Origin of the sequence: Bacillus sp. V3-13, assembly GCF_002860165.1 — a bacterium.
Lineage (GTDB): Bacteria > Bacillota > Bacilli > Bacillales > Cytobacillaceae > Bacillus_BJ.
The window spans coordinates 1-57,671 of the sequence record NZ_PGUZ01000038.1; the positions used below are offsets into that span (position 1 = coordinate 1).

Consider the following 57,671-nt stretch of genomic DNA (forward strand, 5'->3'; position numbering starts at 1 on the left):
GACCCGTGGCTTTGCGTCTCCAACTTTCGTCGGATTTGCCTTTATCATTGGTTAATATTGTTGGATTATGTAACTTTTTACCTGGTCATAATCTTACAACATTCGACCTACACTTTCAATATATTCCATGTAATTTTTTGAAAGAAGTAGTCTTTCAGTACCAGAAACATAACCATTAAATATAGTAACAACCGCATTTTTAGTGCGAGTTATTTCAAATTGCCATGAACAAGTCCTCCATGATAACAAAAGACCGAGTCATATCATAGTTCAAGAACTTCCCGACAGATTTCAGGGCTAAGTCCCTCTTAAGAGTAGTTTGCTGCACCAGGCCCTCTGAATTTACCGTCCATTGATATATCATTTCAATATAAATATATTTTTATATGTTTTTACAGACGGTAAAAACCCCTTTCACGATGAAAGGGGTCCTGTCTTTTGCATATTTTGATGATAGACTGATGAATAAACTTCTAAGCTCGTTTCGATCATCAGAAAGCTAGCTTCGTATGCTAAAACCTGTTAAACAATAACCGAAGCAAATAGCGCACGAGTTCCCTTGGATTCGTAATCGCGGATCCATCGGCTTTGAAGAAGTACCATTTGCCGTTAATTTTTATCAGGCCTGTCTGCATAACGCCTTCAGCATTAAAGTAATATTGTTTGCCGGAAATTTTTTGCAAACCGGTTTGCATGTGCCCTTCAGCATTAAAGTAATACCTTTTTCCTTCGATGTCTGCCCAGCCGGTTTTCATTTCACCGGTTGCCGGGTCAAGATAATAGCGTTTGCCGTCACTGTCGAGCCAGCCGGTCCACATCGCACCACGTGCGTTTGGATCGAGGAAGAACCGTTTTCCATCGAGCTCAAGCCAGCCTGTTTTTAAAGCACCGTCCACATTCGGATCAAGATAATACTTTTTGCCTTCAATCTCAACCCAGCCGGTCTGCTTCACGCCATTTTGATCATAGTAATACCAATTTGCACCTGCTTGAACCCAGCCAGTTTGCAGCTGCGGTTCTTCACCGGCAATGATGCGGCCTTCCACCGCCGGAGAAACAGGGCTGTTCTTTTCAAAATAAGTGGATAACACTTCATGATCCACTACGAAAAGCTCCTTAATGCGGCCTTCGTCTTTTGCTTTCTTGAAGACTGTGTAGCCGTCACCGCCATCGGCAACAAATGCGTTGGTTGCAACTGTGTAAGTCTTCGCCAAGTCAATTTTCTCAAAACCTTTATCAGTTTTGACTTCAATCGACCAGACCCGGTCGCCGGCTGGTTTGGCAGGATCGTATTTAAATTTCAGGCCGGAAACCTGCATAAATTTGCCCTGCGCCGTTTCAACCTGGCTTACACTGATCTCCAGAGCCTGCCTGATTTCGTCACCAGTCAAATCAAGTGTTACAAGCTGGTTTTCAAACGGCATGACTGTCAGGATTTCGCCCAATGTGACTTCTCCTGCGTCAATTGAGGCACGAATTCCCCCGCCATTTTGAAAACCAATTTGGGTTGGAACTGATTCATTAGCTTTTTGTACCATCGCATCAGCAATCAGATTCCCAAGATTCGTTTCTTTTGTACGGACATCAGCGCGTTCGCCATTAAGTACCACATTGGAAGAACCAACGACGGTATTCTTAAGCTCATCAAGCGGAGCTCTTAATTCAGCAACACGGGCTGCCGCCTCTGCATCTGCAGCATAGTTTTTCAGATCAAGAAGCTGACCGTTGTGAGATTTAATTACCCCTGCCTCATCGAATGAGACATCAAGCAAGCCCAGATAATATAAATATTCGTTAGCCTGCACGATCAGGGTTGGTTCTGCTTTTTGAACAACTTCAGGTGTTGTCAGTTTTGTATGGGAATGTCCGCCGACAATGACGTCAATTCCATCAACCGTTTCAGCAAGATCCTGGTCAACATTGTAGCCGAGGTGTGAAAGGGCAATGATTTTATTTACTCCTTCCCCTTCAAGCGCTGTAACGGTTTCTTCAGCTTTTTCCATTGCATTTTCAAAAACTACGTCATCAGATGGATTCGCAAGGAAAGATGTTTCCTCTGTTGTTAGTCCAAAGATACCAACTTTTTCGCCTTCAATTTCTTTGACAATGGCCGAATATATGTTTCCGCCTTCTCCAGGACTGCCGATTTGATCTTTAAACAACGGCCCTAATTCAGGATCGGCTGTTACATTTACGTTGGCACTGACCATTGGGAACGTCGCTTCCTTGATAAAATTCGCAAGCGTTGCGGAATCCTTGTCAAATTCATGGTTTCCGAATGTCATAGCATCATAGCGGAGCTTATTCATAAATTCAAGGTCAGCCAGACCTTTATATTGTCTGAAATATAACGTCCCTGACATGACATCCCCGGCGTCAAGAAGCAGTGAATTCTCCTTTTGGCCACGCACTTCGTTTACAGCGGTAATAAGCTTGGGATACTGCTCAACATGTGCATGGCTGTCGTTTGTGTGCATAATCGACAGATCCAGCGGTTTTGGCCCGGCAGGAGCTTTTGAAAGATCAAGCTGCGCCAGCACAGGATCATGGTCGCTGACCCGGCCATGGGCTTCTGTAAACGGCGAGTTGATATGGACAATATCCACTTCCGCCCGTTCAGCAAGATTGTTGGAGACAAGCAGGTGGTCAAGCACCTGGGAATTGCCTTGATAGTTGTACGTAAATCGTTCCGGAGCAGGAACCTTCTCAATCAGATTAGTTAACTCGTTTCCTTTTAATGCCGCCAACGGATTTGAGAATTCAAAATCGTTTAAGTCTCCAAGCACGACCACGTTGGCGTCTGCATTTTTACTTTTTACATCTGCCACAAAGCTGTTGACGGCTTTGGCAATGTCCATCCGTTGTGCTTCACTGCCAAGCACAGGCGGTTGATTTTTCCCAAAAATCGGCTCGTCTCCGCCCTTGGAGTTAAAATGGTTTGCAATAACGATGACTTCTTCACCTTTAAAAATGAATTCAGCTGCTAAAGGTTTGCGGCTTGAAGCAAATGCCGGGTTAGCTGGATCAATTCTCCCGGGATTCAATGTTAGTGAACCATTTTCATAGCCGACAGCCTGTGTTGCAGAACCTTTCGTTCCCTCTGCCAATGAAACACGGGCAGGATTATAAATGTAACCAACGCGGATGTTTCCGCCAGGCGCGCCACCATCTTGATTGTTTTCCGGGGCAATATCAGTCCACTGGTATGCAGGCCCGCCGTTCGCCACGATGGCATCGATAAGAGCCTGGTAGTTTTGTGATGCGTCCGTTGTGCCGTCATTTGTTTCACCGTTATTATCCTGAACCTCGACCAGTCCGATAATGTCAGGAGTGCCCAGATTTTGAACAATCGATTTAGCGATCTTATCTGTTTTAACCGCATTTGCAGCCGTGTAGTTCTCCATGTTGTAGGTGGCGACCGTCAGCTTATCTTCATCTTTTGCAATTTGCGATACTTCACGCTCATATTCACTTTCGACAAGCGGCGGAAGAGCTGCTTTATCGGTCAGGATTTTATAATTCTGGAATGAGTAGCTTACTACCCCGGTGACTGTACCATTGAATTTGTCACCTGTTTTGGAAACAAAATTTCTGTCCCCGAATAACAGGTGAAGTCTTTCCGGATTTGCATTATCCTTTGCAAGCGGAATTCCGCCAGGGGTCGTATATACTTTGCCTTCGACTTTTTCTGTGATGACAGGAACTTCCCCATATTTTTGCGGTGCGACAGCCGTTGGACTTTCCAACGCTACACGCATACCTTCCAGGCTTTCGTAAAAATCAATTCCATCCTGTTCTGGATCAAAAGTGCCGAATTGATCATTATCCACGACCTGTGTTGGAGGCTTGACATCTTTGCCAATCACAAGCGGTGCCGGAAGCTCTTGTCCCGATGCTATTTTTGTAACAGAACCATCCTGCGCATTGATTTCTGTCATTGCAAGGTCTGTTTGCAGCTTGTCACTGTAACCGTCCAGAACCCACTCTTTAACAAGTCCATTGACAGCTACAGAATCTCCTGCCTGTGCATTATGGCTCGGTTTATAAACAAGAATTCCCTCCGATGTTTTCGAGTTTTCATCTGGAGTTGGGTCCTGCATATAGAAATTACTTGCATTCACGACATGGGTGACGATGCCTTCTACACCTTTTACATTCTGGTCCTTGTAAGGAGAATTGTGGCCCGCGCCCTGGATGTCATTGATTTCGAGGCCTTCAACACCGGAAAAAGGAGGTGGATCTGCCGGGTCCGATGGAGGCGCTTCAAAGGATATAGCTGACGGACTTTGCAATCCTGGAACTCCAAAATAATTCATTAACTTTCCGGTAACAAATACTTGTTTGCCAAGGTTCTCAGGTTTTGAAGCCAATCCAAATTCGCTTCTGTACGCTGAAGTCAGCTGAACTGGAAGAATTTTTTTAACATCCCGCTCATTTGGACTGTCTGCGATTGCAAAATTTGTATCACTGGTGAAAGGGCCTTCAAATTGATATGACGGAGCATTGCTTTTTGTATACCCAACGATATACCCCTTCACTGTCGCGGTTCCAGAATTGTTGGCAATCGCCTGTTTAACCGTGATCGGCTCAGCCGCACTGGCATTCGGTGCGAAAGGGAGGATATAACTTGCTAACAACATCATAATGGCAGTTAATATAAACCATTGTTTCTTGATTATTTTCAAGGCCAATTCCTCCATATATAGTAGATTGTTTACTTGTAAATCGATTATTACACCAAGGTTCTAGAGATCATGGCAGAACGAAATCATGAAAATTGACACTAGTCCATTTTGTCGGAATCATTGCCGGGCACAACTTAGCCTCTGTCTCTTCAAAAAACGACATATTTTAAAACTACAATTTTGTGATTAGTGAACCACCTCTTTATTTGAAAGAGTGAAATCTTTCATAAGTAATTTTTTCCGTAATCATTTTAAGATAAAAAAAGGCCGGAATCTACAGCTTTTCGTCCATTTACGAATTTTTCATAATATTTTTACAATATTTAAGAAAAAAGTCCCAAATCCTTATTGTATAAGAAAGTATCCATTTTCCTACTGAAACAAATTAATAGTATCTTTTATCACATCCAAGAAAAAATTCCTTAAATGTATGGTTGACGATTCATTTGATTGGAACGAAAGAAGCCTCAACTCTTTTTTGTTGAAAGGAATCGAGGCTTTGCATTATGATTAAAGATTTTTTTCGTTAAAGCGTGTTAGAGAAATGAGGTCTTCCCAGGTTTGGCTCATATTTAAATCAGTTTCTGCTTCCTGTGTTCCATTATATGAGTTAAAATGCCTCGTGTTTGTATGAACCTTCCTTTAAATTGTGAGTACTTTTCTCAGGAGGTAACCTTAACCTCGGACTCATAAAAAACAAGCTCAATACCGTTCTCTTTCGCATATTCCTGGTAATTTTCAGCCGGTATCCTATCGGTTATGAGATAATCAATTTCATCCAAACCGCAATAAGTCATCAAAGCATATTTATCAAATTTCTGATGATCGACCAGTAAATAAACCTCTGAGCTTCTTTCCACCACTGTTTTCTTCAATTCGCTTTCAAGCGGTGATGAATTCGTCACTCCATTGGATATTGAAATGCCGGTTGAAGCCATGAACGCTTTGTTGATATTATAGTTCTTGATTAAATCCATATTTTTAAAGCTGGCGAACGACTTTGTTTTGCGCTCAAGCACGCCGCCCGTGGATATCACATTTAAATTCTCATAGGGGAGAGCATTAATCACCACATCGAGATTATTCGTAATAATCGTCACATCTTTTGTTTTCAAAAACTCGACCATTTCCAATGTTGTCGTCCCTGAATCTATATAAATAATGTCTCCATCTTCAACATAGCCGGCGGCTAATTTACCGATCAATTCCTTTTCGTGTTGATTGCGTGTTTTTCTTTCGTGAAATGATTCCAGTGTTGTATGGTTCACCGCTACTCCGCCATAAACCTTTTTAATTTCTCCGAGATCAACGAGCTCCTGAATATCGCGCCTGATCGTGTTTTTCGATACATCAAATACTTCAACCAGTTCATCCAGAGAGACTGTCTGATGCTCAAACACATATTCTTTAATCTGTCTAATACGTTTTGTTTTTAACATTACCATCCACCCTTGTATACTCTTATGTCCATTCTTGACTTGGTGACTTTTCATTATTTTTCACAAAATATCAGTGTTGTATAGCCAATATATGATCCTTATGACAATTATCCCACTCCCGGCAGGATATTGCCATAGACCATACCACATTGAAATGTCTTATTTTGTAATTCACTGCCCAACTAACAATCTTTGATATCCAGCCTTGTTAAGAAGCAATAGGGATGTCTTACTTCATTTTTAAGACATCCCCCATTTCCTATGCTTTAAAACTCGTTTTAAATTCTTTCATTTTCTCTTTAACGGTTGCCGTGATTGCGTGCCTGCCTGGAGCGATGATTGTTTGCGGATCGTAAACCTGGCTGTCGCTACTCAGCAATTGGCGGACAGCCTGCGCCCATGCCTGGATGCATTCAGTATTTACATTGATTTTCGCGTGGCCAAGTTCAATCGCCTTCTGGATTTGATAGCCGGGAATTCCGGAACCTCCATGCAGGACAAGCGGGATATTCGTCATCTCCGCTATTTGCTTCATCTCGGCAAAACCCAATTTTGGTTCACCCTGATATGGTCCATGAACGGAACCAAGCGCGGCTGCCAAAGCATCTATCCCCGTTTCCTGTACAATGCGCAGGCATTCGTCGGGGTCTGCGTATTTGATGCCGCCAGTAATTCCATCTTCCGTGCCGCCAACTGATCCAACTTCTGCTTCCACTGACACTTGCTTTGGGCTTGCATAGTCAACAACCTGTTTGGTCATGGCGATATTTTCATCAATCGGGTAATGGGAGCCGTCAAACATCACAGAGCTAAACCCTGCATCAATCGCTTGCTTGCATCTTTCCACAGTCCTGCCGTGATCCAGATGCAGCGCCACCGGAACGGTTATCGACATTTCTTCTACAAGTCCTTTAATCATGGCCACAATCGTTTTAAAGCCGCCTAAATAATCGACTAGTCTGTCGGAAGCCGCCACAATGACAGGAGCGCGTTCTTCTTCAGCAGCCTGCAAAAAAGCTTGTGCCGACTCGAGGTTGTTAATATTATATTGCCCGACTGCGTAGCTGCCTTCTTTCGCTTTTAAAAGCATTTCTTTCATGGATACCAATGTCACTTCATAGCACCTCCCATCAACAAAATAGCCAATCATTTATGCAAAATCATAATACTTGGTGACAACACTAATCGTGGTTTCTTTCGCTGTCTTAATTGCTTCTTCCGCATCCAATTGATAATATTCGGGCCGGAATAATTCAACAGACACCACTTCCGAGAAACCAATCTCCTTCAGCGCCGATAAAATGCCGTGCAAGTCAACCGCACCCAAGCCAGGCCAGACCCGGTCTTCATCCGTCAGGAAACCGATTGGAAAATCTTCCGTATCATCGATATGTAAAATAAAGATTTTCGATCCGTCTGCTTTTTTCAAATCTTCCAGATTCGATCCCATCGCGTGAAAGTGAAAACAATCGAGTACCAATCCGACATTTTCACGATTAATGGTTTCGACAATATCGTAAGCCTGGCCGAATGTATTGACTGTACACTGGGGATGGCCGACAAATTCAACTGCTATTTTTATCCCGTAAGGCTTTGCAATATCCGACAGCTCTTTCAGCACTTCTACACAGCTGTTTTTAATGTCTTTTTTTAATATTTTTTCTTCCGTTACGAGCGGAACAGCCACCACATATTTAGCGCCCAGCTTTTGAGCCGTTTCCACCATCTGCTTAAATTCATCGATAATTTCCTTGTAGCCGGCTTCATCGCGGTTATTAAAGAAAACTAAAGCATTAAACGCCAACGGCTTTATATGATGCGTATCAAAGAAGCGCGCCAAATCATCAATTGAGTTCTCTTTTAAATATTCGGGCAATTTATCCATCGTGCGAATTTCGATATAATCGTAGCCATGTTTGTTGCAATACTCCAAGTCTTTGGCGAGGTTGGAGTTTTCCAATGTCGTAGCTTGGTTAAAACAAAGTTTCACCAAAACCCTCTCCTTTTATTGATAGGATGCCATCCCCATGCCTTCTTTGATTTTTTGCAGCATAAATCTGCTTGATTCATCGGCTTTATCGATCCAGGCAAATACGGAGCTTGTGCAAATGCCGTCAAATTCCATTTCCCTCAGTTTTCTAAAGATCGTGTCGAAATCAACTTCCCCTTCACCGATATTCAAATGCTGGTGAATCGTTGCTTCAGCACCCGGCGGATTGACGATATAACGCAATCCTTGCGCTGCCTTATGGTTGAATGTATCCGCAAATAATACATGGGTTAACCGGTTACCGGCATAGTCAAACATTGGCGCAATATCGCCGACGCCGTCATCATAAAAGAATGTATGGGCTGTTGAATAAACAAGGTTGATCCACGGCCGGTCAAGGGCACGGATCATATCAACTGCACCTTGGTTGGTTTCAATAAAATCATACGGATGCGCTTGAAGATTTAATTTGACCCCTTCTCGTTCAAACACCGGGATTAGCTCATCCATCGATTTAATAAATTTTTCTTCACAAATGACGGCTTCATATTTCGAACCGTTAAACTCACTGTTCATCAGATCGACTTCGAGCTCAACAGCTACTTCAATCGCGCGCTTCCAATTGCGGACGGCCGCCTGGCGCCGTTCTTCATCCGGGCCGGCCCAATAGTATAACGGCAGCAAAGATGAAATTTGGACACCGGCGTCTTTCAACCATCTCTTCAGGTTTTTAATTTGTTCTCTATCAACTTTCGGATATTTGTAGAAAGGGCAAAAATCTTCACGGGGTGACAATTCGATATACTCATAGCCCAATTCCGCTACCTTATCAACCATTTCTTTTAAAGATAATTTCATATACATAGTTGGATCCAAAGCAATTTTCACTGTTCATTCCTCCGCTTTCTCATTTTTATAAAAATACTAGACTTTGCTCGTTACATTGTTTTGATAAAAATCAGGTTTTTCCCCGAGCGTGATTGTTTCCCTTTGTCCTGATTGCTGCGCTTTCACACACGCATCTGCCGTTACAGCTGCAATATAACCATCCCATGCGGTTGGCCCGGCAGGCTCACCTGTATGCTTGATAGAATCCATGAACGCTTGCAGCTCTTTGTCATAAGCGTCGATAAACCGCTGCTTCCAATCCATTAAGATATTAGTGCCAAGTTTGGCTTCTTTTCGCATAATGATGCTTGAGACTTCCGGCAATCTGACAATCCCTTCTTCCCCGATCACTTCGCACTGAATGTCATAGCCGTATTTGCAATTGACAAACACTTCGGCATTGATCGTAATCCCGCTGTTTGTTTCGAGCATGATGATTTGCGGATCCTGCAAATGTTCGGATGCATGCTTTGTTTTCTTCGGAAACATCACTTGAACTGATTTATAATCATCATTGACCAGCCAGTGCAGGGCATCAATTTCGTGAATCAATGTATCTGTAATCGCCATATCTGTTGTATAGCTGTCGGGAACTTCCGGGTTGCGGTGGGCACACTGGATCATCAGCGGTTCGCCAATAAAATTGTTGTCGATCGCTTCTTTTAATTGCACGTAACCGCTGTCATAGCGGCGCATAAATCCTACTTGCACGAGGCGCTTCCCATGCCTCATTTCTGCCTTGACAATTCTCTTGCAGCCTTCCGCTGTCGTGGCGAGCGGTTTTTCACAGAAAACATATTTGCCGGCTTCAATCGCTGCCAGTACACTTTGTTCATGTGCCGGACCCCAGCTTGCGACGAGTACTGCATCAACGTTTTCCGCGGCAATAAGTTCTTTATCATCCGGGTATACGACTGCATCGGGTACCAGCTCTTCGACCACTTCATTTGCGGCAGCTTGATTCACATCAGTGACTGCGACAATTTTTCCTCCCGATAACGTGTTGGTGATTCTCTTAATATGCTCCCTGCCAATCGCCCCGGTTCCGATCACACCAATTTTTAAAGTCATAATCGTCCTCCTGATTTGATTATTAGTTGCTAATTTATTTTAGTTGCACGTCTACCTGTGGAATATCTGCGTGTTGAACGTCTGCTTCATTTGCACTGTCCTGTGCAGCCCGGTCATGATAGGTGCGGAAGTTATGCTCCAGCTGCTCGAGTGTAAGTCCCCTTGTTTCCGGCAAGTATTTTTTCACAAATGCGATTGCCGCGAGACCGAGAACTACGAAGACGAAGAATGTTGTCGACAAACCGACCTTGTCTAATAATACCGGGAACGTCAAGCCAATCAGGAAATTTACGATCCAGAGGCAAAATACGGTAACGCCCATCCCGAGACCCCGCAGTCGCAGCGGAAAAATTTCCGACAGCATCAGCCATGTTACCGGTGAAATCGCTCCCTGCTGGAAAGCCAGAAATGTAACTGTCAGGGTGAGCACAATATATGGAAGCGCGGCAGACCCTTCAAGCATGAGTGAAAATACCCCGATCAGCAAAAGTGCCGACGTCGTTCCGATCAGGCCGGTTATCAGCATTGGCCGACGTCCGACCTTGCCGAGGAGCCAGATCCCGACGAAGGTGGCTAAAACCGAGATCACACCGTTGGCAATGTTGCCGATAAGTGCGGCCTCCGTCTGGAAGCCGGCATCTTTGAGGATTTCAGTGCCATAGTACATAATCGAGTTGACACCGGTAATTTGCTGGACGATGGCAATTCCAATCCCAAGAAAGACGATACGGCGCACCCACGGCACAGCCAGATCCTTAAAGGTTGCTTTAGCAATCCCCGACTCTTCGGCGATCGCTGCCTCAATTTCGCCGAGCTCCGATTTTGCCCGTTTCTCCTCACGTATTTTCCGGAGGACACTCAGTGCATCCCGATTGTTCCCTTTGGACACAAGCCAACGCGGGCTCTCCGGTACTTTCATCATGCCAAAGAACAGGAAAACCGCCGGCAGTGCCGCAATCGCCAGCATGTACCGCCAAACATGCGAGCTGTCACTCATTGTGTTGCCAATAATAGCGTTGAAGGTAAAGGCCAATAATTGTCCGGAAACGATCATCAACTCGTTCTGGGTCACCATCCGGCCACGGCTCTCAGCGGGAGACATTTCCGCCAAAAAGGCCGGAACAGTTACTGACGCGCCTCCTACAGCAAGCCCGAGCAAAAACCGAAAGATCACCATCACAGTGACGTTCGGCGCAAGGGTACATCCAAGCGTGGCAACAAAGAACAATACGGCAAGATAAAGGATGCTTTTGCGGCGGCCGTTATAATCTGCGAGCCGGCCGCCGAACACGGCACCAAGTGCGGCTCCAAACAGAAGTGAACTCGTAACAAGACCTGATGTGAATGAGTTGAGAGCAAGCTGATCCGCTTCAGACATATAAGGCAGAGCACCGTTAATGACACCGGTGTCGTATCCGAAAAGAAGCCCGCCAAATGTCGAAACGAGGATAATGATACGCAAGAACGACTTTTGGCTTACCTGTTGATTCATGTCAATTTCTCCTCCCCTTTCTTTTCTCAATGGACAAGCAATTTTTCGTCTATATATTTCCGGGTCAATAACGCATATTCCAATGGATTGGCTACAGATGGATCCTGCTCGGCTTCAATCACAATCCACCCCTTGTAATTGTGATCGAGCAGCTTCTGATACGGTTTTGTAAAATCAATGCAGCCATCTCCAGGCACCGTAAACATCCCGCATAAGAATGACTCACGGAATGACCTGCCCTCTTTCTTGCATTCATCGAGCACTTTTCTTCTCGCATCTTTAAAATGAACATGTTTAATCCGGTCAATGTGCTTGTTTAATAGAGTCATATAATCACCGTCGGAAACGTAGATATGCCCTGTGTCATAAAGTAAATGCACATAGTTTTCATCCGTGTTTTCCATGAGCCGGTCGATTTCGGCCAATGTTTGGATACCGGTCCCCATATGATGGTGATAGACTAATTTCAAGCCATATTGCCCGGCGATTTTTCCTAATTCGTTTAATCCCGAACATAACTGCTCCCATTCGGCATCGGTGAAGTATGGCTTTTCGGAAAAGACGTTCTTATCGGTACTCTGCACGCTGTAGGTCTGCTCCGAAACCACCGCTACATTCGCATTCACTTCATGCAAGTATTGGCAATGCTGATGGAAGGCTTTCGTTGCCTCTTCGATGCCGTCACGAATGATAAAACTGCTGAACCACTGGCCTGCGACTTTCAGGTTTCGAAGTTTGAGTTCTTTGTTTAAGACTTTTGGTTCAGGAAAAAAACCGCCAACTTCGGTCCCTTGAAAACCTGCCACGACAATATCGCTTAATAGTTGCTGCAATGTATTCTCTGCACCAATTTCCGGCATATCATCATTGCGCCAGCCGATCGGGGCAATGCCCCATAAGATACCTTGATCTTTCATCATTTGTCCCCTTCTCTCAATATTGTTTCGCAGTCTGCAGTTTCTGCTGTTTCGCCTCAAATGCTTTTTGGACATTTTCTTGTTCAGATACTTCAGCAACACCGACATGCCACCAGGCATCATAGCCATTTGTCATCGTCTTTGGAAGCACTTTCATTTCTATCAGCGTGGATACACTCTGGTTCTTCGCATCTTCGAGGGCTGCTTTCAATTCTTCTGCCGTATTGGCACGATATGCTTTAGCACCGTATCCTTCAGCGACTTTCGCGTAATCAATGTTCATGATTCGGTTGTCATGCGTCCTGAATTCACAAAAATAGCTGCCGCTGCCGTGTTCCATTTGCAAATTGCTGATACAACCAAAACCCGAATTGTCAAATAGAAGGATATTAATCTTTTGATTATATTGAATCGCGGTGATCAATTCCGAGTGCAGCATGAGAAAACTGCCGTCGCCGACCATCGAGTACACTTCTTTATCCGGGTGGGCCAATTTTAACCCCAATGTTCCGGATATTTCATAACCCATGCACGAATAGCCGTATTCAAGATGGTATGTGTTAGGGACAGTCGAATGCCATAGACGCTGAAGGTCTCCGGGCAGTGATCCTGCCGAACCGATGATGATGCTGTCGGGATCAATCGTGTCGTTGATCGTAATTAATGCTGTCGTTTGTGCAAATTCGGTGTTTAAAGCATCTGCATATTCATTGAGCACTTCTTGCGGGAACTGGCCTTTTATTTCCGGGTTAAAGCTCTCGCGGCTAAATGTCACTTTGCCCAGCCGGTCGCGTTCTGCCAGCCATTCTCCTTTCAATTCGGTGATCGTATCGCCAAATTCACTTTTGTATTCCTCCAGCATCGGGGACAATTGCTCCAAAGTGGTCCTTGCATCGGCGACAACCTGGAAAGCATCCAATTTATATGCCTGCAAGCGGCTGACATTGATGTTCAGGAATTTTGTTGTATTAAAATTGAAGGCTGTTTTCGATGAGGTAGTAAAATCTGTATACCTGGTGCCAATCCCAATGATCAGGTCCGCCTGGCGTGCCGCTTTATTGGCTGCCAATGTTCCGGTAATCCCCATGCCGCCCAAATTATTTTTAAATGTCGACTCTACCGTTGATTTGCCGGCCTGTGTCTCGACAAGCGGGATGTTGTGCTTTTCGGAAAGCGACATTAAAATATCGCGGGCTTCGGAATATTTCGTACCGCCGCCAACAATGATCAGCGGTTTTTTGCTTGCCTTGATCAATTCTGCTGCGCCCTGTAATTCACGTTCGGTCGGCAATTTGCGATCGAGATAATGGACCCGCCTTTCGAAGAAGGCCTCTTCAAAATCAAATGCTTCCCCTTCAACATCCTGTGAAATGCAGATTGTGGCCGGACCTGCTTTTCCCGGATCCGTCATCACTTCAAAAGCGCGGATCAAACTGGTCATCAGCTGTTCAGGACGGGTGATGCGGTCCCAATATCTCGAAACCGGTTTGAGTGCATCATTTGTAGTGACGGAGGCGCTATATTCCTGTTCAACCTGTTGCAACACCGGATCAGGCTGGCGCGTCGCAAACGTATCCGCCGGGAGCAGGAGCACAGGAATATTGTTGGAAAGGGCTGTACCAGCTGCAGCTGCCAGGTTGGCTGACCCCGGCCCAACTGAAGTGGTGACTGCATAAATTTTTTGCCGGAGCATTTGTTTGCTGTAAGCGATGGCCGCATGTGCCATGCCTTGTTCATTTTTCCCCTGGACCACTTTCAGATGGCCCGGATCCTGTTCCAGAGCCTGGCCAATCCCCAGCACATTCCCGTGTCCGAATACATTGAAAATTCCTTCGACAAACGGAAACTCCTTGCCGTCAACATGAAGATATTGCTGGTTCAAAAATTTGATTAACGCTTGTGCCGTTGTTAACCTGATTGTTCCCATCGGTTTCTCACCTCTAATTTCATTTAAGATCTTTCGGCGATTAATTGCTCAATCTCTTCGACGGTCGGCATCGCTTCTGAAGAACTATGCTTGCTTACTACAATGGAAGCTGACGCACTGCCGTATTTTAAAGCGGTTCCAATTTCTTTGCCGCTGATTAACGCGTATAAGAAAGCCGAAGCGTATGAATCACCAGCACCAAACGTTTTTAACACTTTTGTCGGATACGCCTGGCCTTTGAATGTTTGACCCGACTTTGTATAGGCATATGAACCTTCCACACCATGTTTAATGACGAGCAGTTCGGGCGAATGCTTAAACAAATAGCTGACCGTTTCTTCGTTGTTTCCTTCTTTTATGTTTTCGAGCACATCGTATTCGTCACGGGTGCCAATCACAACATCTGCCTGCTCAGCCACCAATGAATAATAAACAGCTGTTTCCTCAGCAGAATTCCATGAATACGGGCGGTAATCCAATTCAAAAACAACTTTGACATTATTTTTCCTGGCCAGGCTGACGGCTTTCAAAACCGCTTCCCTGGATGGGCTCTTTGACAAAGCTGTCCCTGACACAAGCAGGATTTTTGCTTTTTTTATGTAGTCCTCATCAACTTCGGAAGGTGCCAGATACAGGTCTGCGACGTTCTCCCGGTACATAAGGATGCTGCACTCTTCCGGACTCTTAATCTCTGTAAATGCCAATCCTGTCTTATGTCCTTCTTTATCTATGACAAGATTTGATGTATCAATTCCGGCGCCGCGCATATATTGCTCGATAAAGCGTCCATGCTGGTCATCGGAAATTTTGCCGATAAATCCGGCTTTTAAGCCCAGCTTGGAGCTGCCAATCGCAATATTTGCCGGCGAACCGCCGACATATTTTGTAAATGTCATTGTTTCTTCCATTGGGCGGTTATACTCAGTCGCATTTAAATCGATACATGCGCGGCCAATCGCAATAATGTCATATTCTCTTTCGGCATTGAATTCATATTTCATCCCCGGTAACAGCTCCTTGCCTTTTTGTTAACGCTTTAAGATCCATTCGTGAGCCGGATCGTTGTAAAACTTCCAAATTCGTGTCGGCCCTGCCATCACATTTAAATAATAGGAGGTATAACCATCTGGAACACCAACTGGATGGTATCCCGCCGGCACAATCACGACATCACCGTTTTCAACCGTCATCGTTTCATCAAGGGAACGGTCATCGGTATAAACCCGCTGGAAGACGAAGCCTTGCTGCGGGTTCATTTCATGATAGTAGGATTCTTCCAAAAATGATTCCACCGGCAAGTTATCGCGGTCATGCTTATGCGGAGGATAGCTCGACCAGTTACCGCTTTCCGTATATACCTCAACGACAAGCAGACTGTTGGCAGATGGGTCCGAATCAGGCAAAATATTGTGCACCAATCGTTTATTGTTGAGTATTCCTCTATTTTCGATGCCATTTTCGGAAGCTTTAATCAGTTTAGTAGGCAGTTGTTTTTCAGAAGGAGAATAGCATAATGCCACGCGGGCCTGGCTGACTCCCTCGATTTGAAATGTGCGGTCATTTGATACGTATACACTGTCTGTAGGTATCTTCTCGAATACGCTTTCGCGGGTACCGAGATTTTTAAAAGTTTGTTCGTGGTCAGTGACATTGATTTTTCCCGTTAGAGCGACGATGCAGCATTCTTGTTTCCCTAACGATTCTGAATATTTGGCACCCGAAGCCAAATCTATCATTTTAAATCCAACATATTCTAATGGAGAATTTTCAGCGCTTACTTCCTGAACAATCGTGACTCCTTCGTAAATTTCGTTTTTTTCTGGTTTTCGGAGCAATTTACTCATCTGTACCTCCTTATTACCGCGCTGGAATCTGGTAGTTATATAGATTCGGCTGTTTATAAAATGGCCCCATCTATTATCTGCAAAATAAAATGGGGCCGGTTGTCCGAACTTCCAATCACAAATTTCATAGTGTACATCTATTAATCTACGGAACTCCTGAAGTTTCTATTCAAATGCAGGTGCTGTGTAGCGGGCTGTGACAACTTTTTTACGTGTATAGAAATCAACACTGTCTTTTCCGTTCGCATGCAATGTACCATAGAAGGACGATTTCCATCCGGAGAATGGGAAGAACGCCATCGGTGCCGGAACACCAAGATTAACCCCTAACATACCTGCATCAATATTTTCACGGAAGTATCGGATTGATAAAGCATTTGTTGTAAAGATACAGGCACCATTGGCAAATTCTGATTTATTGGCAATCTCAACAGCTTCTTTTAAATTCTTTACCCGCATGATGGATAAAACCGGAGCAAAGATTTCATCTTTCCAGATCGTCATATCGGTTGTGACATCATCGAAAATGGTCGGTCCAATGAAAAATCCTTCATCCAGTGAACGTTCGCGACCGTCACATACAACAGTTGCTCCTTCTTCAATTCCTTTTTCGATATAGCTGACGGTACGTTTTTGGTTTTCTTCCCTGATGACCGGACCGAGCAATACACCATCATCGAGGCCGTTGCCCATTTTAATATTTGCCGTTCTTTCATTGAGTTTGGCTAAAAATTCATCGGCAATTCCCTCTTCCACTGTGACAACCGAGCACGCCATGCAACGTTCACCTGCTGAGCCGAACGCTGAAGAAATAATATCAGTGATCGCCTGATCCAGATCAGCATCATTTAGGACGATTGTGTGGTTTTTTGCACCTGTTAACGCCTGGACGCGCTTCAAGTTCTCGCTGCCCCGTTTAAACACGTATTCACCAACAGGCTTCGAACCTACAAACGAAACCGCTTTCACTTCAGGGTGATCAAGTATCCCATTTACGACATCATGTGCGCCGTGGACGACGTTGAACACACCTTTCGGAAGTCCGGCTTCGGTAAATAACTCTACTAATTTTTGTGTTAAGAGCGGCGTTCTTTCAGATGGTTTTAAAATAAACGTGTTGCCCAGTGCAATCGCCATTGGGAACATCCAGCACGGCACCATCATCGGGAAGTTGAACGGGGCAATTCCACCGACAACTCCAATTGGATAGCGGTAATTTGTTGCTTCGACATCTGTAGCAATGGATGATAGCGAATCCCCCATCATTAAAGAAGGTGCTCCAGCTGCAAATTCAACATTTTCAATTCCGCGCTGCACTTCACCCAATGCTTCGGTCAGGCTTTTTCCATTTTCCATGGTGATAATGTGGGCCAATTCTTCTTTATGCTTTGTGAGTAATTGCTGATAGTTAAATAGAATTCTTGCACGCCGCGGCACGGCAACCTTCTGCCAGGTTTTAAATGCATTCGCTGCGACTTCTATCGCTTCATCAACATCTTCTTTTGTCGATATTGGAACGAATGCAATGACTTCCTTTGTCGCCGGGTTGTAAACTTCCTCATATTGAGTAGATCCGCTTTCAACCCATTCACCATTTATGTAATTTTTCATTCTTGTTACATCAGACATGGTCTTCCTCCTTAGAATGATTTTTTTAAATTGTTTAGCCAAACTTTATCAATTGTACGCTTTAGGCACCTCCATGTTTGCATCATTTTGTTACCTTTTGGTTAAGTTTTGATAATGTGTTAATTACATTGTAGTATTAAAAGCGCTTTCAGTCAATTTGTTTTTTATATTTTCTGAATTTCTACTTTTTTTTATTAAACTCTCTTTATTTTGAATTCTTATAGCAATCTCTTCTTTTTACACGGTCCTCCTGGCGCATGTGCCGCATATAAGGATCATTAAAACACCACCGTTCTTAAAACTTGAACGGTGGTATTCGTGTCTTGATAAGGCATATTAAGCCTTTTTATTTTTACGGGAATCGATCAATACAGCGATGACGATGATCGCGCCCTTTAAGATTTGCTGCCAGTACGAAGATACATTCAGCAGGTCAAGGCCGTTATTCATCACTCCGATAATCAATGCTCCGATAATCGTACCGCCAATCGTACCGATCCCGCCTGTGAGGCTCGTTCCGCCGATAACCGCGGCTGCAATCGCATCCAATTCGTACATCGTCCCGGCTGTAGGCTGCCCTGATGCAATCCGGGATGTTAAGACGATCCCGGCAACCGATGAAAGAAGTCCCGCATAGCCATAGATCAAAATCTTGTATTTTACAACATTGACACCGGCGATAATTGCGGCCTGTTCGTTTCCGCCAATAGCATAAACATATTTTCCGAATTTCGTATGATTAAGAAGCATGTAGGAAACTATACCGACAAATGCAAAAATAAAGATTGGTACAGGAATTCCAAGCAAAGTACCCTGGCCGATAAAAGTAAAGGCTGGAGAAAGGTTTCCAATCGGCCGGCCATCACTAAAAAGTAAGGCGGCACCTCTCGCGGCCGTCATCATGCCCAGTGTCACGATAAAAGGGGCAATTTTTCCTTTGGCGATGATCGTTCCATTAATAACCCCGGCAAGAAGGCCGACGCCAAGTCCAATTAAGATGGCAACGATCAGCGGATAACTGTCGGGTTGTGCGAAGGTCGCGACCATGACCGAGACAAGGGCGATCACCGACCCTGATGATAAATCGATTCCTGTTGTAATAATGACCATCGTAACGCCGATTGCGACAATTCCAATAATCGACATTTGTCTTACGATGTTAAGCAAATTGCCTGATGTGAAAAAAGTGGGCGAAAGAATCGACATGAGGACGACCAAGGCGATCAGAATCAGCAGCATCCCGTATTTGCCGAGGAAATGAGAGACTTTGTCTTTTTGAAGCTTTCCGTAATGAGCCTGTGTGTTAATTTGTTCATTTATCTTAATTTCTCTTTGCATTCATGATTACCTCCAGACCATCTTAGTCTAATTGTGGACCAGTTCCCCGGTCGCGAGCTCCATGATCTTTTCCTGGCTCGCTTCTTCCCGCGGCAACTCTCCCATGATTCTGCCTTCCTGCATCACGATAATCCGGTCACTTAATCCCAAAATTTCAGGAAGCTCCGATGAGATCACGACAATCGCTTTTCCTTTATTCGCAAGCTCAAAGATCAGATGATAAATTTCTGTTTTGGCTCCAACATCGATTCCCCTCGTCGGTTCATCAAGGAATAAAATATCCGGATCATGGAGCAGCCATCTGGCGATCAGTGCTTTCTGCTGGTTGCCGCCGCTTAAATTATTAATCCTTTGCTGAAGACTCGGGGTTTTAATTTTAAGCTGGCTATGCTGTTTCTTGCAGTCTGTGGCAATTTTCTTTTTATCAAGAAACGGCCCCTTTATATAACGGTCAATATTGACGGTAATCATGTTGTCCTCAACCGACAGCGGCAGAAACAACCCGGACAGCTTTCTGTCTTCTGTCAGCAAACCCATGCCATTGGCAATCGCATCGCGCGGAGAACGGATATCGACTTTTTTTCCGTGAATTTCAATCTCCCCGGAATCTGCAGCGTGGATACCGAAGATGCTTTCGAGCACTTCTGTCCGCCCCGAACCCATCAGTCCGGCAATCCCGACAATCTCCCCTTTTTTCACATCGAATGAAATATCTTCAATTTTATTCTGTTTGGATAAATGTTTAACCGATAAGGCAACTTCACTGATTTCAGCAGGTACTTTATTGAAAACTTGGTTTAACTCCCTGCCGACCATCATTTGAATTAGCTCATCTCTGGAAAGATCCTTACTATGCTTCGTTCCGATATATTTTCCGTCCCTGAGCACAGTAAATTCATCTGTAATCATTTCAAGCTCATCCATCTTGTGCGTGATATAGATAATGGAAACGCCATCTTTTTTCAACGATTTGATAATTTTAAACAGGTGGTGAACTTCTTTTTCCGAGATCGCCGAGGTCGGCTCATCCATGATGATTAATTTGGAATTGTATGAAATCGCCTTTGCAATTTCGACCATTTGCGTATTGGCGATGCTCAATTCATCCATCTTTGCTTTCGGATTGATATCAATTTCGAGACGATCAAATAATTTTTTCGTATTCTCGAACAGTTTCTTGTGATTCACCCACCCGCCTATGCTCGGTTCTCTGCCAAGAAAGATATTTTCCGCCACTGTCATTTGCGGCACAGGGCTTAGTTCCTGATGGATCATCGAAATACCTTTGTCCAGTGCATTCTTCACATTGGCGAGGTGAAGCTCTTCTCCATCGAACTTGATGACTCCCTTGTCAGGCGTATAAATGCCGATCAATATCTTCATGAGAGTTGACTTTCCCGCGCCGTTTTCACCCATTAAAGCATGGACGGTTCCTCTTTCGACATGGAGTTTTACGGAATCAAGAGCCTTCACACCAGGGAATTCTTTTGTAATATTGTCCATTTGCAAAATATAGTTTGTACTCATGCCAATACCTCTTTTTCCTATATTTTGGGCGTTCATTTGAAAAGATCTGGCTGATTAACCTTTTAATTGCAACAGTCAATCAGCCATGCCTGGCATTGTTAACTTACGGCTTACTCCCACTTCTTGATGTACTCGTCAACATTATCCGCAGTAACAAGTTCATATGGGATCCAGTTGAATTTCTCGACCTTTTCACCTTTGGCAGCTTTAATTGCTGTTTCAAGTCCGCCTTTACCCTGGCCTTTAGCATCCTGGAATACGGTCACTTTCAGTTTTCCGGATTTAACAAATTCCAGAGCATCCGGAGTTGCATCGATACCTGCCACAACAACATCGTCCAGCTTGCCTTTATCCTCCAGTGCCATAATCGCACCGATGGCCATTTCATCATTGTTAGCGACGATTGCGTCAATATCCTTGCCCGACTGCAGCCAGTTCTCGGCCAGAGTCATTCCCTTCGCCCGGTCAAATTCACCCGTGCCATTTAAGACAATTTTCATATCTTTATTTTTCTCAACAACGTCCTTGTTGCCCTGTGTTCTCTTAATTTGAGCATCATGGCCCATGATTCCGTCCATGATCGCCACGTTTCCTTTGCCACCCAGCAGCTTAGCCACTTCTTCCATTTGCATTGTCCCCGCCTTCAGTGAGTCAGAACCGACATACGCTGTAGCAGCATCAACCCCTTCATACTGCCGGTTAACAACGACAATTGGAATATCTTCGCTATTCGCCCGGTCCACGATATTCGGTGCTGAAACGGTATCAACGGGAATTAACATGATCGCATCGACGTCCTGCGAAATAAAGTTTTCAACTTGTGAAAGCTGCTTATTGGCATCGTTCATCGCATCGACATAAATCACTTCAACGTCTTTTTGTGAACTTGCGTATTCCTTCATTCCATCCTGAAGATAGCTGAGCCATTTATCGTCAAAATCAGGCAGCGCCGCTCCAATCACGATCTTGCCATCCTTGCTGGAGCCGCTTTTGGATGCTGCTTCCTCTCCACACCCTGCCAGGAAAACGCTCAGCATCAACATTAAAATGAAGCTAACAAAATACCCCTTTTTCATTTCTTATTTCCCCCTTGTTTGTTTTAAATGAATTTACTGATCAGTTAACAGCGATACTTGGATTGTGCAAATTAACTGTTTTCCGTGAATCAAATGCTTCTGTTGCTGCAATGGCAATTTCGAGGTTAATCTTCCCGTCAAGCTCGGTAACTTTAGGTTTCTTCCCTGTCCTAATACACTCCGCAAAATGGACGAGCTCAAGCCGGTAGGCATCATTGAATCGGGTTTGGAAATCAGGAATGATTTCATAATTGGAGCCTTTAGAGTTTAAGAGAGTAATATTTTGATTTCTGAGCGTTCCAATGAATATCGATCCTTCTGTACCGATTATTTCAGTGCGGATATCATGCCCATATGGTGAATTGCGGCTCGCTTCGATATCGCCTGCCGCCCCCGACTCGAATTCAATATAGGAAATGGCTTGATCGACGTCTTTGAATTCTTCCATAAATGCATTCTTCAGTACCTTCCCGTGGGCGGAAACGGAGATGATTTCCGAGTCCATCAAATAACGTGCGACATCGTAATCGTGAATCGATACGTCCAAAAAGATTCGCCCGCTGTGCTTGATGAACTCTTCTGGCGGAGAACCGGCATCACGGGTAATTCCTTTAAAATAAATTGGTTGTCCGATGTCTCCAGCGTCAATCCTTCTTTTCGCTTCTGCATATGCCGGGTCAAACCGCCTCATAAATCCTACCTGGCAAATGACATTGTGTTCGCTTATCGTGTTCATCATTTCCTCTGCTTCATGTAAATTTTGCGTGAGCGGCTTCTCAACAAAAATTTGCTTGCCTGCTTGCGCAGCTTGTTTAATCATGTCAGCATGCGTACTTGTAGGTGTAACTATCACCACTGCATCAATCTCTGGATCCTCAAAAACTTCCTGAGGGTTCCGGGTCCATTTTGGCAGTCCAAATTCCTGCGCAACCCCGGCTGCACGTCCGTCGAGCGGATCGCAAACAGTCACTAATTCAGCTCCGCTGACTTGATGGGTGGCGAGATTCTTTGCGTGGTGGTATCCTAATCGTCCAAGCCCTAAAACAGCACATCTTACCGTCATACTTTCAACCTCCTATTATTAAGTAAGCGCTTACTTATCAGTGCTAATGGATGAACAATTTAACTGCAACAACCATCTCCAAACGGCAAGGCAGAAATCTGAGCATTTTACAGAGAAAAAAATTTAGAATTCAAGTTTGAGACCTTGGCAGATTGATGAGTTAAGAGAGTTATGTATTTTCTGGTTGAGGTTTAGTGTTGTACAACACACGGTGACCACTTTCTTTTCAGTCTCTACTTTCAACTCATGCAATTTTTATGTAACTTTTAATTTTGTAATCTTTGGACATGTTGTTCCTGTAGTTGAAAGATTTTGAACGACACCTTATCAATACTTATTAAGCGCAGTCACCTCCATTTGTTTATTTTTGTTATCTTTTGGTTAAGTTTTGATAATATCATAAACACATTTTAGTATTAAAAGCGCTTTCAGTCAATTCATTTTTTTATTTTTTCTGAAATTTCTAATCAAATGCTAATTTTGATTCAAATATTTTTATAGGCTTACTTGATCTGAAAGGAACCTCAATCCTACAACATAATTGCAGGCTTAATTTAAATGACAGTTAAAAACCCTAATTCTTCTAAGAATTGCAAATCTCAAGAAGAAAAAACAATAAAAAAACGCAAAGACTAATGTAAGTCTCTGCGATCACATTCATATATCCAATTTTAGAATGTATTCAGAACGCAATGCAAACGTGGAACGATACTATTTTTTGTATCGGCTGTTTACGCCCACCACATCTTTCCAACCTCTTCCTTGAATAATGAATTACGTAATAGACTGATAGCCTTACTTAAACCTTCATCAATGGAAGCAAGCATATCTTCATGTTCAATCGAAACGACATAATCATAACCTACAGCACGCAGGGCACTCATCATATCACGCCATACTTTTTCGCCGTGACCATATCCCACGGAGCGAAACGTCCATGACCTGTCTAATATTTTGCCGTAGTGTTTTGTGTCCAATACGCCGTTGATTCGGATGTTCGCTTGATCCAAATAAGTATCTTTAGCATGAAAGTGGAAAATAGCTTCTTCCCTTCCTAAAAGTTTGATAGCTTCAACCGGATCTATCCCCTGCCAGACTAAATGGCTGGGATCGAAATTCGCTCCTACACTCGTGCCTACTTTATTTCTTAACTTTAAAAGAGTTTCTGGATTATAAACGACAAATCCGGGATGCATTTCAAAAGCAATTTGGTGAATGCCATGTTGCTTTGCGAATTTAGCTTCTTCCTGCCAATAAGGAATCACTACTTCGTTCCACTGCCAATTTAATGTATCCATATACTCCGGAGGCCAGGAGCACGTTACCCAGTTCGGATTTTTTGCTTCACTGTGGTCTCCCGGACATCCTGAAAAGCCGCAGATCACAGGGATCTCAAGCTGTTCGGCAAGCAGAACCGTTTTCCGCCAGGTTTCGTGTGAGTTCCGTGCAAACTGTTTATTTGGATGTAATGGATTGCCATGGCAACTCAAGGCGCTAATGGAAAGGCCCCGGTCATATACAGCTTTTTTATATTGTTTGATCTTGTCCGGGTTATCCAGTAATTGATCTGGATTACAGTGCTGATTTCCAGGATAATTTCCCGTCCCTAATTCAACCGTCTCCAATCCCATTTCAACTAGCTTATCAAGCATTTCTTCAAATGGTAAGTTTTGATATAACACCGAAAATACCCCAAGTTTCATAGAGCCTGCCTCCATTTATTAACTCTAATCCATTTTTGAGTTTGATTGCTTTCAAGAATAGCGTCGATTAAACGCATTGTCTGATCGCCATCCGCTAATGTTGCGAAGGAGCCGGAGTACTCCTGATTTTCACCTTTGCTTCTTACTGCCCGATAAAAATCAATCAACAGGTTTTTCAACCCATCTGGCCAGCCCTCCTGGTGTCCCCCTGGGAAATGTGCCAATTTGGCTGAAGCAGACGATAATAAGCCGGGATCTCTTAACAGTTCTTTATTGGGTTCATCCCTTCTTCCAATCCACAAACGGTTTGGATCTTCTTGGTCCCACGACAACGTAGCTGTTTCCGCAGCTATTTCAAAATGGAGCCGGTTTTTCCTTCCGGCACTGACTTGGGAAACTGTAAATACTCCGTGAATTCCATCTTCGAAATGAACCAATACACTGCCATAGTCCTCAGTTGTAATTTTTACTTCTTCCCGATGCACTTCTGTGTTATTCGAAAAGGTGGCAGCTTCCTGGATTGGCCTTTGGCGTATTGCATGAACCGTCTTTAAATCGGCAAAAACTTCGATAATCTTCTTTCCAAGTACATGTTGAACCGTATCGCACCAGTGGGATCCTATATCTGCGACCGCACGTGATAAGCCATTAAACCGTGGTTCCAGACGCCAGTTGTAATCTTTATTAAACAACAGCCAATCCTGAATGTAACCGCCATAAACAAGGTTTGCTTTACCAAACTTTTGTGCTGAAATCATTTCTCTCATTTCAGCAACTAACGGATAATGCCTGTAGTTAAAACAAACTGCACTCACAGAATTGCTTTTTTCGGCTAATTCTTTCAATTCGTTCGATTCCTTACTATCCATTGCAAGAGGTTTTTCAGATAATAAATGTTTGTTCGCCAACAGAACTTCGCGATTGATTTCATAATGTAAGTAATTTGGCGTGCAATTGTGAATTGCCTCGATCTCCGGATCATGAATTAATTCGTTTGCATTCCCAAAAGCCTTCTGTATTCCAAACTTTTCCGCGCACTGCTTCGCTTTCTCCAAGCTTCGTGAAGAAATCGCTGCCACTTCGACTTCTGGTATTCTCCTTAACGCTTCTATGTGTGAGCTTGCTGAAAAGCCTGTGCCGATAATACCGACTCTTATCTTTTTCATGTCAAACTCTCCGCTTTAGAACTGTTTAAAATCTCTTCAATCAGCACTTTGTTTCCAGTCTTTACAGATTGAACCGCACCTAAAACCATCGCAAGGCTGAGCAAATTATCTCTTCCGGATGTTTCCGGCTCTCTATTTTCAAGGATTGATTCAGCAAATTCCTGTAAACTTGCCCATCTTTCCTCTGCCGGCAATTCCACTAAATCGACCAGCAATTCTCCATTTGTTTCGCGCGCACCTTGCATAAAAACTGATTTAAAAATATCATGCGGCTTTACTATGACTTGATTGTTCGCCCACAAGATTTCTCCTTCTTCCCCTTGAATGCGCCAATCCCCGTCCCAGGTCGTTTCCCAGCCTCGCGACACCCAACTGCCTGTATAAGAAACCACTGCCCCATTCGACATTTCAAATAGTACTGATGCGACAGCATTTCCTTTAAACCAGCTCCATTTTGGGTTCCAGGAATGAGCTTTAATTGAGACAGGCTCCAAGCCAAGTATCCCACGAATTTGATCAAAATGGTGAATGGCCATATCGATGATGAGCGGTTCTTCCATTTCGGCTCGGAAACCGGCAAATTGCGGGGATTTTTGAAAGTTAATATAAATGCTGCCCAGCTCCCCAATTATATTTTGCTTGATCACCTTTTTAACTGTTTGCGGGGCTCTTTTAAAGCGATAGTTTTGGCTAACCATGATTTTGCATCCGTTTTCCCCGGCAGCTTCAACGATTTTTCGGCAATCTGCAAATGTGCCTGCCAACGGTTTCTCCACAATGCAATGGAGTTTATTTTTAAATGCCTCAAGCGCAACGTCGGCATGATAATCCGGCGGGACAAGAACAAGCACAGCATCAGCTTCCACGCGTTGTACCGCTTCAGTTAAGCTTTGAAAGGCCATATTACTTTTGATTTGATAGTGTTGACACGCTTTATTTAATAAATCTTTATTTAAATCCACAATGGCGGCAAGTTCCCAATAAGGAGAGTCCAATACGACCTGTGTCCAGCTCCATCCCCATCCACCGAGGCCAACTTGAATGATACGCAATGGTTTAGTCATGGTTTTCCTCCTTGCTTTCATAAATACGGGGTGACAGCATATCACCCCGGCCTTTATTATTTACTCTTAAACTTATTTCCCCATAGATCAGGGTCATCAACGTTCTCCTTTGTAATCAGGGTTGGAGGAGTCAGCTGTTGTTTTGGAACTTCCATGCCGTCCAGATGATTAACAGCTGTTTGCACAGCTAACGCTCCCATTTCAAATGGATCCTGATTAACGGTTGCGTCCTGCTCACCTTTGCGGATTCTCTCCAGGGCTTCTGGTGTGCCATCAACACCAACAAGCATGATATGACCGTCTTCGCCAGGTTTTTTTAGTTTCCCAACCTGTCTTAATCCGCTTAAAACTCCCCGCTGCATGTCGTCATTATGGGTAAAGATCGCGTTGATTTCCGGTGTGGCAGTTAAAGAATCTGCTGTAATACTCTGCGATTTTTCTGCAGACCATTCTGCATTATTCGTATTGACTTTGAAGTCTGGCGATTCTTCCATTCCTTTATTAAAGCCGCCACCCCTTAACGTTGCATGATAAGTTCCCGGCGCGCCTGTAAGCTCTAATACCGTTCCTTTGCCCAAAACATCAATCACATGTTTTGCGGCCAGCTTGCCGGCTTCTTCGTTATTAAAAGCGATACTGCTGACGATATCAGCTCCTTCAGATACAACACCGTCAACCGTGACTACAGGAATGCCAGCATCATTTGCTTTTTTCACACCCGGAACTAATTCATCGGAATTGGCAGGAGCTAAAATAATGAGGTCCACACCCTTTGCGATATTATCTTCAATTTGCCGCAGTTGCGTTTGGCTATTTGCCTGGCCGTCCAAGACAGTTACATTCACCCCTAATTTCTTGGCTTCATCCTGAATCCCCTGATCTAAAGCAACCATAAACTCAAAGCCCCGGCTCCACAGCAATACAGCAATGTCTTTTTTTCCGTCATCCTCATTGCCGGCATTTGAGCCATTGGCAGATGAAGACTGATTCCCGGAACTGCATCCGATTAAAATCGTGAAGAGTAAAACAAACATTAACCCACTTTTAACCAACTTCATTACGAAGCACCCCTTTTTTTGACACCAATTTTTTCCATCTATTCATTATGAACTTATTAAAAACTTGCGCCGGTAAACATCCAGCAATGCGGCTACTAAAATAACACTTCCTGTCACTAACGAATCCCAGGCAGGCGGAACTCCGAGTAAATTAATGGCGTTTGATACAAGCGAGATTAAGATTACCCCTAAAATCGTCCCCAGTATATTCCCCTGTCCCCCAAACAAACTGGTACCGCCAATTACGACTGCTGCTATGACAGTCAATTCAAGGCCTGTACCGGCTGTAGGTCCTGCAGATTCCAACCGGGCCGTTAGTAACAGTCCGCCAATTGCGGCTGTAATACCGGAGATCACATAGGTTAAGGTAACGATCGATTTTGTTCTTACCCCTGATAGACGGGCGGCCAATTCGTTGCCTCCGCTTGCATAAACCGACCGTCCAAAAACTGTGTGCTTCAAAATGATATGGGCGATAAGAGCTAACAGAGCTACGACAATGATCAAATACGGGATTGTCAAAAAACTGCCGGATGCCAATGTAACGAAGCTGGTTGGCACCGGATTCACATTCGCGCTGTTCGTGTAAATCAAAACGATCCCCCGGGCAATTCCCATTGTCGCCAGAGTAACGATTAAAGGTGATAGATATAATCTAGTAACCAATAATCCATTAATTAAGCCAAACGCTGCTCCTATTAAAATCATGACAAGTACTCCGACAATTACCGGCATTCCGTTATAGACAATTAACCCTAAACCGATAGCCGAGGATACCGCCATAACGGCACCAACCGATAAATCAATTCCGCCTGTGATAATCACAAAGGTGACTCCCAATGCCAGCGTGACGAGAATGGTTGACTGCATTAAAAGGTTAATCAAATTTACCTTGGTCAAAAAAACAGGAGACATCATACTTAGCACAATACAAAATGCGATGATTACAATGAGCAATCCCAGACTGCCTAAATATTGTTTAAAAGTTTGCCGCAATTGAAGTTTGTTTTGAAATGTTTCGGATTCAGCCACATCAACATTTTGATTAACCTGCGTCTGCTCCTGTTGCATACTTCAGCACCTCTTCCTTCGTAATCTTGTCGCCTGTAAGCTCGGCAACATTTCTTCCTTCCCTGATGACCAGGATTCTGTCACTCAGCGCCAACAGCTCCATTAGATCGGAAGAAATAATGATAATGGCAAGTCCCTTGGAAACAAGATTTTCGATCATACTTTGAATCTCTGCCCTTGCACCTACATCCACGCCGCGCGTTGGTTCATCAAGAAGGAGAATTTTCGGGTTGGTTGCCAACCAGCGGGCCAGAACTACCTTTTGCTGGTTTCCTCCACTTAAAGAAATAACAGACGTGTCCAATGTAGGTGTTTTGATTCGAAGCTGCTCTTTATAGCTTTGAACGATTTCTTTTTCGCGCTGCTTGTTAATCCATCCAAATTTCTTGATTCTATTAAGAATAGAAAGTGATGCGTTATCCTTAACACTCCCGCTTAATACCAACCCTTGCGTTTTACGGTCTTCCGGCACAAAACCAATTCCCAGGTTTATAGCATCCATGGCACTTTTAATTTGAGTCTCTTTCCCATTAATGATGATATCGCCGCTATCAATCGGGTCTACGCCAAACAAACACCGGAAAATCTCGGTTCTGCCCGATCCAACCAGTCCACCCAGTCCCAATATTTCTCCCTCATGCAGATCAAAAGAAACATCTTCAACTGCCCCGCTGCGTTTCAAATTGCGAACTTCCAAAACTTTTTTTCCATGTTTTACAGCTCTCGTTCTTTCTAAAGAGACGTCTCTTCCTACCATTAATCGAACAACATTATTCGGAGTTATCTCTTTTTTAGCAGCGGATGCTACAAGTTTTCCATCCCTGAATACAGTAATCATGTCTGCCAGCTCAAACACTTCCTCGAGCCGATGTGAAACATATAAAATGGCTAATCCTTTATTCCGCAAATTTTTCACTAATTGAAGCAACCGCTGTGTTTCTGATTCGGACAAGGATGCCGTGGGCTCATCCAAAATAAGTACTTTGGTTTCCATTGACAGCGAGCGCGCTATTTCTACCAACTGTTGTTCGCCTGTTGATAAACTGGAGACCTTTGCTTCGGGATCAACATTTGCTCCAAGCTTATTCAAAGCGTCTTCAGCCCGCTTTTTCATGTTCTTCCAATTAATCATTTTGCGGTTGTTTTTCGGCCAATCACCAAGGGAAATATTCTCGGCTACGGTTAGGTGAGGGACAAGAAGTAATTCCTGATGAATAACCGATATGCCATGATTTTTCGAATCCCTTGGGCTGGAAAAAGAAACTTGATGGCCATCAATCGTGATTTCCCCCTGATCGGGCTTATAATATCCGGCAAGGATTTTGATCATCGTTGATTTCCCCGCACCATTCTCGCCTACTAAACAATGGATTTGTCCGCCATGAATCTTAAGACTGACATCACTTAATGCCTGAACACCTTGAAACGCTTTACTTATGTTTTCAAGCTCCATTGTCCTGATCATTACGAGCCAACTTTCTTAAGGAACTGTAAACCTTCTTCACCAAGTGAATCCTGTGAGGGAGCGAGCGGCCTCCATTGTGAAACAGCACGGGCTATCTCCTTTATCTCAGTCGTAAATGATTCAATCACTACCGGTCCATCGTAGGAAATTTCTTTAAGCGCCTGGAAAACTTCTTTCCATGGAATATGTCCTGTTCCAGGTGTCCCCCTGTCATTTTCACATGAATGAAAATTAAAGACTTTATTTCCCGCCAGTTTAATCGCTTCAGGAATGCTCTTCTCTTCAAGATTCATATGGAATGTATCTAACAAAAAGCCGACATTTTCACGATCTACCTGGTTAAAAAACTCTAATCCTTGTTGGACGGTATTAATAAAGTCCGTTTCAAAACGGTTTAACGGCTCAACTGCGAGCTTAATCCCTTTCACTGCAGCATAATCAGCGACTATTTTCATATTTTCAACCGCCCAATCCCACTGCTGTTTTTTTTCTTCTGCTGATAATAGCCGCGTTTTTCCGGTTGCTGAATACATTGGACCGGAAACCAAAGGTGATCCGAGCTCTGCGGCAATATCAATGCACGTTTTGATATAGGCAACCCCCTCCTCACGAACCGCCGGGTCGTCTGAGCTTATATCACGGCCGGGGCCAAAAGCCCCACAAACCAGTGCTTGAACGCCTGTTTCTTCTAGCTGTTTTTGAATTGCAGATATATCAATGGTTTCAGGATCTTCTATACAAATCTCCAAATAATCAAAACCTATGTCTTTTACTTTATCGATTAAATATAATGTTTGATTGGAAAAAGGAGAGACCCATATAAAAGTACTTGCACCGTATTTCATCGATCTTTCACTCCTTATGAAGTTTTTGAGTAAATAGACTTTTCGATAGACTTAAGGTGATCAATGCATTTTTGGGTATAGTCATCGAAGAACTCCTGGCCGCCTCCCTTTTCCATAACGCCAAATGGATCAGCCGCAGCAGGGAGAATTTCGAAGGTTAAGTGACCCTGGTAATTAATATCTTTTAACGCTTGCAGGATCGGTGCAAAATCGATATGGCCAAGTCCCGGGGCTTTTCGGTTGCTGTCAGCCAAGTGAACGTGTATTAATGCTTCGCCGCTATTGCGAATCGCTTCGGCAATATTTTCTTCCTCAATATTCATATGGAATGTGTCTCCCATGATTCCGACATTCGGAAGATCGACCTTTTTCCACATATCGAGCGCTTGGTCCAGGCGATTTAACATGTATGTTTCATAACGGTTCCATGCTTCAATACATAAATTAACATTTAATTTAGCGGCATATTCCGCACCTTCGCGGATACCTTCAATGGCCCACTTCGCCTCATCCTCATCACTGGCCAGAGATGCTGTTTTTCCATTCGCAGTCGGAGCAACAATCATAACCGGTGCTCCTACCTCAGCTGCCATATCAGCTACACTTTTTACATAATCTATCGCTTGTTTACGCTTATGAGCATCAGGGTGGGCAAGATCCCGTTCATGGTTGTAGATCGAACAGATCGAGGATACGGTAATTCCGTAATCGCTTACAATTTTTCTTACTTTTTTTGTATCATAGGCTTTTGGCTCACCTACCAATTCAATCGCATCATATCCAAACCTTGCAACTCTCTCTACACTCTTTTCAACATCTTCACCGAAATATACCAATGAATCAAAACTGTACTTAAACATGAAAGTCCTCCTCGTTTCATAATATTTTCTGCGTTCATGAACCAGTAAAAGATATCTTAAGCCTAATGTTACGTGGATTAAGAGCATCGAACAATCAACAAAATTGAGTAAAACATTCAGAATCTTGCGGTATTGTGAAAATTCACAAAAAAAGATTACACCGCCTTGTACTGGCAGCATAATCCTGCAATCGTCTTTCTATAGTTTACCTGCAGATACTTCTTCAAGGATATTTCCATTCATCAAGCAATTTATCTTTGCTTCACAGAGATTTTCGTTTTTCAAATCTGTAACTATTTTTCCTCTATGCATAACGAGAATGCGATTGCATAAACCAAGCAATTCACTTATATCGGAGGAAATGATCAAGACAGCTTTTCCTTCTTGGGCAAGCTCATGAATTTTAAGATAAATCTCTGATCGGCTGCCAACATCGACACCTCTTGTCGGCTCATCAAGAATGTAAAGGTCACAATCGGTCATCAGCCATCTTGCCAGCATAACCTTCTGCTGGTTTCCGCCGCTCAAATACCTGATGTTTTGATTGATATGATTCAGCTTAATATTTAAATCAATCACTTTATCAATCGATTGATCGGCTTCAGTATTAGCATTAATAAACTTCAGATTGTTTAACTTGTCTAAACTGGCAATCGTTAAATTGTTCGTGACACTCATATTCATAAATAATCCGGAGGTCAAACGATTTTCGTTAACGTAGCCAAAACGGTTATGAACAGCATGGATCGGGTGTTTAAAGTCAATCTCCCGCCCATTCCAATAAATTGCTCCACTGTCCTTCTTTCTCTGGCCAAAAATGATCTTCGCCAATTCTGTTTTTCCGGAACCAGCAAGTCCTGCAATTCCAAGGATTTCACCTTCATACAAGGAAAAATTCACCCGATCAAGAACAGGCTTTTCAGTTAAGTCTTCAATCCTTAATAATTCTTTTCCTCTTGTTTTTAAGATAGGGGGATAATAGTGCTTCAGATTGTAGCCAAACATTAAATTGGTAATATCCTTAACAGTTACATCATTCACATGGTGGGTCGCAACATGTTTACCGTCGCGTAGAATAGATACCCGATCACAAACCTCGTGAATCTCGTTCAATCGATGAGTGATAAAAACAATTCCAACTCCTTCGCTTTTATACTTTTTGATGAGCCTGAAAAGATTTTCCCGTTCGAGTTCGGTCAAGTTTGCGGTCGGTTCATCCATGATTAGAACTTTTGATTGGTGGAAGATCGCTTTTGCGATCGATACCAGGTAGTGCTGGCGAAATGGGAGATGGTGTACTTTTAAATTAGGATTGATTGAAACCCCCAGCTGGCCAAGAATTTTCCTTGCATCTTTTCTCATTTTAAAAGTGTTTACGAAAACCTTTAAAATTTTGGGTTGTAACCCTAAAAAAATATTCTCGGCAACGCTCATATTAGGTACCAGGCTGGGGGTTTGATGAATAACCGAGATACCGTGATGGTATGCATCGAGAGTGGAACTAAATTTTACTGTTTGATTATTGACAGCAATTTCTCCCGATTCTTGTTCAAATAGACCTGACATAATATTAATCAAGGTGGACTTGCCTGCTCCATTCCCACCTACTATAGCATGTACTTCTCCAGCTTTTAACTCGAAGTTGACATTATCCAATACTTTGTTTCCAAAAAATGATTTACTGATATTTGTCATTTGTATCAGCATTAATTCACCACTTTCATCCCTGCCAAAAAATAGTTTTCTCCAGTGTAAATGACAAAAGGCTCTTGGAAAATGAAATAAATTGTTCAGAAACTATACTTTCTTGCGGGATTTTAAAATACTTCTTGTATTCAAATTTCTCATTATTAATAATAATACTACAATTAATTTATTTATTCAGAATAGTCACTCATATTATACCATTAATCTGGAATTCCGGGAGAGGAGGGCCTTATGGACAAATTTCCAAAATTAATTCAAACTCCTCAATTAATCGCGATTGACGAACTCAAACGAAACCCGAAACACAATAAAAGCCTACATAAACATGAACACACTGAGATTTTATTTATCCAGGAAGGTCAAGGGGATTTTAAGATTAATGGTGCAGTCTATACTTTAAATAGAGGCGATTTACTACTGATTAATCCACATATCGAACACGGAGCAGCGGCCTCTGTCGAGATGAATATAAGGGGCTTTTCATTAACCATCGCTAATTTGCAATTATCGGGACTTCCAAAGGGCAGTATTATCCAGTCAGATGATTCACCTATATTGAAAGCACAGGAGCATCATATGACGATCAATAAATATATTGAGGATATTAATGAGGAATTCAAAAATAAAGATCTCGGTTCCCAGGAAATTATCTCCTCTCTTCTGCAAACACTGATTATTAAAATCCTTCGGACTTTACATTCTACAAAGTCGAATGACAATTCTTCCATCTCAGAAAAAGTCAAAAAATATATCAGCGAAAACTATAATAGCGATATTTCTCTAAATGAATTAGCCAATATTGTTTATGTAAATCCCTATCATTTAGCACATACCTTTAAAGATGAAGTGGGAATTTCACCAATACAGTACTTAATTAAACATAGAATAGAAGTAGCTAAAAGCATGCTTCTTCATACCAATTTGACCATCCGTGAAATCGCTTACAAGGTAGGGTATCCGAATGCTAACTATTTTAATTTGTTGTTTAAGAAATTTACTGGCCAGTCGCCGGGGAAGTTTCGAAAAAGGGCTTAGCAAGCAAAACGCAAAAAGATTTCGAAAGCCTCTATTCCTGGCAGAGATAGGGGGTTTCTTTTTTTTATAAGTTCTCATCAATCTGCCTCAAGGTTTCACCGATAGATTCTTGAATCACATATGTATCAGGTTCAAAATCGTAAGATGTATCCCCTCTGTTAATAATGATCAGTGGTGTGCCTGGTTCCCTATATGCCGGGAATGTTGAGAAGGGCGTGACCTTTAAACTCGTACCGTGCACTAATACGTAGTTAGCATCATTGATGATTTTCCAAAAAATAAAATTTCGCATAGACTAAAGTAGTTATGCGAAATTTGAAATCTTATTTTAAATTAATACCTCGAATTCAATTTCATATGTCCTTCCAGCCACTTCTTTGACGGTAAAAAAAATCTCTTGCCGATACCGTTCTTCAAGCCAATCACGCTGAAATTCATTTTTGCAGAAGACAATGACGACATCGTCATCCTGCAGCATTGCCGAAGTGTTTCTTAACCATGTATCATATGAAGGTTTTGAAATCTGTTGTTGAATCTGTGAGAGAACCTGATTCCAATGGATAAACTCCTTTAAATCTTCATTTTTTGGTACGTAACATGATGATTCTTCTGCACTTCCACTCTCTTCACTCTGATTTTGAATCCACAATTCAATTTTTTCTAATCTTTTATTTATACTTTCTATGTAACTATTGCCCCGGTAGTCAGAACTACCGTTTAATTGCTGGGAGATCAATACTAGTGTCCGCTCTATGCCAATCTCCGATATAAGCATCAACAGTTGTATCTCTCGTTCAGCAAGATTCGCTTCACTGGTCAGTTTGCTTTCCTTCATCTTTCCGAGTATACCCTTTCTTCTAGCCATTCCTCTCACTTTTGTTTTCATAAGAACCCTCTTTTTCTATGCACATGAGTAAAATAATTGGTCAATCTATAATTACATTACTCAACTTTCGCACCTCAATAAATCCGGTAACGAGTTGAGAGCGAAGCATCGTTGTACTTTCATTATATTCCTTGGCATTGTTTATACAAATGAAAAAATACTTCGTTCTATGCTAAAGTGAAATTGACTAGAAATCACTACCATACAGAAGAAGTGTCCTCTATATGATAGAGTACAAGGAACAAAGTAATCAACTGCCGAATGAATTAAAATCCGTTTTCAACAAATGAGAAATCTTCAAACATCTTCAAAAGGCGAACATTAGCCAGGGAGTATTCCACAGTCACCTATAAAAGAATTATTGATTTACGGGCTTTGATATTTTAGAAATAGAGAGCTTTTCTCGCCAATTATTAATCTTTCCATATATCGGACTCATAAGGACATTTTTCTCGTATTCCCTATAAGTTTTGACCTTCACAGCCCTATGAAGACCACTTTTCCTATTTTCCAAATGAGTTTTGTCCTTCATGAGCCCTATGAAGACCACTTTTCCTATTTTTCAAATGAGTTTTGTCCTTCATGAGCCCTATGAAGACCGCTTTTTCTATTTTCCAAATGAGTTTTGTCCTTCATGAGCCCTATGAAGACCACTTTTTCTATTTTCCAAATGAGTTTTGTCCTTCATAAGCCCTATGAAGACCACTTTTCCTATTTTTCAAATGAGTTTTGTCCTTCATGAGCCCTATGAAGACCACTTTTCCTATTTTCCAAATGAGTTTTGTCCTTCATGAGCCCTATGAAGACCGCTTTTTCTATTTTCCAAATGAGTTTTGTCCTTCATGAGCCCTATGAAGACCACTTTTTCTATTTTTCAAATGAGTTTTGTCCTTCATGAGCCCTATGAAGACCACTTTTCCTATTTTTCAAATGAGTTTTGTCCTTCATGAGCAATAAAAGCACCCGCTCTCTTTAGCCCATCTGAAGATAGCTGGTAAATGTTAAATTCAAGTTATATAAAATTAAAATATTCTTAAAAAATTGCCGCCTAGAATTTTTTTCAGGTCTTCATCTTTGTAGCCCCTATTAATCAAGCCCTCTATTAATTTGGGAAGATTTTGATGCCCTTCTATTACGTCAAAGGGTTTACGCGGCATACTGGCTAAGTCATCTGGTGACACATATTTGAAGAAATCATCACACAGGTCCAGTCCGATGCCAACATGGTCGATTCCAACAAGATTGACAATATGTTCAATGTGATTCATATACTGCTCAAGAGTGCTGTTTTCATCATTTGTGGCGACAATAATACTAACTGCGTTGACCCCTATTACCCCGCCGGTTGAGGCAATTGCTTTCATTTGTTCATCTGTTAAATTGCGCATTGTATTGGACAGGACCCTTGAATTTGAGTGGGAAGCAATGATTGGCTTCTTTGAAATATCCACAACATCCCAAAATCCTTCATCATTTAAGTGGGAAACATCGATCGTGATACCAAGTTTTTCGGCCTCTTCAATCAACTGGACACCAAAGTGGGAAATCCCTCCCTTTCTACCTTCGCGAACAGGGCTGAAATGGCTGCCTTCCCCGACCGCGTTCCTTCTGCTCCAAACCAAGCCGCAGTTTCTGACACCCAATTCAAAGAACACTCTTAATAAGCTTAAATCTGTCCCTATTGGTTCCACGCCCTCGAGAGATAATAGAAAACCAATTTTTCCGGATTGTTGAGCAGCGGTCATGTCATCGCTATTCCGGCAAATCATCAATTTATCTGGAGATTCCTGTACTTCTTCATATAAAGCACTTACTTGATTGAGCGCCTTCCGCAGTGCCATTTCAGGCAGAAATGCACTATCAATGAAGATGGCTGCAATAATGATATTGACACCACCTTCTTTAAAACGTGAAAAATAATCTGTTTCAATTACCTTTTTTCTGCCTTTTTCCCTTTGAATGGAGACGTCCATTAATAAATCAAAGTGTGCGTCAATGATTAATGTTTTATTTTTTATTTCTTCTATGTAAGTGTTTGTGCTCATGTTCTTGACCTCCCTTGTATTAGAAAAAGCTCTAGATTATACTAGAGCTTTTTTATCCGGTTTGTATCACACCAGTTCAGTCACATCAACCTGGGCTAAATCACCGGCTGCTTTCACACGAATGCGAGTGGCATTGCCAGGCATATAGGCTAGCGGGACGTCTTCTATGTCCACGATGATAATGCTGTCTGGATCAGCGCCGGCATTGATTGCTTCAGACACCGCTTTTTCCTTGGCCAGCTCTAATGCTTTTTCTCTGCCGATTTCAGCTAGTGCATAGACTTTTTCAATTTGTCCACTTACTTGGGAGATGGCTGCGCCGATCGCATTGGCTACTCCTGAATGCTGAGGGCGAATCACTTCTGATGCTCCATTTAATTTTTCCGGGAGCAAGATGCTGCCGCCGCCAACGAGAATGACTGGTACAGGAGCTGCGCTGGTTTTCATCTTATCAATGGCTTCTTCGACTAGATCTACCATTTTATCATAAACTTTATTTAATAATTCCTTATCAAGATGGGCCACTTTTGAAGGGTCACCAAGCTCCACTTTTCCAAGGGCCACAGCAACATCTGTCGTTGTTAAAGTGTCCCCTCCAAAAATCAAGGCCTTTTCAGGCAAACGATAACCGACACTGTCTGGTCCAACCGTAAATTCCCCATTATCCTGGATCCGGATGATCGTTCCCCCACCAAGTCCGATGGAAATAAGGTCAGGCATCCGGAAGTTTGTCCGCGCTCCGCCAATCTCAACCGCTAAAGAAGATTCTCTTGGGAACGATTGAACTAGCACACCAATATCGGACGTAGTTCCACCGACATCGACAACGATCGCATCCGAGAAATCACTCAGGTACGATGCGCCGCGCAATGAGTTCGTTGGTCCGCAGGCGATTGTGAAAATTGGGTATTTGACCGCATATTCTACAGACATTAATGTACCATCATTTTGTCCGAAAAAGACTCTCGCATCAATCCCTTCATTTTTCAAAGCATTGATAAATCCGTCAGCTGCCGTTTTAGCCACATTTACAACAGCTGCATTGAGGATCGTAGCATTTTCCCTTTCCAGTAATCCGACTGAACCGATTTCGGATGATAAAGAAACCGAAATGTCGTCTCCAAGTACTTCTTTCAAAATTTCACTTGCTCGTTGTTCATGCTTTTGCGATACGGGAGAAAAGACGGAAGTTATCGCAATTGAATCGACTTTCCCTTTGATTTCTTTGGCAATCCGATATAAATGTTCTTCATCTAATTCGACAATTTCCCGTCCGTCGAATTCATGGCCTCCACGGATAAGGTAGACATATTTACCGAGTGCCGCACGAAGGTCGTCCGGTACACCTATCAGTGGTTTGACTGCCAAAGTGGCTGGAGCACCAATGCGGATTGCAGCAATATTATTCAGCCTTTTTCTTTCCACGATGGCATTGGTGCAATGGGTGGTTCCAAGCATCGCATATTTGATTTGCTCTCGCGGAACATTTGCATCATTGATGATTTTTTTCATTGCTGTATAAATACCAGTCGCTACATCTTCTGTCGTCGGTGATTTCGTCTCCGAAATGACTGTATTATTTTCATCTAATAGCACTGCATCTGTATGAGTGCCCCCGACATCAATTCCAATACGATAAACACCCATTATGCTGTCACTCCTTTTTTTACAAGTTCCTCCAACGGAACATAATCAACATCATAGCCAAAGTATTTTGGACCAACTGTTTCAAGGCCCTTCTCTGTTCTCCATTTTGGATGGCAAGGCATTCCGATGACCACGCATCTGGCGCCATATCTGATTCCTTCCGTTGTGATTGGCAGGCCAGTTTCCGCATCAAGCACAGCAATTAAATCTGGTGTAACACAAAGGAGGCGCTGATCGGTTGTCTGGGCGAGCAAATGCTCATTTTGGAACCTGACCTCGAGCGTCTCTCCTTTGTACTCATTGATACCCTCGAATGTCGCCACGCCTCTGGCAAAACCAGTCTCAGTTTTCCGGTTGATATCGCTGACTTTGCCGCGGAACAACTCAAATCCGTTTGCCTTTTTCAGGACTTCTTTAATCGGGTCAGCATTGTTTTGCTTCGCAAGCCTGATCGACTTGCCAATCTCTTCTTCAAGCTTAAGGATATTGCTGATTCCGCTTTCCTTTAAGTTTTTTCCGGTCATTGGATAAATGGCAATCATGGATGACCCGCCCATTTCAATTGTAGCTGCACGGGCAATTCTCTCAGTCCAGACATTATTGATGGTGGAAAGCAATGAAGTATTCCCTTTCTCATCCGCCAGAACCATCGGCGTTGCTGCGATCCCATCCAAATAGAAAGTGACCATTTGCAATTCGGGAAACGCCCGGCCCATTCCATCAACATCGACGACTGGCAAGCCCAGCTTTGCAGCAAGGGCAAGGGGAAGCATCGAATTTAATCCGCCTGCTTCTATCGGCATCGTTGCGAAAATCTCCTTACCCAAATAAGCTTCGAGATTTTTAAAAGCAGCTGTGGCTTCCTCTCCGCCTGGTGCTTTTTCAAGCATAACCGTCGGTGCTCCCATCATCGCGGAAGGGACGACTAAGGCGTCATCCGGCACTTCATTCACATCCAGCAGCGTAATTTCCCCGTATTCTTCGATAGCTTGAAGGGCCATAAGCTTGCCAATGTAAGGGTCACCTCCACCGCCTGTTCCCAGTAGGGCAGCACCAACCGCGATATCTTCGATTTCTTGTTTTCCTAGTTTTCTCATTTTTTATGTCCTCCAATTTTGCTATAGATTACGATACAACAGTACTTTTTACCTCATTTTTGCTTCTGATCGCTTTTACAGCTAAAACACCTGCGTAATAGATAACTCCGCTTATCAGGAGTGAATTAATCGATGGTATGCCAAAAGTAATAAAATAACCGCCTGCAAATCCCGCCATCCAGGCCACAAGTGTAACAGGATTCAATCTTTCAGGCTCGCCTGGCAAGGTTCCATTCTTCCTGCTCTCATCAAGTGCTGTTCGATACGTTTTTAATATAAAGTAATCAACAACCATGATCCCGGCAATCGGCGGAATCATAATTCCAAGTAAAACAAGGAAGTCCACAAACCGGTCAAGGATCCCCAGAATGGATAGCACAGTGCCAATTACTCCAATGACAAGAGTCACGATACCACGATTTAGCTTGACCTTAAAAACGGAGTCAATGATATTCGTAAAGCCCAGGGAAGAAGAATATAAATTCAGGTTATTGATTTTAACGGTTGAAAAAACGACGACTGCCGCACCAAGCCAGCCGGATGTTTGAAGCATGATACTGACAACATCGCTCGTTTTTGCAGCGTGGGCCATCAACACAGCAACCATGCCGACACCCATCTCCCCAACTATGGTACCAATCGTGGTCATCCAGAAAACGTCTTTCCCGTTTCGGGCAAACCTGCTGAAGTCAGGAGTAATGACGGCGCCGATCATGAAACCACCGGCCACCATTGTTGCACCTACTCCAAGTGACAGCGTCTCTCCCGGGGGCTGGGTACTCATTAAACTGATGATCGAATGATCACTAAGAACCTGATAGATTCCGAATCCTACCACCAATAAAAAGGCAGGTACGGCAACTTTCGCAGTTATACTTAATAGCTTGAATCCAAAGATAACCAATATTGTTACGCCTATGCCAGTTATTGCAGCGGCAACGGGAAGGGTCAATTTTCCATCAGTTGCCTCAACTAATCCATTTGCAAAGACCGAGTTCTGCACCCCAAACCAGCCTATTGTACAAATGGCGATGACTGTGCCGATGATGCTGGAACCGTATCGGCCGAATCCAGTCCAGCGAGACAATAGACTCGTTGAAAGGCCTTCCTTTGCACCAGCATAACCTATCAGAAAACTGATAACCTGTAAAATGACACTTCCAAAGAACATGGCCCAAAACGCCTGCCAGAAAGTCATTCCGTAACCTAGCGCAGCACCGAGCATAAATTGAGACAGGGTGGCAAGAGCACCTACCCGGACAAGCATGATGTCCCACATCGGCAATCTCGCTGATTGCGGGACTCTGGACAGTGAATAATCATCTCCTAATTTCTTTGTTTCTTTCATTCCTTCCAACCTCCTGTTAAATGATTAATTTCCCCAATCCCCGCCTTCAAAAGAAGGATTTTGTCCAACCCTGAAAGCTCATAACGGTAAGACAAAATCCCGGGTTAATTTTGGAACCTTCCGACAATTAAACCTGCAAAAAGTTTTAAACTGATTAAGCTTTTATTCTCTGTTTTGAAGGCGGCGTCATGTAAGTCAGCCTGCTCTGTTTTACTCCCATAGCGATCAAGCTTTCGAGCAATCTTGTTGCTGCAAATACCGGGTCGATGACCGGAACATCGTACCCGTTTTGCTTCAGGCGTTCCTGTAGTTCTGCTGCAACACCCATGAATCCGGTACAGCCCAGCACTAGGGCATGCGCGCCATCTTGCTCGATTGCTTTGATCATTTCCTCATACAGTTCTTTTTTTAGCCGATCCTTATCATGAACTTCCAACACAGGAATATTTACATAGCGGACGGAGGCTAAATTACCGTTGACACCTAATGTTTTGCTGATATTTTCAATCATAGGGACTACATTCGGCAGCACTGTAACGACGGAAAATGATTTAGCCAATGAGCTTGCGAACAGCATTGAGGATTCACAAGCACCAACGACCGGAATGTCCAGAATTTCTCTTGCCGGCTTTACTCCCGGGTCACCGAAGCAGTCACTGACGACTCCGTCGTACCCCTCTTCCTCAGCCTCTTTCGCTTTTTCAAGGAAATTAGGTACGCACAATGCTTCATCGTATTCACTTTCAACTGATGCAGGGCCATAATCGAGGCTGGTCACTCCAACTTCAGTTGTTTCAGATGCATAAAATTTAACTTCTTCCAGAATTTCCTCATTAAAAATATCAGATGTGATTGGCATGATTACTTTGATTTTCATTTACTTTCACTCCTTTTAATTAGTAGAATTTTCTGAATATTAACTTATAAAAATTAGATAACCTCTTTACCTCCGGGCAGGAATAAACTCCAATTCTCCTAAAGCCTTCAAGCGGATTCTCAATACCTCCCCTTTCAAATAATCAAAGGGGAACTCTTCTACAGATACCACCTGAATGCTGTTCCTTGTTGCTCCCTTCATCAGTAGCTGATGAACCAGTTTTTCCTTTTCCTCTTCGATAATCTCCTGCTTCGTCTTATCCCTAAGCCAGAACACTTTATCGACCTGAGCACTAAGCGGTGCAAAACAGGCGCCGACTGCATTGCATATATGAAAGCCGACAGGATGGAAAACTTTTTGGTATTTTCCAAATAGCCTATTCACAAGCAGTGAACTGCCTCCACCAACTAAAACAATCGGAAGGGCTTCATTGTTCTGCTGAAGCCTGGCTATCTTTTTCTTGATTTCACCCGTCACTGTATTAATGACTTTTTGACAGTCATCTTCTGACAGTTTATCCAGTTCCGTTAGTGTTATTTTTTCATCTGAAAACGACTCTGGATAAACCTTAAGGAAAGAATCGGTCAACGTCCACATGTTACCGCCCCAGGATATCCCATGTTGTGCAATATCGCTGGCGATCGTTTCTTTTATCCGGACAGATTCTTCTTCGATTGAAATAAGACTGCCTCCACCATAAGGAAGGGAATACATTTTCGGAACCCGCATATTAACATCGATGTCCAGAATAGAAGTTGAACCTATCGATACCTCCGGCTGGCCGTTCAGGATCTTTCCGATATCAATCGTACTTCCGCCGACATCGACAACGATACAGCGGTCCAAGCCGCTCAAGATACTGGCCCCTCTAATACTATTGGTAAACCCGGACCCAATTGTTAAGATAGGATAATCGATCGCTTCCTGGATTTCCATCAGCGAGCCGTCATTCTGAGTCAGCCAGCACGGACACTCTAATGAGAGCTTCCTGAAAACGGTCGATAAATCAATCATCGCCTGGCGGATAACCTTCGAAAGAATAGCATTTAGAAGAGCCGCATTTTCTCTTTCTATGAAACCGGTGCTTCCAATTTCATGTGACATTGTGATCGGAATGTCAGGGAAAGATTCTTTAATGTAATTCCTGATTTCAAGCTCTTCACTTGCATATAAAGGGGAATAAGCTCCCACGATGCAGATTGATTCAAAATTGAATTCTTTTAAATCGTGGAATAACTGCTTGAAAGCATCTGAATTCATCGTTGAATGGCTATTCGTTTTGCCTGTGTAAGAATATGAACTCTCAAAATGGTAGACCTTTGAAAGATATTTTTTTAAACTGCCAGGCCATTGCACTGCAGGCTCAATCAACGATGGTTTTTTTGTAATCCGGATTAACGCCGTGTTCGAAAGATTGACGAGATGATAAAGTGCATTAAGCACATGCGTTGTACCAACGAAAATCCCGTCAATTTGTTGAGGCTGGATATTCGCTTCCTTTAATACTTCCTTTGCGGCCAGCTCAATACCAGTAGTAATATCCTTCGTTGTCAAATGCTTTGACCACGAAAGAAGCTTACCATCATTCCGGACAATAACTGCATCTGTATTTGTTCCTCCAACATCAATACCTAGTTTCATAACCTGAATTCTCCGGGAAGGGTTTTATAGGACACAGCTAAATCAAAGTTCTCAGGTCCAACAAGCTCAAGCATTTCTTTCGTGCGAAGGATATTCGGAGCCTGAACCGCGAATACAATCACAGAATGTCCAGCCTGTATTTCAGAAACACTGTATGGGAGCAAATTGTCGTCATTTAATACAAGGATGAGATCAGGTGTTGTGCTAACATACTGTTCTTCTTTTATCGAAATGAACTCATTCTTGAATTCTATTTCAATCCTTTTATTTGCAAATGAAGATCGGCCCTCCACTGTGAGCTTTCCTACCAATGATCCTTTTTCAAACCAGCGGTTAACTTCGGAAACGACGCCGCTAATGACCGGATTGGGTCTGCCATAGATCGAGTTCTCGAAAACATCGCTGATCTCTTCAATTTTTTGGCTCTTCGATGTATCTTTTTTGACGGCAACTCCTAACCGATGAATCAACTTTAATGATCCTGGAATCATGGATGTTTTTATTTTTCTGGCATTGGCTGCGAAACAAAGTAAATGGGCAAATCCTTCGTTCCTGACCATAAAATCTTTTGCCAGTTCTGTTGTACTTTGGATGGTGTCCAAATCCTGAATAAACATATGTTCATCATGTGTTTGCAGGACCAATGGTGCTACCGGAATACCTGAAAGATGAAAGGTTGTCATCGATAACTCGGGGAAGGCCCTTCCCATTCCATCTCCGTCTACAACAGGAAAATTCTTCAAAACAGCCGTTACTAAAGGAGTTAAGGCATTCACTCCACCAATTTCTATCGGGATTAGTGCACCGACTTTTGTTTTATGAGTCGATTCATACAACTCAAGAACTTGCACGCCCTCTCGCCCGCTTGGGATGTGTTCATCAAATAAAATAGTCGATCCCATAATACCGACCGCTACAACCCATTCATCCACTAAGTCAGAAATGGTCTTTACAATGATTTCATCCTGGTCGCTCATAATAGACATTAATAAATGCTGTACCGTTTTGGTGTCACCGCCTCCCCCACAAGATAAAATTTTTGCACCAATTGCTAATAGCGGTATGTCCTGCTTTTTTATCTGCCATGACATAGGTGGTACTCCTTTCTGTTATCCATTGCAAGAACTGTGCCAAAAAAAGAAACCCAATCAAGCCTTTGCTGGATGGGAATAAAAAATTTTTAACTTTAGTGAATTATGAGAATTTTTTAATAATGATAAGGCTGTGAATAGCCTATATAGTCACATAATAAAAAGTTCTCTCTGTTTTTCTCAATTTTTCTCACGTTTTCTCAATTTATCATTTTCTCAGTATCCTAATGACTATTTAATCTTCAATTTGCTAAGCCTTCTATACAAAGTAGGCAAGCTGATATTCAAGTGATTTGCCACTTTCTTTTTACCACCAGTATCCCTGCCATACTGATCCAATAATGCAATAATCAGCTCTTTTTCATCTTCTTTGATGGTTCCTTTAGCTGGAATCAATATGCTTTTTTTCATGTCCATGCTTGTATCCTTCATATATAAATCCCTTAAATAGGTGGGAAGGCTTTTCATCGTGACCAGGTCACCAATTTCCAATTGGACAAAATGATGGACAACATTTTGTAATTCCCTTATATTACCCGACCATTGATAGTCGAGTAAGAGTTCGTATACATCATTTGATAGTCGCTTAGGTGAGCGGAATAGCTCCTTGGAGAATTTTTTCATGAAGTAGTCGACAAGAATCGGAATATCCTCTGTTCTTTCTCTTAAAGGAGGAATCGTGACGGGAATCACATTCAGCCGATAATATAAATCTTCCCTGAATTCACCCTTACGTACAAGCTCTTCAAGATTGCGATGCGTAGCTGTGATAATCCGTACATCAACAGGAGTGCTTTTAGTATCTCCCACGCGCTCAATTTTTCTTTCCTGAACAACCCTTAATAATTTTGCTTGTAAATGCAGTGACAAATCTCCGATTTCATCAAGAAAGATCGTCCCGCCATTCGCCAATTCAAATCTGCCAGGCTTGTCGCCGCTTGAACCAGTGAAGGCTCCTTTTACATGTCCAAAAAGCTCACTTTCCAGTAAAGCCTCAGGAATGGCAGCACAATTCAATGCGATAAAAGCCCCGTTTTTCCGGTGGCTTGCTTGATGGATTGATTGCGCAAATACTTCCTTCCCAGTACCGCTCTCACCTCTCAATAAAATAGACGCATCGCTTGGTGCAACCCGCTTCGCCATGTCAACAACCGTTTGAATCGAATCACTTGTGCCTTTCACATCATTGAAGGTGTAAAGGACCCTTTGTTCTCTCATTTTCTTTTTTGAATCCTGGATAAGTGTCAACTGAATAAGAAATGAAACAATGACCCCGCTTGAATATAGCGGTTTAACTTTAGCCAGATATTCTTCCTGTTTATTTTCAGAAGTTGTAATAAAAATTTTATAATCCTGTTGTTTCTTCGCGTTCTGCACAGCAAGCCAGTCGGAATCGGACATAATTTCGTTTATGTTTCCGCCCAGTAAAACCGTCTTACTTTTTCTAAAATGCTTGCTGACACTATTGCTCAAGTGATGAATGGTTCCATCCCGGCCAACTAATAAAATGGGATCTTCAATAAAAGAGAATAATCCATTCATTTCTTCCAAGATCGAGGTGTTTTCCTGTTTTAACTCGTCATTTTCAATTTTACTGCCTATCCATTGACAGCAAAAATCAAGTTGAATTTCAATATTATCCAAGTTTCTCTTCAGCCAGTCTCCCTGACCATCCAAGGGAGTTACCAACAAAACTCCGATTACTTTTTTGTTCTTCGTTATAGGTTTTATAACAACCGTTTCAACAAAACACTCATCTTTCAGCGAACATGTAATGCAAGAGTTTTGCTCTTCTTTGTTACAAATGAACACATCTATGCCGGTCTTTTTGATTTTATTAATGACCGGACACTTTTGTGGCAGCGTTTCAATACTTTTATCTTCCAGTATCATTTCAACCTTTACTGGAAATGAGTTAAACAGTTTATTGATGGTCGCACTTACTTCTTCCATATTTACTTGTATTAACAATAGCATCACCTCTAAATAACTGTTTGATTTAAAAAAGAAATCAATTTGATATAGATTAGGATTTATATCTCTAGCAATCTCTTGCTCCTGGCTACTCAGAGCAATCAATGCGCATTTTTAAATCGAGTGTGTTAGATCGAATTTTTTACTTGATAAAATAACATATAATAACGATAAACACAATGTTCTTTCAGAACATTTATTATATTAAAATAATGATAGGCCATATCTATGATAGAAACAAGCAACAAGATTTTTGCTGCGAGCGAGCACGCCGCTATACTTCAACTTACAATTACATGAAACATCGGCTCCCGAATAACGGGCAGCCGATGTGAGTGTTTTTTATCTAAAAGCGATTTGCGCAACAAGGAGCGATCTATACTGCGATTACATGCTTATAACCTTCTATCAATTCTTCTTAAGGTTTCACCAATAGATTCCTTAATCACATATGTATCTGGTTCAAAATCGTAAGATGTGTCACCTTTATTAATAATGATTAATGGTGTGCCTGGTTCCCTATATGCCGGAAATGTTGAGAATGGTGTCACCTTTAAACTTGTACCGAGCACTAATACGCAGTCAGCCTGACTGATCATGTCGATGATCGTGTTAAATCCTTCAACCGTAAACCAATCACCTGTATCTCCGAACAATACTACATCAGGTTTGATATACCGCTCTTCTTTTGCTTCAGTAGAACAGAGGTCACAAACATAAAAATCCTCCATTTGATCATACCGCCGAGCCATTTCCTCAGTTGAGTATTTGTGACCGCAATTCAAGCAGGTTGCAGACTGCATGGTTCCATGAAATTCAATCACGTTTTTGCTCCCCGCTTTTTGATGGAGCCGATCTATATTCTGAGTAATGATGTGCCTGACTCGTCCTTCATTTTCCCATTTCGCAAGAATCTCATGGCCTTTATTGGGAGCCGCATCAGGATGGTATAGATTCTCGAAGGCAAATTGATAGAAATCTTTTGGATTCTCATAAAAGTAGTCAAGAGAAAGTATGTATTCCGGTGCCATTTTATAGATCCCGGTCCGTGACCGGAAATCCTTAATTCCTGATTCGGTACTAATTCCAGCACCGGTTAGGACGACGATGTTATGCGAATTTCTGATAATGTCTGCAGATTTTTCGATTGTGTTATTCCCCATTAAATACCACTCCAAGCAAATGTATAATTATTTATCGGATGAGTAAGAAGCTTGTTCTCAAACATGTTCTTTAAAAATACATGGATTAATATATAATATACCCTTACCTAAAGCGGCACTACACTATGTATTTAAATGTCTTTAACATTTTTTATATTATCCCAAGACAAAACGAAAATCCCGTAACCACCTGGTTTCGGGATTTTATATTACTATTCCTGATTACAAAATTTCAACATGAAAACCACTTAATTTTTATTTCCTAAAACGACTAAGTTTTTTGTTTAACTCTTTTGTTTGTTGATAGACCAATTTATAAAGTGAGAATAATTCTTTATATTTTTTAACATTCTCTTCGATTGGTTCATAGATTTTAACTGATTGTGTGAATATATCTGCACATTCTTTTAAAGAAGAGTACCAACCACAACCGTATGCAGCAAGCATTGCTGCACCAATACCAGGACCTTGTTCACTTGAAAGCTTTTGGATTTTTGCATTAAAAATATCTGCTTGAATTTGTAGCCAAGTCTCATTCTTAGCTCCTCCACCTATTGAGACAATGGAATCGATGTTCTTTCTACTTTCGCTAAAAATTTCAATAGATTCATTCAATGAAAACGTTATTCCTTCAATAACGGCTCTAGCAAAGTCAATTCTTTTGTGTGAAGCATCCATCCCGATAAAACTCCCTCTTATTAACGCATCAGCATAGGGAGTTCTTTCACCTACTATGTATGGAGTAAATAAAAGACCATTTGCTCCAATCGGAACATCCTCTAATCCATGTAACATTACATCGAAGTCCTCGTTCGCAGCGAATGTATCCTTAAACCAACTTAGGCTATAGCCTGCCGCTAACGTTACACCCATCGTATAAAATGCATCTTCTTTACCATGATTGAAATAGTGAACCTTGCCTTGAAAATCCCTGTCATTACTTTCCTCGTAAGAAAGGACAACACCAGAGGTTCCAATACTACATAATGTTTTTCCTTCTTCTAAAATTCCAGATCCAATTGCGCCACACGCATTATCAGCGCCACCTGCAAATACCTTCGTTGCTTCGGATAGACCTGTTTGACTGGCTATCTCTGGTGTAATTGTCCCAACGAAATCATGAGATTCTAATAAAGGGGGACAAAGATTAATATCAAGCCCAACTGCATCGCATATTTCGCTGCTCCACTTTTTCTCGCCTACATTGAGTAGTAATGTTCCGGCTGCATCTGAATATTCACTATGAATTTGACTGGTTAACCGATAACGTAAATAGTCTTTAGGCAATAAAAATGTGGAAGCCTTTTCAAAAATACTTGGTTCATTTTCTTTTACCCACAATATTTTGGGCAGGGTAAAGCCCTCCAGTGCAGGATTTTTAGTAATTGTTAATAACCGGTCTTCTCCTACAAGTTCGTAAATGTCCTGACACTGTTTCGTTGTACGTGTATCATTCCAGAGAATAGCATTGCGAAGAACTTGATGATCCTTATCCAGTAATACAAGACCATGCATTTGCCCCGAAAAACTTATTCCCTCAATATTCTCTGATGACCCATCAAAACCTGCAATTAATTCCTTTAATGCTTTAATCGTTTTGTTTACCCACTCTTCTGGATTTTGTTCACTATAACCAGACTTTTCTGTTAATAAAGGATAGGACTTTGATACTTCTCCAGAAACCTCACCTTGTTGATTAATTAATAAAACTTTTACAGCACTTGTACCTAAATCAATACCGATTACATATTTCACTTTTATCACCCTATTCTTGGTTTTTAATCATAGTGAAAAAGTGCTGGAAAACTTCATTCCAGCACACTGAATCAGCTTTGGATCATTCATTCAACATTTACTTCGTCCGATTGAACTTTGGCGTCGGCCGTCACTATGCTTTTAGTGGAGTTCCTAAGAATAACTTTTGGTTCGAATACAAAAGATTCTACTATATTCCCTTGCTTGGAGCCTTTTCCTTTTGAAATCATTTCCAACATCATTTTCGAAGCCAATTTCCCTAGTTCACATTTTGGATGTTCAATTGTTGTGAGTTTCACTTCAGAAACTTCTGCCAAAAATGAATTATCGAAGCCTACAATCGATATGTCTTCAGGTACGCTCATCTCTTTTTGCCTGATAACATCAAGTAATTTAATAACCAATTCATCATTATAACAGACAAGCCCTGTTGGTTTTTCAACCTCTGAATCTAACATTTTTTTTAATAATTCCGCAGGCTTAGACAATTTTTCAAAGGTATTATAGGTGATTATATTTTTTGAATTAATCGGAATTCCGTACACCCGGAGTGCTTTTATAAAACCTTTCATTCGTTTCACACCTTGCATATCATCTGTTTTAAAAAAACCTGCGATATCTCGGTGCCCTAATTTTATTAAATGCTCTGTTTGTAAGTACCCTCCTTTTTCATCGTCTACAATTACACTTACGGGTTCAAGTTCATCATAATAAGCATTGATCATAATGTAGGGTATTCCTAATGATTCCAAATTTAAATAGTAGTTAATATTGGGATTCGCGGTAGCACTTTTTGTCGCCTCAATAATAGCACCATCAAATCGTTGTGATATGATTATTTCTAAGATGCGTTTTTCGTTTTCATGATCATTATTTGTACTGAATAGGCTAACTTGATACCCTTCTTTGCTTATTTCGGCTTCAGCCCCACGAATAATCGAGGGAAATATATAATCAGAGATATAAGTTGTAATAATCGCGATCTTTTTTTGCTTAGATTCAGGTGCTTCTTTTTGAATAGATGAACGATCGGCACAAAAGGTACCAGCACCTTGCTCTGTATATAACCAGCCTTCACTTACTAATTCAGCGATGGCAATTCTTACCGTATGGCGGCTAACATCAAACTGTTTCATTAATTCACTTTCAGAGTTAATTTTTTGATTAGGCGCATACGTTCCATCTAAAATTTTCGACCTAATCCATCCTTTTATCATCTTATACTTAGTTTCAGCCACAAAACTACACCTCGTTAATCATTTAAGTTGGCATAAAACATATTCGTACAAGTTGCTTTAAAAGTCAAACCATAAAGAAATATATATGCAATGCTCAACTAAAAATAGAATATAAGCTTACCCACATAAACAGTATTCAATCTTATTTAGATTATGTCCAAATCACTTCATTAATTTTAAGATCATGTCTGAGTCTATCAATAACAGTCTGTTGATCTATGATAACACATTCAATACTACTCATTTCAGCAAAGTCATATAGTTGCTCCTTCGTTACAGACAAGGAAAAAACTGTATGATGAGCTCCCCCTGAATAAATCCATGCCTCAGTGGCTGTAGCCAATGATGGTAGTGGTTTCCAAAGTACCTTTGCAACTGGAAGGTTAGGGGTTGCAATAGTCGGCTGAACTGCACTGATTTCGTTAATAACAAGTCGAAAACGACCACCTAATTCTACCAAAGACGCCACAATTCCTTCTCCAGCTTTGCCGTCAAATACAAGTCTTGCCGGATCTTCTTTACCACCAATACTGAGAGGTCGTACAATAATTTTGGGCTTTGTGGCTGAAATTGTCGGACATATCTCAAGCATGTGTGAACCAAGGATCATTTCGTTATTCGGATCCAGATGGTATGTATAATCTTCCATAAAGGATGTATCTTTATTGTCAGACATGATTTTTAAAAGACGGGTTAGAGCAGCAGTTCTCCAGTCTCCTTCACCCGCAAAGCCATATCCTTCGGCCATTAGATGTTGTGCAGCAAGTCCGGGTAATTGTTTCATACCATGCAAGTCTTCAAAGTTTGTTGTAAAAGCAGTATAATTTCCCTCTTGCAAAAATGCTTTTAATCCCAATTCAATGCGTGCTTGTTCCTTAATTGAATCTAGAAGAGGACCGGGTACTAAGCTTTCCGGCTCCATTTCATACAACTCTTTGTATTCCTCAAGAAGGCAATCTATCTGTTCCTCTGTAATTTCTTTCATCTTTTCAACTAAATCGCCGATACCATAGTAGTCTACCGTCCAGCCAAATTTTATTTGTGCTTCAATTTTATCCCCTTCAGTAACTGCGACGTTCCTCATATTATCTCCAAAACGGGCCACTCTAATATTACGGCTTTCTAAGACGGTAACTGCTGTTTTCATCCAATCCCGGATTTTTTTCTGGACATCGTCATGTTTCCAATAGCCAACCATAACTTTTCTTGGAATTTTCAAACGTGTGACTATGTAACCATATTCACGGTCACCGTGGGCAGATTGATTTAGGTTCATAAAATTCATATCAATAGATTCCCAAGGGATATCCCGATTGAATTGTGTATGCAAATGGAGTAATGGTTTTTGTAGTATCGATAAGCCGACAATCCAAATTTTCCCTGGTGAAAAAGTATGCATCCATGTAACTAAACCAGCACAATTATCACTTGAATTAGCTTCTAAAATTAGTTTATAAACATCATTTGATGTCGTTAATACACCCTTAAATTCAATTTCGTGTGGAAGATTACCCTTACGGTTTAAAACATCAATAATACTTCTCGAGTTTTTTTCAACTTCTAATAAAACGTCTTCTCCGTACAAATGCTGACTACCTGTAACAAACCAAAATTTATAAGGCCCCACTTGTAACATTATAAACCCCCCAGATATTCGCAATATAGCAGTTATTTAGTTGCAAATGTCCGAAGTGACTTCAATCTTTTCATGACATCATTTTCACCACGGCCAAAATAATCATGTAAGCGTTTGTACTCTTCATATATTTTACCATAGATTACTACATTTTCTGGTATTGGTCGAATAACTTCGTCTTTTACCCGGGCCATTTTTTCTGCAGCTTCTAAAATTGTGTCGTAACCGCCAGCTTCCTTACCTGCTGCTACGGCAGCAAACATTGCCGCCCCAAGTGCTGGAGTATGTTTGGAAGCAGCAATTTTAATCGGGAGATTGGTAACATCTGCGTATATTTGCATTAACAGTTGATTTTTTTGTGGCAGTCCTCCACAAGCATATAGTTCGTTTACTTCTATTCCATTTTTATTAAACGCATCAACAATCGTTCTCGTACCAAAAGCAGTAGCTTCTAATAAGGCACGGTAAATTTCTTCAGACTCTGTTTGTAATGTCATTCCAAGTAAAAGCCCACCTAGTTCAGTGTCAACTAATACGGAACGATTACCATTCCACCAATCCAGTGATAGTAAACCACTTTCGCCTGGTTTATATTCAGAAGCTTTTTGTTCTAAATACTGATGGACGTTTAATCCCTGTTCTGCGGCAGCTTTTTGAACATAAGCAGGTACCCCTTCCTCAACATACCATTCAAAAATATCCCCTACTGCTGATTGTCCTGCTTCATAACCATATAATCCAGGAATTATTCCGTCCTCGACAACACCACACATTCCTTCTATTTCTTTTTCCGCCGTACCCAGCAACATGTGACAGATTGAAGTACCCATCGCCATGACCATTTTCCCTGGTTCAACTACACCCATTGCAGGTACAGCTGCATGGGCATCTACATTCCCAACAGCCACAGCAATTCCACGTGGTAATCCGGTAAGTTGTGCCATTTCTTCTGTAAGTGTCCCAGCTTTTGTTCCAACTGAAACTACTTCCCCCCGAAGTTTTGTATCCGTTAAATTTTCGAGGCGGGGATCCAGTGCTTTAAAGAACTCCCTACTAGGATAACCGTCCTGTTTATGCCAGATCGCTTTATAACCTGCTGTACAACTATTACGGATAAGATTTCCCGTCAATTGTGAAATGACCCAGTCCGTTGCTTCGACAAATTTATCTGTTTCATCGTAGATTTTTGGAGCTTCATCAAGAATTTGCCAAATTTTCGCAATCATCCATTCTGATGAGATTTTTCCACCATATCGAGGCAAGAATTTCTCACCTCTTTGTTCAGCAAGTTCATTAATTTTATTAGCTTCATGTTGTGCAGCATGGTGTTTCCAAAGTTTTACCCAACTGTGGGGATTTGCTTTAAATTCTTCTCGAAAACAAAGGGGCTGCATAAATTGATCGACTGGTAACATCGTACATGCTGTAAAGTCAATTCCAATTCCGATAACGAGTTTTGGATCGATTCCAGATTCTTTTAGTACAGCCGGGACGGAATTTTTAATAACCTCTATATAATCATATGGATGTTGAAGAGCCCACTCATGCCCTAACTCCAGCCCTGACCCCGGGAGAACATTATCAATAACACCATGTCTATATGGTGTTACATGATCAGCGATTTCTTTACCATCAGAAAGTGATACTAAAACCGCACGTCCGGACTGAGTTCCATAGTCTATTCCTATAGAATATTTTTTTGTCATAGTTTATCCCTCTCGATATTCTGGCCATAATAAGCATTCGCGCCATGTTTTCTATAAAAATGTTTTTCTAGTAAAATTTGATCCATAGACATTAAGTTCGGATTTAATTGATAGGTATGATAAGCCATCTTTGCACACTCCTCTAAAACTACTGAATTATGTACAGCGTCTAAAGGATCTTTTCCCCAATTAAATGGTGCGTGATTATGTACGAGAACACCTGGTATTTCGTTTGGATTTATATCTTTAAACGTTTCTATAATGACATTTCCAGTTTCAAGCTCATATTCTCCTTCAATTTCCTCTTTGGTCAAAGATCTGGTACATGGAATCGTTCCATTAAAGTAGTCTGCATGAGTAGTTCCTAGGGCAGGAATCGCTCTCCCGGTTTGGGCCCATGTTGTTGCCCACGGGGAATGGGTGTGGACAATTCCTCCTATATCCGTAAAATTTTTATATAAAATTACATGTGTTGCAGTGTCGGAAGACGGTTTTAAATGACCTTCCACTACCTTTCCCTCCAAATCCAGGACAACTAGATCCTCAATTTTCATCTCATCATAAGCTACTCCACTTGGTTTAATGACTATTAGCCCTTCATCTCTATTGATACCGCTTACATTTCCCCAAGTAAAAGTCACTAATCCGAATTTAGGAAGCGATAGGTTAGCCTCTAATACTTGCACTTTTAAATCCTCTAACACTATGAATCAACACCTTTCAAAATTTAAAGTTTAAGTTAAATTTCTTGGTATTTTATCTTTGATAACTTCTTCTCCTAGTACTATTAAAAACATTTATTATAAAATTCGTGTTCATGTACCTTATTAACTAGTATTAACGCTTATAAGTTATACGAACAAATTTCTTATTTATACTTATTTTATAATAATTCGTACGTACATTCAATGACTTATAATTATTTTGTACAGATAATTCCATGTTTATTTAAAATAAACTGTGCCAATATATCTTCTTTTGACCTAAATTGTTCAAAAAAAAAAAATGGAGGAATCCCCCCCATCCCACTGCGTGTTTACAAATATATCCAATATATATAAAAGGAGTTAATATATTTCCGGTATTCTTTTGATTCTAGGATCTGTAAATATATCATCTTCATCTGTACTTCTTGTCGAAAATTCAGAGACTACAGCTCCTTCACTCCCTGCTTTAAACCAATGAAGAGTATTAGGATAAATGGTATATTGCTCTCCTGGATATAATATTACTTCTTTAAAAGCAGTGTAATAATTTTCATCCCCTTGAGGCGGATGAGTAGCTCTATTTTCTGTTTCTTCTCCTTCTACATATAGATATACGTTTCCGTATCGACATCTAAAGGTCTCTTCTTTTCCATCATCAAATTCCCTCTTTGGATGTTTGTGCTCCGGACAGGTTTGATATGGCAGTAAGGCTAGTTCCTTGGCGCAAACTTGATTTGTGTTTACATAAGTAATCAATTGCAATCCGGTATCTTCTATTTTATTAAGTCCAAAATCTGCAACTTCTAAATTCTCTTTCTCATCTTCCGTCAGCACTATGTTTGCCCTATTAAATAACTCTAAAGCCTCGACTTTTATTCTTTCATATTCTTGCCGTTCCAATCTTCTCTCCTCCTTGTAAGCACGAGATTCATAAAATAGCTAAATTCTCACTCTAATTTTTAGATTGATTGAATAAGAAGGTGCAAAATCACCCCAAATCCAACAAAACGGAGGCGACAAGCTTGTAACCCCCTAAATCGACTTATTCTTGAATTTAAATATTATCTTAATACTGCGCCTTTGTTCAAGAAGATTTCCATAGCTCTTTTAACATCTTTTTTAATTGCTTCTTTTGCGACTACTGTAAAGTCATGATAGAAAAGATTTGAATTTTGATCTATATACTCTTTGACTGCGTGTGCGCCAGCTTTTGCAGCATAACTATAATAATTTATTTTTCTGACACCAGAATTAATTGCCTTTACATAATCTTCTATACTTAATCCTGAACCACCATGCATCACAACTGGTCTTTGAATGTTTTTGTAAATCGCTTTGAGCCTATCAAAATCAAGATTGGGTTCTTTGATATAAATTCCATGAACTGTACCGAAAGATGCAGCTAACGCATCGATGTCCGTTTTCTCAACAAAGTCCTTTGCGATTAATGGATCTGTATAATAATCCACTGATTCACCTTGACCGTATAACTCTCCTCCTGCCGACTCTTCTCCTCCGATTCCTGAAGAAGTCATCACTCCAAGTTCAGCTTCTACCGAAACATTATTTTTATGAGCATATTCAACTACTTCTTCTACTGTTCTAATATTATCTTCATATTTCATATGAGAAGCATCAATCATTACTGAACTAAAGCCTATATCTATTGCCTGTTTTACTATTTCTAGATTTGTTCCATGATCAAGGTGGACAGCCACAGGAACATTGGCTCTTTTTGCAAAATCAACCAGGATCGGCCCCATTATTTCGAGCGGGATAATTTCATTATGCACTTCTGCATGTGACAATATAATTGGAGCTTGCAATTCTTCTGCCGCTTCTGTCACAGCCCTTACTGATTCCAAAGTAGGTGAATTAAAAGCACCTACTGCGTAATTTCCAGCTTCAGCTTTAGATAAAATCTCGTTTAAAGTAACTAACATGATATCCTCCTTTAAATTTTTATTTCGTCTTTTTTTGGATATTCCTCATACATCGTA

44 protein-coding genes and 1 riboswitch (1 of these 45 running past the window's edge) are annotated in these 57,671 nt (G+C 41.8%); of the genes, 1 reads left to right on the top strand and 43 read right to left on the bottom strand.

Annotated elements, in window-relative coordinates:
- Nucleotides 1–50: riboswitch (cyclic di-GMP riboswitch) on the bottom strand. This riboswitch is flagged as partial in the annotation.
- Between the two features lie 462 nt (nucleotides 51–512).
- The 25 genes from CU633_RS14070 to CU633_RS14190 all read right to left on the bottom strand — a co-directional run bounded on the left by CU633_RS14070 (nucleotide 513) and on the right by CU633_RS14190 (nucleotide 33,825).
- Nucleotides 513–4,685 carry a 5'-nucleotidase C-terminal domain-containing protein gene (locus CU633_RS14070; RefSeq protein WP_142383415.1) on the bottom strand — a complete coding sequence of 1,391 codons (4,173 nt, stop codon included), beginning with the start codon at nucleotides 4,683–4,685 and terminating at the stop codon, nucleotides 513–515.
- A 662-nt stretch (nucleotides 4,686–5,347) separates the two neighbouring features.
- On the bottom strand, nucleotides 5,348–6,124 hold the full coding sequence (locus CU633_RS14075; protein WP_101661229.1) for a DeoR/GlpR family DNA-binding transcription regulator: 777 nt from the start codon (nucleotides 6,122–6,124) through the stop codon (nucleotides 5,348–5,350).
- Nucleotides 6,125–6,383: 259 nt separating this feature from the next.
- Complete coding sequence (gene fba, locus CU633_RS14080; protein WP_101661230.1) at nucleotides 6,384–7,238, bottom strand: class II fructose-1,6-bisphosphate aldolase; 855 nt, start codon at nucleotides 7,236–7,238, stop codon at nucleotides 6,384–6,386.
- Between the two features lie 36 nt (nucleotides 7,239–7,274).
- Nucleotides 7,275–8,114, bottom strand: a complete 840-nt coding sequence (iolI, locus tag CU633_RS14085; protein WP_101661231.1) for a 2-keto-myo-inositol isomerase — start codon at nucleotides 8,112–8,114, stop codon at nucleotides 7,275–7,277.
- Between the two features lie 15 nt (nucleotides 8,115–8,129).
- Nucleotides 8,130–9,002 (bottom strand): sugar phosphate isomerase/epimerase family protein, encoded by an 873-nt coding sequence (locus tag CU633_RS14090; protein ID WP_101661232.1) that lies wholly within the window; start codon nucleotides 9,000–9,002, stop codon nucleotides 8,130–8,132.
- 36 nt (nucleotides 9,003–9,038) lie between these two features.
- On the bottom strand, nucleotides 9,039–10,073 hold the full coding sequence (locus tag CU633_RS14095) for a Gfo/Idh/MocA family protein (protein WP_101661233.1): 1,035 nt from the start codon (nucleotides 10,071–10,073) through the stop codon (nucleotides 9,039–9,041).
- Nucleotides 10,074–10,107: 34 nt separating this feature from the next.
- On the bottom strand, nucleotides 10,108–11,565 hold the full coding sequence (locus CU633_RS14100) for a sugar porter family MFS transporter (RefSeq protein WP_101661234.1): 1,458 nt from the start codon (nucleotides 11,563–11,565) through the stop codon (nucleotides 10,108–10,110).
- A gap of 26 nt (nucleotides 11,566–11,591) precedes the next feature.
- The gene (gene iolE, locus CU633_RS14105; protein WP_180954973.1) at nucleotides 11,592–12,482 is read right to left on the bottom strand and encodes a myo-inosose-2 dehydratase; all 891 of its coding nucleotides are present in this window, start codon (nucleotides 12,480–12,482) and stop codon (nucleotides 11,592–11,594) included.
- A 16-nt stretch (nucleotides 12,483–12,498) separates the two neighbouring features.
- Entirely contained in the window at nucleotides 12,499–14,409 is a 1,911-nt protein-coding gene (gene iolD / locus CU633_RS14110; RefSeq protein WP_101661236.1) for a 3D-(3,5/4)-trihydroxycyclohexane-1,2-dione acylhydrolase (decyclizing), read from the bottom strand.
- 23 nt (nucleotides 14,410–14,432) lie between these two features.
- Nucleotides 14,433–15,410 carry a 5-dehydro-2-deoxygluconokinase gene (iolC, locus tag CU633_RS14115; protein ID WP_101661237.1) on the bottom strand — a complete coding sequence of 326 codons (978 nt, stop codon included), beginning with the start codon at nucleotides 15,408–15,410 and terminating at the stop codon, nucleotides 14,433–14,435.
- Nucleotides 15,411–15,437: 27 nt separating this feature from the next.
- A complete protein-coding gene (iolB, locus tag CU633_RS14120) occupies nucleotides 15,438–16,253 on the bottom strand; it encodes a 5-deoxy-glucuronate isomerase (RefSeq protein WP_101661238.1) in 816 nt (271 codons plus the stop codon).
- A 165-nt stretch (nucleotides 16,254–16,418) separates the two neighbouring features.
- A complete protein-coding gene (iolA, locus tag CU633_RS14125; RefSeq protein ID WP_101661239.1) occupies nucleotides 16,419–17,882 on the bottom strand; it encodes a methylmalonate-semialdehyde dehydrogenase in 1,464 nt (487 codons plus the stop codon).
- A gap of 336 nt (nucleotides 17,883–18,218) precedes the next feature.
- Nucleotides 18,219–19,220: an ABC transporter permease gene (locus tag CU633_RS14130; RefSeq protein WP_101661240.1), complete on the bottom strand. Its 1,002-nt coding sequence runs from the start codon at nucleotides 19,218–19,220 to the stop codon at nucleotides 18,219–18,221.
- A gap of 27 nt (nucleotides 19,221–19,247) precedes the next feature.
- The gene (locus CU633_RS14135) at nucleotides 19,248–20,747 is read right to left on the bottom strand and encodes a sugar ABC transporter ATP-binding protein (protein WP_101661241.1); all 1,500 of its coding nucleotides are present in this window, start codon (nucleotides 20,745–20,747) and stop codon (nucleotides 19,248–19,250) included.
- Between the two features lie 110 nt (nucleotides 20,748–20,857).
- Complete coding sequence (locus CU633_RS14140) at nucleotides 20,858–21,823, bottom strand: sugar ABC transporter substrate-binding protein (RefSeq protein WP_101661242.1); 966 nt, start codon at nucleotides 21,821–21,823, stop codon at nucleotides 20,858–20,860.
- Nucleotides 21,824–21,863: 40 nt separating this feature from the next.
- Nucleotides 21,864–22,886 (bottom strand): Gfo/Idh/MocA family oxidoreductase, encoded by a 1,023-nt coding sequence (locus CU633_RS14145; RefSeq protein ID WP_101661243.1) that lies wholly within the window; start codon nucleotides 22,884–22,886, stop codon nucleotides 21,864–21,866.
- A 731-nt stretch (nucleotides 22,887–23,617) separates the two neighbouring features.
- Nucleotides 23,618–24,589, bottom strand: coding sequence for a sugar phosphate isomerase/epimerase family protein (locus tag CU633_RS14150; protein WP_101661244.1), 972 nt, complete (start codon nucleotides 24,587–24,589; stop codon nucleotides 23,618–23,620).
- Nucleotides 24,586–25,755: a Gfo/Idh/MocA family protein gene (locus CU633_RS14155; protein WP_101661245.1), complete on the bottom strand. Its 1,170-nt coding sequence runs from the start codon at nucleotides 25,753–25,755 to the stop codon at nucleotides 24,586–24,588. The genes CU633_RS14150 and CU633_RS14155 overlap by 4 nt, the downstream gene beginning before the upstream one ends.
- Nucleotides 25,752–26,819: a Gfo/Idh/MocA family protein gene (locus tag CU633_RS14160; RefSeq protein ID WP_180954974.1), complete on the bottom strand. Its 1,068-nt coding sequence runs from the start codon at nucleotides 26,817–26,819 to the stop codon at nucleotides 25,752–25,754. The genes CU633_RS14155 and CU633_RS14160 overlap by 4 nt, the downstream gene beginning before the upstream one ends.
- Nucleotides 26,820–26,875: 56 nt before the next feature.
- Nucleotides 26,876–27,877, bottom strand: coding sequence for a sugar ABC transporter substrate-binding protein (locus CU633_RS14165; protein WP_101661247.1), 1,002 nt, complete (start codon nucleotides 27,875–27,877; stop codon nucleotides 26,876–26,878).
- Nucleotides 27,878–27,922: 45 nt separating this feature from the next.
- Complete coding sequence (locus tag CU633_RS14170; RefSeq protein WP_101661248.1) at nucleotides 27,923–28,948, bottom strand: ABC transporter permease; 1,026 nt, start codon at nucleotides 28,946–28,948, stop codon at nucleotides 27,923–27,925.
- Nucleotides 28,923–30,413, bottom strand: coding sequence for a sugar ABC transporter ATP-binding protein (locus tag CU633_RS14175; RefSeq protein WP_101661249.1), 1,491 nt, complete (start codon nucleotides 30,411–30,413; stop codon nucleotides 28,923–28,925). The genes CU633_RS14170 and CU633_RS14175 overlap by 26 nt, the downstream gene beginning before the upstream one ends.
- Nucleotides 30,413–31,258, bottom strand: coding sequence for a sugar phosphate isomerase/epimerase family protein (locus CU633_RS14180; RefSeq protein WP_101661250.1), 846 nt, complete (start codon nucleotides 31,256–31,258; stop codon nucleotides 30,413–30,415). Before CU633_RS14180 ends, CU633_RS14175 begins: the two co-directional genes overlap by 1 nt.
- A 14-nt stretch (nucleotides 31,259–31,272) precedes the next feature.
- A complete protein-coding gene (locus CU633_RS14185) occupies nucleotides 31,273–32,118 on the bottom strand; it encodes a sugar phosphate isomerase/epimerase family protein (protein ID WP_101661251.1) in 846 nt (281 codons plus the stop codon).
- A 198-nt stretch (nucleotides 32,119–32,316) separates the two neighbouring features.
- Complete coding sequence (locus tag CU633_RS14190; protein WP_101661252.1) at nucleotides 32,317–33,825, bottom strand: sugar ABC transporter ATP-binding protein; 1,509 nt, start codon at nucleotides 33,823–33,825, stop codon at nucleotides 32,317–32,319.
- A gap of 231 nt (nucleotides 33,826–34,056) precedes the next feature.
- On the opposite strand from CU633_RS14190, the gene CU633_RS14195 reads away from it, so the two are divergent.
- Nucleotides 34,057–34,860 carry an AraC family transcriptional regulator gene (locus tag CU633_RS14195; protein WP_101661253.1) on the top strand — a complete coding sequence of 268 codons (804 nt, stop codon included), beginning with the start codon at nucleotides 34,057–34,059 and terminating at the stop codon, nucleotides 34,858–34,860.
- Between the two features lie 328 nt (nucleotides 34,861–35,188).
- Here the strand turns inward: CU633_RS14195 and CU633_RS14200 are convergent, their stop codons facing one another.
- From CU633_RS14200 to CU633_RS14285, 18 genes are all read right to left on the bottom strand, one after another.
- Entirely contained in the window at nucleotides 35,189–35,746 is a 558-nt protein-coding gene (locus CU633_RS14200) for a DnaA N-terminal domain-containing protein (RefSeq protein ID WP_101661254.1), read from the bottom strand.
- Nucleotides 35,747–36,768: 1,022 nt separating this feature from the next.
- Entirely contained in the window at nucleotides 36,769–37,791 is a 1,023-nt protein-coding gene (locus CU633_RS14205; RefSeq protein ID WP_101661255.1) for a dipeptidase, read from the bottom strand.
- 66 nt (nucleotides 37,792–37,857) lie between these two features.
- A complete protein-coding gene (locus tag CU633_RS14210) occupies nucleotides 37,858–39,438 on the bottom strand; it encodes a hydantoinase/oxoprolinase N-terminal domain-containing protein (protein WP_101661256.1) in 1,581 nt (526 codons plus the stop codon).
- On the bottom strand, nucleotides 39,438–40,535 hold the full coding sequence (locus tag CU633_RS14215) for a DUF917 domain-containing protein (RefSeq protein ID WP_101661257.1): 1,098 nt from the start codon (nucleotides 40,533–40,535) through the stop codon (nucleotides 39,438–39,440). Before CU633_RS14215 ends, CU633_RS14210 begins: the two co-directional genes overlap by 1 nt.
- 28 nt (nucleotides 40,536–40,563) lie before the next feature.
- Nucleotides 40,564–41,883, bottom strand: coding sequence for a purine-cytosine permease family protein (locus CU633_RS14220; RefSeq protein ID WP_101661258.1), 1,320 nt, complete (start codon nucleotides 41,881–41,883; stop codon nucleotides 40,564–40,566).
- Between the two features lie 154 nt (nucleotides 41,884–42,037).
- Nucleotides 42,038–42,760, bottom strand: coding sequence for an aspartate/glutamate racemase family protein (locus tag CU633_RS14225; RefSeq protein ID WP_101661259.1), 723 nt, complete (start codon nucleotides 42,758–42,760; stop codon nucleotides 42,038–42,040).
- 66 nt (nucleotides 42,761–42,826) lie between these two features.
- Nucleotides 42,827–44,401, bottom strand: coding sequence for a hydantoinase/oxoprolinase family protein (locus CU633_RS14230; RefSeq protein WP_101661260.1), 1,575 nt, complete (start codon nucleotides 44,399–44,401; stop codon nucleotides 42,827–42,829).
- The gene (locus CU633_RS14235) at nucleotides 44,398–45,492 is read right to left on the bottom strand and encodes a DUF917 domain-containing protein (RefSeq protein WP_101661261.1); all 1,095 of its coding nucleotides are present in this window, start codon (nucleotides 45,490–45,492) and stop codon (nucleotides 44,398–44,400) included. Before CU633_RS14235 ends, CU633_RS14230 begins: the two co-directional genes overlap by 4 nt.
- A gap of 231 nt (nucleotides 45,493–45,723) precedes the next feature.
- Entirely contained in the window at nucleotides 45,724–47,463 is a 1,740-nt protein-coding gene (locus CU633_RS23555; protein ID WP_180954975.1) for a sigma-54 interaction domain-containing protein, read from the bottom strand.
- Nucleotides 47,464–47,861: 398 nt separating this feature from the next.
- A complete protein-coding gene (locus CU633_RS14245) occupies nucleotides 47,862–48,629 on the bottom strand; it encodes an NAD-dependent protein deacylase (RefSeq protein WP_101661263.1) in 768 nt (255 codons plus the stop codon).
- 255 nt (nucleotides 48,630–48,884) lie between these two features.
- Nucleotides 48,885–50,384, bottom strand: coding sequence for a xylulokinase (xylB, locus tag CU633_RS14250; RefSeq protein WP_101661264.1), 1,500 nt, complete (start codon nucleotides 50,382–50,384; stop codon nucleotides 48,885–48,887).
- 86 nt (nucleotides 50,385–50,470) lie between these two features.
- Nucleotides 50,471–51,601 carry a GntR family transcriptional regulator gene (locus CU633_RS14255; protein WP_101661296.1) on the bottom strand — a complete coding sequence of 377 codons (1,131 nt, stop codon included), beginning with the start codon at nucleotides 51,599–51,601 and terminating at the stop codon, nucleotides 50,471–50,473.
- A gap of 172 nt (nucleotides 51,602–51,773) precedes the next feature.
- Nucleotides 51,774–53,258, bottom strand: coding sequence for an L-arabinose isomerase (gene araA, locus CU633_RS14260; protein ID WP_101661265.1), 1,485 nt, complete (start codon nucleotides 53,256–53,258; stop codon nucleotides 51,774–51,776).
- A gap of 32 nt (nucleotides 53,259–53,290) precedes the next feature.
- Entirely contained in the window at nucleotides 53,291–54,964 is a 1,674-nt protein-coding gene (locus CU633_RS14265; protein WP_101661266.1) for a ribulokinase, read from the bottom strand.
- Nucleotides 54,961–55,668, bottom strand: coding sequence for an L-ribulose-5-phosphate 4-epimerase (gene araD / locus CU633_RS14270; RefSeq protein ID WP_101661267.1), 708 nt, complete (start codon nucleotides 55,666–55,668; stop codon nucleotides 54,961–54,963). The genes CU633_RS14265 and araD overlap by 4 nt, the downstream gene beginning before the upstream one ends.
- Before the next feature lie 363 nt (nucleotides 55,669–56,031).
- Nucleotides 56,032–56,571: a D-lyxose/D-mannose family sugar isomerase gene (locus CU633_RS14275; RefSeq protein WP_101661268.1), complete on the bottom strand. Its 540-nt coding sequence runs from the start codon at nucleotides 56,569–56,571 to the stop codon at nucleotides 56,032–56,034.
- Nucleotides 56,572–56,732: 161 nt separating this feature from the next.
- Nucleotides 56,733–57,614, bottom strand: a complete 882-nt coding sequence (locus CU633_RS14280; protein ID WP_101661269.1) for a class II fructose-bisphosphate aldolase — start codon at nucleotides 57,612–57,614, stop codon at nucleotides 56,733–56,735.
- Between the two features lie 11 nt (nucleotides 57,615–57,625).
- On the bottom strand, nucleotides 57,626–57,671 hold the 3' portion of the coding sequence (locus CU633_RS14285) for a carbohydrate kinase family protein (protein ID WP_101661270.1). The gene runs 971 nt beyond the window's last position; only the last 46 of its 1,017 coding nucleotides appear in the window; its start codon lies beyond the right edge, outside the window; the stop codon is at nucleotides 57,626–57,628.

Coding starts and splice junctions, on each gene's coding strand:
- CU633_RS14165 (WP_101661247.1), bottom strand. CDS start 27,877: ATGAAGTTGGTTAAAAGTGGGTTAATGTTTGTTTTACTCTTCACGATT.
- CU633_RS14160 (WP_180954974.1), bottom strand. CDS start 26,819: ATGACTAAACCATTGCGTATCATTCAAGTTGGCCTCGGTGGATGGGGA.
- CU633_RS14075 (WP_101661229.1), bottom strand. CDS start 6,124: ATGTTAAAAACAAAACGTATTAGACAGATTAAAGAATATGTGTTTGAG.
- CU633_RS14205 (WP_101661255.1), bottom strand. CDS start 37,791: ATGAGCACAAACACTTACATAGAAGAAATAAAAAATAAAACATTAATC.
- CU633_RS14170 (WP_101661248.1), bottom strand. CDS start 28,948: ATGCAACAGGAGCAGACGCAGGTTAATCAAAATGTTGATGTGGCTGAA.
- CU633_RS14200 (WP_101661254.1), bottom strand. CDS start 35,746: ATGAAAACAAAAGTGAGAGGAATGGCTAGAAGAAAGGGTATACTCGGA.
- iolE (WP_180954973.1), bottom strand. CDS start 12,482: ATGAAAGATCAAGGTATCTTATGGGGCATTGCCCCGATCGGCTGGCGC.
- iolD (WP_101661236.1), bottom strand. CDS start 14,409: ATGGGAACAATCAGGTTAACAACGGCACAAGCGTTAATCAAATTTTTG.
- CU633_RS14210 (WP_101661256.1), bottom strand. CDS start 39,438: ATGGGTGTTTATCGTATTGGAATTGATGTCGGGGGCACTCATACAGAT.
- CU633_RS14095 (WP_101661233.1), bottom strand. CDS start 10,073: ATGACTTTAAAAATTGGTGTGATCGGAACCGGGGCGATTGGCAGGGAG.
- CU633_RS14230 (WP_101661260.1), bottom strand. CDS start 44,401: ATGAAACTAGGTATTGATGTTGGAGGAACAAATACAGATGCAGTTATT.
- CU633_RS14140 (WP_101661242.1), bottom strand. CDS start 21,823: ATGAAAAAGGGGTATTTTGTTAGCTTCATTTTAATGTTGATGCTGAGC.
- araA (WP_101661265.1), bottom strand. CDS start 53,258: ATGTTACAAGTGGGGCCTTATAAATTTTGGTTTGTTACAGGTAGTCAG.
- CU633_RS14235 (WP_101661261.1), bottom strand. CDS start 45,492: ATGTCATGGCAGATAAAAAAGCAGGACATACCGCTATTAGCAATTGGT.
- iolA (WP_101661239.1), bottom strand. CDS start 17,882: ATGTCTGATGTAACAAGAATGAAAAATTACATAAATGGTGAATGGGTT.
- CU633_RS14195 (WP_101661253.1), top strand. CDS start 34,057: ATGGACAAATTTCCAAAATTAATTCAAACTCCTCAATTAATCGCGATT.
- CU633_RS14215 (WP_101661257.1), bottom strand. CDS start 40,535: ATGAGAAAACTAGGAAAACAAGAAATCGAAGATATCGCGGTTGGTGCT.
- CU633_RS14185 (WP_101661251.1), bottom strand. CDS start 32,118: ATGTTTAAGTACAGTTTTGATTCATTGGTATATTTCGGTGAAGATGTT.
- CU633_RS14220 (WP_101661258.1), bottom strand. CDS start 41,883: ATGAAAGAAACAAAGAAATTAGGAGATGATTATTCACTGTCCAGAGTC.
- CU633_RS14280 (WP_101661269.1), bottom strand. CDS start 57,614: ATGTTAGTTACTTTAAACGAGATTTTATCTAAAGCTGAAGCTGGAAAT.
- CU633_RS14225 (WP_101661259.1), bottom strand. CDS start 42,760: ATGAAAATCAAAGTAATCATGCCAATCACATCTGATATTTTTAATGAG.
- CU633_RS14190 (WP_101661252.1), bottom strand. CDS start 33,825: ATGCTGATACAAATGACAAATATCAGTAAATCATTTTTTGGAAACAAA.
- iolB (WP_101661238.1), bottom strand. CDS start 16,253: ATGAGTAAATTGCTCCGAAAACCAGAAAAAAACGAAATTTACGAAGGA.
- CU633_RS14180 (WP_101661250.1), bottom strand. CDS start 31,258: ATGAAATACGGTGCAAGTACTTTTATATGGGTCTCTCCTTTTTCCAAT.
- CU633_RS14145 (WP_101661243.1), bottom strand. CDS start 22,886: ATGACGGTAAGATGTGCTGTTTTAGGGCTTGGACGATTAGGATACCAC.
- CU633_RS14175 (WP_101661249.1), bottom strand. CDS start 30,413: ATGATCAGGACAATGGAGCTTGAAAACATAAGTAAAGCGTTTCAAGGT.
- CU633_RS14100 (WP_101661234.1), bottom strand. CDS start 11,565: ATGAATCAACAGGTAAGCCAAAAGTCGTTCTTGCGTATCATTATCCTC.
- CU633_RS14255 (WP_101661296.1), bottom strand. CDS start 51,601: ATGATAAAAGGATGGATTAGGTCGAAAATTTTAGATGGAACGTATGCG.
- CU633_RS14265 (WP_101661266.1), bottom strand. CDS start 54,964: ATGACAAAAAAATATTCTATAGGAATAGACTATGGAACTCAGTCCGGA.
- CU633_RS14245 (WP_101661263.1), bottom strand. CDS start 48,629: ATGGGGAATAACACAATCGAAAAATCTGCAGACATTATCAGAAATTCG.
- iolC (WP_101661237.1), bottom strand. CDS start 15,410: ATGAAATATGAATTCAATGCCGAAAGAGAATATGACATTATTGCGATT.
- CU633_RS14135 (WP_101661241.1), bottom strand. CDS start 20,747: ATGAGTACAAACTATATTTTGCAAATGGACAATATTACAAAAGAATTC.
- CU633_RS14155 (WP_101661245.1), bottom strand. CDS start 25,755: ATGAAAAAGATAAGAGTCGGTATTATCGGCACAGGCTTTTCAGCAAGC.
- CU633_RS14150 (WP_101661244.1), bottom strand. CDS start 24,589: ATGAAACTTGGGGTATTTTCGGTGTTATATCAAAACTTACCATTTGAA.
- CU633_RS14130 (WP_101661240.1), bottom strand. CDS start 19,220: ATGCAAAGAGAAATTAAGATAAATGAACAAATTAACACACAGGCTCAT.